Genomic DNA, 57,671 nt, shown 5'->3' with positions numbered 1-57,671 from the left:
TTTACGCCGCTACGCGCTAGATAATAGGCTGTGAAAACGCCCACTACGCCACCACCAATCACAACGACATCCGCCTCACTTGGCAAGGTTGGACTGGTTTCGATGTGTAAAAGCGGTGCAGACATGCGCAGGACTCCGATGTTTCGCATATCCTAGTGCTGTACGTTCCGCTTGATGCGTTGGAGTTTGTCTTTACACAGAATTTCGTATGGTTTGGCGTCGTTTTGACAGGCGATTATTGCGCCCAAACAGCGTGCAGTGCGTGGCTCTACTGAATATCAGAAACAGAGCATGGCGCGATTGCAGCTTCCGGGGAAAAAGATAATAATCTCAACCGAAAGTACCGAATAACTGGTTTTGCTATGAAGCTCGATAAAATCGACATCAAAATTCTATCCGAAATGCAGAAGAATGGGCGGATAACCAATGTCGAGCTTGCAGAACTCGTCAACCTTTCACCCAGTCCCTGCCTCATGCGGGTGAAAAAGCTGCAATCTGAAGGTTATATCACCGGCTATTCCGCGCAGATCAATGTTTCGAAGCTTGGACAGACATTGACGGTTTTCACTGAGATTACGCTCAAAAACCATCGTCAGATCGATTTTGCGCGATTTCTTGCCACCGTCGAGAAGATCGATTCCGTTATTGAGTGTCATCTGGTTTCCGGCGGCTACGATTATCTGATGAAGTTCGTCACCGCCGGAATTGTCGAGTATCAGACGATCATGGAACGCCTGATCGATATGGATATCGGCATAGATAAATATTTTAGCTTCGTTGTCCTCAAATCACCGATCGTCAAAGCGCATCTGCCGCTTGATGTGATGTTCACAGAGTAGCGGATCAGGCGGCCTCAGAACGCGGCGCCATTGCGCCTGTCATCAAGGCCACTGCATCCGACATCGAATATTCCTTCGGATCGACTACCGTCAGTCGCTTACCAAGACGATGAATATGGATGCGATCAGCCACTTCAAAAACATGCGGCATGTTGTGCGAGATCAGCACAATCGGCATTCCTCGTGCCTTCACATCCTGAATAAGCTCCAGAACGCGGCGGGATTCCTTTACGCCAAGTGCCGCCGTCGGCTCATCCATGATGACGACCTTTGAACCGAAGGCCGCAGCGCGTGCAACCGCGACACCTTGCCGTTGACCGCCGGAAAGGGTTTCCACCGCCTGACCAATGTTCTGGATGGTCATCAGGCCGAGTTCAGACAGCTTTTCCCGCGCGATCTTTTCCATCGCTCCACGATCAAGCATCCTGAGTAATGAACCAAGCGGTCCCTTGCGGCGGATTTCGCGTCCAAGAAACAAATTATCCGCAATGGAAAGCGCAGGAGAAAGAGCAAGATTCTGATAAACCGTCTCAATACCTGCATGGCGCGCTTCCATTGGCGAATGGAAACTGACTGGCTTGCCATCAAGCAATATCTCGCCTTCATCGGGACGGATGGCCCCTGACAGCGCTTTAATAAGCGAAGATTTGCCAGCGCCGTTGTCGCCAATGACAGCAAGGATTTCTCCCGGATAGAGGTCAAAGTCGGCATGATCGAGTGCAGTGACGCGCCCATAACGCTTGACGAGACCGCGTGCGGAAAGAACCGGTGTTGTAGAGGTTTTCATGCGGCAGCCTTTCTGATCCATTGGTCAATGGCAACGGCAGCAATAATAAGAACACCAATAAGGAGATAGGTCCATTGCGGATCTGTACCCCACAAGCGCAAGCCCAGCGAAAAAACACCAACAATCAGCGCGCCAAACATTGTGCCAAGGATGGACCCACGTCCGCCGAAGAGCGAAATCCCACCAATCACGACAGCCGTAATGGATTCAATGTTGGCAAACTGCCCAGCGGTTGGTGACACAGAACCCAGGCGCCCGATCATAGCCCAGCCAGCAAGTGCGCAAATAAGACCTGCCAGAACATAAACCGACATGAGTATCGGCTTAACCGAAACGCCTGATAGTTTTGCAGCCTCCGGATCATCGCCGATGGCATAGACATGGCGCCCCCAGGCCGTGTGATTTAGCACGAACCAGAGCAACAAAACCAAAAGTACCATCGCGATAACGCCATAGGTGAAGACCGCCCCACCTACGCGAATGCTTTCTCCAAAAAACTGCAGGATAGGCGCCTCTGCCGTAATCTCCTGTGCACGAATGGTTTCATTCGAGGAATAAAGAAAATTCGTCGCCAGGATCACCTGCCACATGCCAAGCGTGACAATAAATGGTGGCAACCGCACATAAGCGATCAAGAACCCGTTGATGAAGCCGCAAAGCGCACCGGTAGCAAAGCCGAACAGGATGGAAAGCTCTGCAGGCAAGCCATAGCGGAATGTGAACTGCCCCATGACCACGGAAGATAAGACCATGATTGCGCCAACCGAGAGATCGATGCCGGCGGTAAGGATCACCAAAGTCTGCGCCGCAGCCACGATGCCTGTAATCGCAACTTGCTGTAGAATAAGTGTCAACGCGAAAGCCGAGAAAAACTTTCCACCAAGTGTTATGCCGAAGACCAGCAACGACATAACCAGCACAATCAGCGGTACAGCCGCGGGATTGTGATGCAGAAAATGCCGGAGGCGATAGAGCAAAGACTGATCGCCCGCATCAAAAGATGCGACATCGCTTGCGCTTTGGGAGAGCGATTTTTCATATTCCTGCATTGATGCTTTTACAGGGGTAGTCGTCGCCTGCGGCTCACTCATGTCTATCTCCTGCTTTAGAGCGCATCCCGAAAAGTGTGAAACGGTTTTCGGATAAAGATGCGCGTTAAAACAAACTTTTAGAGCGCCGATCTGATCCAATCGGATCGAACCGCGCTCTAAGGCGCAAGAGCATCCGGCAAAAGCTGCCGGATGCGAGTTATCACTAGAGCGCATCTCGAAACGAGCGAAGCGGTTTTCGGAACAAGAAGCGCGTAAAAACAAATGGATAGAGCATTTCCAATGACTCAATCAAAACCGGAAATGCTCTAAGCTTTTAACCCCAGCACTTGCCGAGCGCAGTTTTGGTGTCGATTGATTCCACACCCTCGACTGGCTTGTCAGTGACCAGCGCCACGCCCGTATCGACGAAGGTCTTGCCTTCTGTCGGCTTTGGCTTTTCGCCGCTATCCGCGAATTTTTTGATAGCTTCGATGCCAAGCGCTGCCATCTGCAGCGGGTATTGCTGCGACGTTGCACCAATTACACCAGCTTCGACGTTTTTAACGCCTGGGCAACCGCCATCGATCGAAACGATAAGCACGTCTTTTTCACGGCCCACGGCCTTGAGTGCTTCATAAGCACCAGCTGCAGCAGGTTCGTTGATCGTATGAACGACATTGATGGTCGGATCTTTCTGGAGAAGGTTTTCCATCGCGCGACGGCCACCTTCTTCATTACCATCAGTCAAATCACGACCCACAATGCGTGGATCATCTTCATCACCAAGCTTGGTCTTGTCTTTCGGGTCGATGCCAAAGCCAACGGCAAAACCCTGATCGCGCAGAACGTCAACGCTTGGCTGCGACGCGGTGAGGTTAAGGAAAGCCACGCGTGCATCCTTGACCTTATCGCCAAGTGTTGCCGCGGCCCATTTGCCGACCAGTTCGCCCGCAAGGAAGTTGTCTGTCGCGAAAGTGGCATCTGCTGCATCCGCTGGTTCTAGCGGCGTATCAAGCGCAATGATCAACGCACCCGCGTCACGAGCTTTTTGCAGCGACGGTACGATGCCCTTTGTGTCAGAAGCGGTAATCAGAATGCCCTTGGCACCATCCGCAATACAGGTTTCGATTGCCGCTACCTGACTTTCGGAATCGCCGTCGATCTTGCCTGCATAAGTCTTGAGATTGACGCCTAGCTCCTTGGCTTTTGCAATCGCGCCTTCCTTCATCTTGACGAAGAAGGGATTGGTGTCGGTCTTGGTAATCAGGCAAGCACCAACATCCGCCGCATTGGCTGGGCCTGCAACCGAAGCGGCCACACCAAGCGTAAAGGCAGCAACCGCTGCCGAGAGAACTGTCTTCTTCATGAACTCCTCCCAGAGTGAAACCGGTTCCTCTTCCCCCGGCGTGATGAAAGCAAAACACGGCTTCGCAAGAGAGTCAATTAATAAATCCACTTGATTTATTAATTTGCTGTGCCACTCTCTGGCTGGGAGATTGAGGCTGGCTTGTTTGCTTAAAATACGATTCCGGCGCTTAAGTTGATGTTTTTATTTAACATGTTAGACAAAGAAGGGCTTTTTCTGCTTCATCGAGTGGAGTAGGCCAATCGACGATAAAGCGTGCTTGGATCTGATTGAACCAGATCGACGCGCTAAGCTTATGTTTATTCGCGCATCTTGTTCCGAAGATCGTTTCACACATTTCCGGGCGCGACTTCAACATGCGGGACCTTGGGAGAGGATATGGTCAGGCACACTTCAGAACGTGGTTCTGAGCAGCGCGGCGAACCCGCAGCAGCTGGATCCGCTTTGCCACAATTTGCCGAAACCGGGGCGAGTATTAATCGTGGGTCCAATCAGATTGGCGTTCGCGCCTATAATGAACGCCTTGTACTGGCGCTGGTGCGCCGACATGGTGCAATGGCGCGCGCTGATATTGCGAGGAAGACCGGGCTTTCCGCACAAACCATTTCTGTGATCATTCGCGAACTCGAAAAAGATGGCCTCATTACACAAGGCGAACGCGTGCGCGGGCGTGTGGGGCAACCATCCATGCCCATGCGGCTTGCTGCCGATGGTGTTTTTTCCTTTGGCCTCAAGATTGGACGGCGCAGTGCAGAGATCATCCTGATGGATTTTCTCGGTCACATTCGGCAGCGCCGCCACGTCACATATTCCTGGCCCGTTCCCGATAAAATTCGCCAATTTGCTTTCGACAGCATCAATGAGTTTACTGCGGCACTTGACGCAGATAAACGCACCCGTATTGCGGGCCTCGGTATTGCGCTTCCGTTCGAACTCTGGAACTGGGTCGAGGAAGTTGGTGCACCTGCCGCCGATATGAATGCTTGGCTTGATGCCGATCTGATCCATGATTTCGGGTCAGCTTTGCCATTTCCTGTTTTTCTGCAAAATGACGGAACTGCCGCCTGCGGCGCCGAGCTGACATTCGGGCGCGGGCCTGAATTTACCGATTTCGTCTATTTCTCAATCGGGTCATTTATCGGTGGTGGTGTGGTTCTAAACAACACACTCTATCCCGGTCGCACCGGCAACGCTGGAGCGCTTGGCTCCATGCCTATGCGTATGCGCGGAACAGACGATGCTCGCGAAACAATTCAGTTGATCGATACTGCCTCGCTTTTCGTACTTGAACGCATGTTGCGTGAGCACGGTATCTCGTCGGAAGAGCTGTGGCTTTCCCCGGAACGCTGGCCGGATTTCGGTCAATTACTAGACGAGTGGGTTGCATTGGCCGCCCGCGGCCTGGCCCATGCGGCAGTTGCAGCTGCATCTGTGATTGATTTCCCTGCAGCGATTATTGACGGCTGGTTGCCAGAAAATGTCCGCCATAGGATCGTCGAAGCAACGAAGCTTGAGTTAACGCGCATTGACCTGCAAGGTCTTTCGGCACCCGAAATCATTGAAGGGAAAGTCGGTGTTCATGGGAAAGCGATGGGCGCTGCAAGCCTGCCGCTCTCCCATCGCTATCTTTTCGACCAGAGCGTCCTCTTCAAAGACAGCGCCTGATGGTTAGCCGCTGGCGCTGCCTGCATACAGACAGCGCCAGTTCTCTTTGACCACTTAGAATGAACGCTGGAAGCGGACTTTCAAACCGAATGCGTCTTCACCATCAAGCGCAATACGCTTGTTATTCCACTGAACATAGGTGAGTTCCGGGGTGATGTTGAAGCCCGGCACCAGTGCATAGCTCACATTGCCGGTCGCCATCAGCGTTTCGCTGGCATCATAACCAACCTGCAGGTTGAGCTTTGCCTTTTCTGTTGCCTGATAGGCAAGACCGCCCCACAAAGCCCAATCGCCACCCCATGTACCGTAGAAGCTGTCCACCATACGATAGACTTCGCCATTGGCATTGGCTTTGTAATGGTCATCATTGGATTTATAGGCGAACTGCGACCAGACCGAGAACTTGTCGTTCAATTTGAGGTCGACCTTGACCTTACCTGCCCATTCTTCGTTGCGCGCGTCATAGGCCGCTACACCTGCAATGCTACCCCATGACTGTGCATATTTCAGACCACCCACCACATGCGGCATGTAATCATCGATGGTAACATCGACGTCCGCATCTGTGTTTCCACCCTGTTCAAGTGACAAGGTAGCCGAGAAGCCCTCCTTGTTTTTGTAGGTATAGCTGATGAGGTTCGTGCGATAACCACCGGCAAGAATGACGTCATCATTGAGCACATTGCCCAAATAGTCCGTGAATGTCACAAAGGCCGATTGATCGAGACCGACGCGCAAACCACCCAGCTCGATAAAGCCGAGACGCAGGGAGCCTGACGATGAAGAATCTGCACCATTGTACCACTGATAACGAACTTCAGTGACTGTCTTGAGTGTACCAAGTTCGGTTTCGGTTCCGGTAAATGAGCGGAAGGTGAAACGGGTCAGCTGCGCATAAGTATCCATATCCCGGGTGCTCGGTACGCGCGCATAAGCATTATCGCCACCACTGACATCATAACGCACATAACCAGCAAAACGCAGGCAGGTTTCGGTTCCGGGAATATAGAAATAGCCCTTGCCATAGGCATCGCAAACGCGAACATATTCAACAGCTTCAGGCTCGGGTGCAACAATGGTATCGGCAGCCATTGCAACTTGCGACATTGCCAGAACAGCGACCGATGCAGCTAGAATTTTCTTCATTTGAGTAGGTGTCCCCTTTGATTTTAGACAATAGGAGTTTTTCGGCGGAAAGAGACTTTCCGTCGTGCTGAGAACAGACTGCCGGAACTCGCTAAAACCGGCTGCCTGCTATGACTGTGAATGCTGGATTACGTGCCTGATATCGACAAAGCGCCCCGCCCCGTCATCAACTCAAATCCCCTATCTGGATTTTTATTGTAACTTCCTTAAACCCGGAACGGGTTAAGGTTAAATTATTCAGCATTTACAAAGTTTTATAGAGAGCTGCACACGCCAAAACAGGCACATGGTACTCTAAAGCTTGCAGTGACGCGCCATCATTTCGGCAACGTCTTCCCGCCCCTCTTCACGGAGTTTTTTGATCGCAGCACTCATATCTGCCGACCGTTCGTCCTGCCCGAGCTTGAACTTGATTTCCATCTTCTCAATCGGCATTTCGTAGCCGACGATATTAGGCAGACGCCGCTCCAGACCGCCGGGACCGAGTTCCTTCATCTGCCAGGGCTTGTCACGACCCTTTTCCATATGCTTGACGAGCTCGTGGAGATGTTTGGCAGTCGCTGCTTCCGACAGAATTTTGGGCGCGCCATGGATATGAGCAACCATAAAGCTCCAGGTTGGCGCGCTGTCCCTTTCCGGATAACCCGGATACCATGACGATGATACATAATGACCAGCATCCATCAGGATTGCGATTGATGGCAGACCGCGTTTCAAAAACTCAACATGATCGTTGGATGCAGCAACATGGGAGACCAGTGTGCCGCTTTCGCCGCGTGTTCGATCCATCATGAAGACAGGGTGCGATATAGCAACGCCTCCCTCATGGCTGGTGATCAAAGTACCAAGCACCGTTCTATCAACGAGATCGAAAACCTCGGTCGTATCGGACGGCTGGAAATAGGGCTTTGTATAGAGCATCGCTTGTCTCTTGATTTCAGGCGTGAATAGCGGGCAGTCGATCAGACCATGGGCACATGGCTTCCAACTGACCTGCAAGTTCGAATAGCAGATTTTCGGCCCCATAAGGAGCAATGAACTGGCTGCCGATTGGCAAACCATCAGACGTTTCGAGAAGTGGGACACTCATCGCAGGCAAGCCAGCAGCGTTGACCGGATGGGTGAAGGTTGTCAGTTCGAGAAACTGTCGGCCAAACCCCTTCCAGTCGGGTGAGCGCACGTCGAGCATCCCAAGCGGAAATGATCCAACCGGCATGACCGGGCTTAACACCACATCGCATTCTTCAAACAGACGACCAAAACTGCGCGCCGTACTGTTTGCGGTCAAACGCGCTTGAATAACCTCTGTCGCAGCCAAGCCATCGCCGTAAGCGGCCAATCCCAGATTTGAAGGCTCAAAATAGAGGTCATTGGCAGGCTTTGCCATTGTCGCGGCAACATCTGCCACTTCAATTGCGGTGTAAACGGCGATCAGTTTTTGTACGGCATCTGCAAGCTGAACGCCGTCAAAATCAGGCTTCACCCGAACAACGTTATGTCCGAGCCGTTCGCACAACGCAATCGTCGCCTCAAGTGCTGCGACTGTCTCCTCATCCAGATCATGACGCAGATCAGACTTCTGCCAGACGCCGATACGAAGTTTCCGCGGGGCCATTCTGACACTGTTGACGAACAGGTCCGTCTTGGCCGGGGCTGCGTAAAGCGAACCCGGTTCAAGCGCATCTGTCAGATCAAGCATCATTGCGGAATCGCGAACCGAGCGCGTCAGCACATGATGGCTGACCATTCCGCCCCAGTTTTCTGTCGAAACCGGACCGCATGGGACACGCCCACGCGACGGACGCAGCCCGAAAAGTCCGCCACAAGATGCGGGGATACGGATCGAGCCTGCTCCGTCATTGCCATAGGCCACAGGTACCATGCGTGCGGCAACTGCCGCTGCCGCACCGCCGGAAGAACCGCCAATGCTGCGGGTCACATCCCAGGGATTGAGTGCTGGACCATGAAGCGAGGATTCCGTTGCGATATTGCAGGAAAACTCCGGCAAATTGGTTTTACCCACCACAACCAGACCAGCGGACTTATAGCGTTTGACGAGTTCATGATCGCGCTGCGAGATATTTCCCTCTGCCGCACGACATCCAAAGGACATTGCTGCACCGGCATAGGAAGGGCAATCATCCTTCAACAGAACCGGAACACCGCTAAGCGGACCCTCTGGCAGCGATTTAAGCTGTTCTTCCGCCTGATCGCGCATCTCGTAGATCACAGCATTCAGCTTAGGATTGCACCGATCAATCGCTGCAAATGCCTCATGAACAGCCTCACGCGGCGACAGAATTTTTGCGCGAATGGCCTCTCCCAGACCGACAGCGTCGGTCCGGGTGTAGTCAAAGGATGTAGACGTCATGGGGTTATCCCAATGCTAAGCTCGTGAAGCGGAGCGTTTTACTGTGCCTTGCTGATCGTCCAGAAGCGAAGCGTATCACCAGCCCAGCCCTTGAAATCGTTCACTTTTGGACCGGCAGCTGTGATCGATGGCAAGTTTACCAGACCAAGGATCGGAACCTGCTCACCCATCAGCGTGTTGAGTTCGTTGAAGAGCTTCTTGCGTTCTTCGACGTCGCTTTTCGCAGAAACTTGGCTGAGAAGGTCTTCCGCCTTGGCATCGTCCCACTGGCGTGCGGCATCAGCCTTCTTGTCACCGATCATCGACTGGAAAGACAACAGCGGATCAAGGCGGGCTGAATAAGCGAAAACAGCAAGTTCATAGGCGCCACGACGATACTGATCGAGCTGGGTCGCCCAGTCGCGCACTTCGAGCTGCGCATTGATGCCGGAGGCTGCAAGGAATGCCTGAACAATCGTGGCAACCTGCACCCGGTTCTGGCGGTTGGCGACCAGAAGGCTGATCGGTTCGCCCTTATATCCTGCCTTGGTCAGCAGCTCCTGCGCTTTGGCAGGATCGTATGCAGGCCAGGCAGCCGCCTGATTATCCGAATAGATGGTGTTTGATGCAATGACCGACGGGTTTGGCGCATAAATGCCCTCACCGATCGCCGTTGCCAGCTGGTTGAGATCGATGGCGTGAGCAATTGCCTGACGCATCTGCGGATCTTTCAGCTTATCGGAAGTGGACTGAATTTGAAGCACCATCCAGGAAGGCGTCTGCTGCACATTGACCTTCATGCCCTTCGCTTCCAGATCCTTGACACCAGTTGGCTCCACTTCATCGATGAAGTCGATCTCACCGGAAAGCAGACCATTTGTGCGCGTGCTGGAATCCGGAACAGTCATGAACTGAATGGTCTTTACATGACCTTTCTTGTTCCCTCCCAGACCGTCGAGATCGCCGGACAGAGCCGAATAATCATCGAAACGGGTCAGGTCCAGATAACGGCCACGCTCCCATTTGGAAAAAGCATAGGGACCTGTACCAATCGGCTTTACAAACTTGCCATCTGCATCAACGGATTCCGGGCTCAATATCCAAGGCGTACACTGGATGGTAGCCATGGTGATGACAAAGTTTGGCGCAGGAGCTGCGAAGCTGAAGCGCACCGTGTTGTCATCAACAGCCTCGACCGTCTTCAACTCGGAATCGACCTTGCCATTATAGCGATTGACGCATTGAAACGCTGTATCCGGCTTGAGATAACGCTCGAAATTCCAGACGACATCCTTGGCAGTCAGGTCTTTGCCATTCTGGAACTTGACGCCTTTGCGCAATTTGAATTCATAGACCGTATGATCGGCATTCGAGGTCCAGCTCTCAGCCAGCATCGGCTTGATTGCGAGGTCGTCGCCATAAGCGACCAGACCTTCGGCAATATGGGCAACAACCATATCGGCATTGGCATCGCGATTGACGCCCGGATTGATGCTCGCAACATCAGAGTGAATGGCGACGCGCAAGGTCTCATCGTCAGCAGCATGTGCTTGGAAGGATGTGGCGCTGAGACCAAGAAGCGCAATGCTGAGTGCAGAGCGGATTGAAATTGGATTGAACATTTTGGTTTCCCCTTTTTGTTTTTGATTTAGCCGTATGGTCAGCTTTGTGACCTCAGCACGTCCGCGAAAAATGCTTCGACCGGCTCCAGCACTTTGAAAGGCTCATGAGCCACGCCCGGCACCCTGTCCCTGCGAACCGCGATTCCATGCGCTTCAAACGACTTGGCCAGTGCTTCAATGCGGTCGATCCGGCAATCGCCCTGAAGATCGGCGCCGTCCATCCAGAAGGCGCTGTCACGCGGGATGGCGATTTCCCAAGTCGCGGTATCTTCCTCACCGATCACAGTATGAACCGTAACAGCCTTCATCGCTTCAAGATCAATGCGGCAGCCAAAACGTGCTTCAACATCGCGAACGCCAACCCACCAGTCATAATCAGAATTGAGCAGAGTTACGACACCCGGCGCTCCGATAGAGACAGCCTTCAGCCTATGAGGATGCAGCATGAAAAAGCGCTGGCAGAACTGCCCGCCGCCCGAAAAGCCGTACATGATGGCGCGATTGCTTTTGAGGCGATATTTGGCGGCCACTTCGTCGATCATCGACAGCAGAATATGGTCAAAGCGAATGCCGTGAAACTCGATGCGCTTGTAGTTGGCAAGATCGCCCTGCACGACGATGCCCGCAGGAAACAGCGGCGCCAGAACAATGCAGCGGTTCTCTCGCGCAAAATTTGCAAAGTGATCGCGGTACTGTGCCGCCGTCCGCCCCGTCCCGTGAATGATGACGATCAGTTCGTGCGTCTCGGTGCCGTCTTCATCATAGTCCTCGGGGACATAAAGGCAGTAACTGAAACGCTGATCGAACTGACTTGCAAAAAACGTGGTCGCTCCGAAATCGTAGAAGCTGAGTTTTTTGCCATGGCCCTGCCGTTTAGTAACAGGCTTTTCCTCAGTGATGGACATGACCGCCCTCCTCTCCAGACTTCGTATTTGCACTATCGCCGCGCCATTTGAGTTTGACGCCGCCCTCACCCGTCAGTTCGAGCATCGGAATGGCTGACAAAAGACGTCGGGTATAGTCGTTTTGCGGCGCGTCAAAAATCTCGTCGCGCGTTCCCTGCTCTATAATGCGACCGTCATTCATCACGACCACACGATCGGCAATTTGTTCAACCACGCCCAGATCATGGGTAATGAACAGGCAACCGAAGCCATAGCTCTGCTGCAACTTGGCAAAGAGATCGAGAACCTGCGCACGCACCGTTACGTCAAGCGCCGAGACTGCTTCATCGGCAATGACAAAAGCGGGACGGCGAACGAGCGCACGCGCAATCGCCACACGCTGACGCTGACCGCCCGACATTTCATGCGCATAACGATTGGCATAATCTCCACCGAGGCCAACGTCCTCCAGTGTTTCGCGAACACGATCCACTTTCTGGCTTGACGAAAGCTCTTTCGAGAAGCGCAGCGCCTCACCGACCAACTCGCCCACTTTCATACGCGGATCGAGTGATGAATAAGGGTCCTGAAACACCATCTGCGTGTGATAACGATAATCCTGATAATGGGATGAACGCCTCTCGACAGGTTGTCCCTTGAACAGCAACTTCCCTTCGCTCGGCTTGATTAGTCCAGCCATCACGCGCGCGGCCGTGGTCTTGCCCGAACCCGAGCCGCCTACCACTGCAACAACCTCGTTGGGCAGAACATCAATCGTAACCCCATGCAGAGCTCGCTTGCCGCCAGCTTTCTTGAACCAGCCACCCCGGCCTTCAAAATCGACAACAAGATCGCGCACGCTGATCAGCGGATCAGCCTTTGGAACCACGCGTGCAGGCCCACGAACCGGTAATGTCGAAAGCAGTTTGCGGGTGTAATCATGCCGGGGCTTTGCGAGAACATCCGCGGTATCGCCCGTTTCAACCACTTCACCATGGCGCATCACAACCACACGTTTGGAATAGCGCGCAATCATTGGAAGATCGTGACTGATCAGCAAAACGGTCGTGCCACGTTCCCGTGTGAGATCGACCAGCAACTCCATAACCTCGCGCTGGATAACCGCATCAAGCGCAGTGGTCGGCTCGTCCGCGATCAGCAGATCAGGCTTCATGAGCATCGCGCAGGCGATCATGATGCGCTGGCGCATTCCGCCAGAGAACTCATGTGGGAACGCCTCAACTGCCCGATCAGGATCGGCAATACCAACACGCAACAACATGGCTCTGATCCAGTCGGCATGTTGTGCCTTCTCGGCTGGAAAGTGCAGTTCAAGCCCTTCTTCAAGCTGCCGCCCGATGGTCAGTGACGGGGTTAGCGAAGTCATCGGCTCCTGAAAGATCATGGCAATGCCATCGCCACGCAGCCCGCGCAAAGCGGTCGGCGACATCGTTGACACGTTCTGCCCCTTGAAGCGGATCGCACCATGACTTGTTTTAATGGACGCCGGAACCAGCCCCATGACCGCCCGCGCGAGCATGGTTTTGCCGGAGCCGGATTCACCAACGATGCCAAGAATTTCGCCAGCTTTTATGGAGAAGGAAGCGCGCTTGACGATCTCCAGCGCACTATCGCCAACACGCAGGCTGACATCGTCGATTTCAAGCAAGGGTGCGGAAGTCATGAGCGCTTCCTCATGCGTGGGTCGAGGCGGTCGCGCAACGCGTCACCAAGAAGATTAATACCAAGCAGCGACAGCGAAATTGCAAGGCCGGGGAAGATACCAAGCCAAACGGCCTGCTCAATGAAATTGCGGCTTCCCGCGAGCATATTGCCCCAAGTCGGCGCTGGCGGCGGCACACCCAGCCCCAGAAAGCTGAGCGAGCTTTCCGCGAGAATTGCCCAGCCGCACATGGACGTTGCCATGACCAGAACAGGTGCCAGACAGTTGGGCAGAATATGGCGCACCATCGTATAGATTTCCGAATTTCCCATGACGCGGGAAGCCTCAACGAACTCCCGTTCACGCAAGCTCAAAACCGTGCCACGGACCACGCGGATCACCGAAGACATATAGGCCAGAGCAAGTGCTAAGATGATGCCATTCTTGTTGGCACCAAAGACGGCCAGCAAACCAAGCGCCATCAATATGCCGGGGAATGCCAGCAAAGCATCATTGACCATCATCAACAGCCGGTCGAACCAGCCACGCAAGAAGCCGCTGATCGCCCCGATAAGCACTCCGCCGAGGGTGGCGAGAACGACTGTGAACACGCTGATTGAAACACTGGCCGATGCGCCTCTCATAAGACGGCTCAGCTGGTCGCGCCCAAATTCATCCGTACCCAGCCAATGCGCAGCACTTGGCGGCGCAAGGCGCGCGGCAAAGTCGAGGGCAAGCGGGTTGTAAGGCGTCCAGAAGGAACCTACCACCGCTATCGTGAGAAGCGTTGCGGTCAGGGTTCCGCCAATAATCGCGTTGAGAGATAGATTTTTCATTTCGCCGTCACCTTCGGGTCGAAGAACGGATAGAGAAGGTCCACGATCAGATTGACCAGCACATAAACACAGGCTGTGAACAGCAAGCAGCCCTGAATGACGGGATAATCGCGAGCAAAGATCGCATCAACCAGAAGCCTGCCAAGTCCGGGAATCGTGAAAACTGTTTCCACAACTGCAATACCGCCAAGCAGATTGCCAAGGATCAGCCCCAACAGTGTCCAGGTCGGGCCAAATGCATTACGGAAAGCATGACGCCACATCACGGTTGCTTCCGACAGTCCCTTGGCGCGGGCATGGGTGATGTAATCCAGATTCAGCACTTCAAGCGTCGAGGCGCGCGCCATCCGCAGAATGACGCCGATTTCATGCAGAAACAGTGTGGTGATCGGCAAAACCAGATAGAGAAACGCTTTCCATGGGTTCTCACCAAAGCTGACATAGCCGACAATCGGCAACCAGCCGAGCTTGAGGCCAAAGGCCAGCAACAGCAGCAAGCCCATCCAGAATGTCGGAACCGAAAGCAGCAAGGTGGCACAGGTCACAAGCGTCAGATCAGTCAGGCTGTTCTGCTTCCAGGCTGCGATCATTCCAAGCGGAACAGCGACGAGCGTAGAAAGCACCACCGCTGACAAGACGATACGCGCACTGACCGAAAAGCGCTCCAGAACCAGCGAAAGAACCGGCTGCTGGTTGGCAATGGAGACACCGAAATCACCATGCAGAACATTGCCTCCCCAGATCAGAAACTGGGTAAAGACGCTGTGATTGAGGCCCAGCTGCTCGCGCAGCGCGGCCAGCGTCGCAGCATCCGCAGAATCGCCCAGCATCAGGGCTGCAGGATCGCCCGGTATCAGCCGGACAATCACAAACACAGCCACTGCCACGATCAGCAATGTTGGAATGGCCATGCCTATTCTGGAAAGCGCAAAGCGCAGCATTTCTTTAGCCTTCGATAAAGAGGGATTTCGCGCGTGGCGCGGCATCAGACGGTAGCGGCGTATAATCCTGCAGACAGTAGGTCGCAAACTGGCGGTTCAAAGCAGGCAGCGGCGCGATTTCCATCATGCCAAGCGCTGCTTCCATCACCACCATCGCAACTGTGGCCGTGATATTGTCGTGATTGCCGGGACGTGGCGGGCGGCAGACTGCATAAGGTGTCAGGAAGTCGTCGAACAGTGCTTCCTTCAGCTCCTTGCGACCAATTTTTCCACCATGTGATTCAAGAGACTGGCGAACGCGCCAATCACGGTAGAAGCTTTCAGGTACGAACGGGATGCCGGTGTCGCGCAGCTTTGTCAGCGCAATTGGGCTGACCCAATGATTGGCATGAACGATCAGATCATTCTCAGGCAGGATCGGGAAGGACTCATCCGGCGCGCATTCAAAATCGATGCCGAAACCGGCGCTCGTCGCAATCATGATATTGTTTGAGCAGGATTTTGGTGTTGAAGCCACAGCCTTGATTGCTTTTGCAAAATGCTCCTGCTCAAGCACCTTGCGGCGCACGAGACCCAAAGGAACGCCCAGCTTCTTATAGTCGCGTTCGCATTCGAGATAATTGGCGGTGATCGAGATTCCCGCTTCATTGAAGCCGCTGCGCGCCAGCCCACCAGCCTCGACAAAGGTCACAAAATCGGGACCGTTATTGTTTCGAACACGCAGCACAATACCGGTTTCCACACATTCAGAACGCCAGTCCCAGTTCTGGCCATGAACCAGATTACCAGAAGCACTTTTCGCAGGCATGATGAGAGCACCGGTGCAGCCGTCATCCTGCTCTTCGGGATCAGGCGAACCCGTTTCCGCACGCGCCATCGCAACGACTTCCGTGCGTGCATTGATCATGACGATCTGCTCAAACGGCACATCCGCACCTTTGGCGATGCCGCGCATTTCCTCGACATAAGACGCGTCGAATTCCTCGATCCGACCGGCAAATTCTTCGATAAGACCTTGCCTGCGCTCAGGCGAAAGACCAAACGCGTCGAGCGTGCTGGAATAAAGACCAGCGCTGCGCCGGATGCGTTCCGCCGCCAGCACCCCATATTGGCGCCCGCGCTCTTCCGGTACGCCCGAAACTGTAATGAATGGAAATGGGGTAACTGACATACTCAATCCATATTTTGTATTTTGTATCTGCTTAATACAATTCACATTCAATCATTGCGGAGTCAACAGTTTTTTATTAGAATATGGAACAATTTGATTTATACCCTTCCTACAGAGAGTCAGCCTGTCATTCCAATGGGATAGGCTATACGAGAAAGAAATGGCCTATTGCGAAATATCCCGTATTCTTTGAGCATAGGTTCATGGGAGAACGCACATTCAGGGGGCGCTGCGCGTGAATATGGACGTTAAGAGATCAACGGAAGGCGAATCCGGCCTGAGCAGTCTTCAGGCGGAAGTCGCACATAAAATGGTCTCGCTCATATCCGCTGCACGCTGGAATATCGGCGACCGGCTGTCGGATGCTGCCATTGCAAAAGAGCTCCGTGTATCGCGGTCGCCCGTGCGTCAGGTGCTCAATCTTCTTGTGCAGCAGGGTATTGTCAGCCAGACACCCAATCGCGGATATCAGCTGCATCGCATTCCAGAACCGGACGAACTCAACGACAACCTGCTGCCGCCATCGGAGGCGGAAGAGCTCTACCGGCGTCTGATGAGTGCGCGCGCCTCTGGTGCTGTTGGTGACGAAGTGTCGGAAGCCGAACTTGCCGATCAGCTGGGTGCAACGCGCGGCGCGGTGCGCCGGGTTCTGATGCGTTTTGCCACCGAAGGTCTCGCAGAGCGTCTTCCGGGCCATGGCTGGCGCTTTGCCGAGTCGCTCGATAATGAGCGCGCGGTCAATGAAAGCTACGCCTTCCGCCTGGTGATCGAATGCGGTGCGCTTTCGCAACCCGACTACGCGCCTGATCTCAGCCAGCTCGCAGCTCTGCAACGCGAGCAGAATGAAATATCGGTCCTGCCGATCCAGAGCCTCACACGGGATCTCTGGTTCAACGCCAATGCCAACTTTCACGAGACTATTGTTTCGTGGGCGAATAATCGGTTTTTCACGCAATCAGTCCGGTGGCAGAACCATCTTCGCCGCATGACGGAATATTCCGACTTCGATCGTTTGGGCGAAGAGCGTATCCGCAAGGCTTGCAAAGATCACTTAGGTATTCTCGAAGCCATCGAGAACAGAGACTTTGAATTTGCTGCAGCCCTGCTCAAACGCCATATCAGCCGCTCGGGTGCTGAGGACGTATGACAGTTACGGCTAACGCACCGCACCTGCTCAAGCCTTTTCCAGAGCGATTGCAATCCCTTGCCCTACACCGATACACATTGTCGCCAGCGCATAACGACCGTCGTTCAAAGAAAGTTCGAGCGCTGCTGATCCTGTGATCCGTGCGCCCGACATGCCAAGCGGATGACCCAGCGCAATCGCACCGCCGTTCGGGTTAACCCGGTGATCGTCGTCAGCAATGCCAAGTTCGCGCAAGACAGCAAGCCCCTGAGAGGCGAAAGCCTCATTGAGTTCGATGACGTCCATTGCATCGATGGCAAGCCCGAGCCTTGCCAGAAGTTTCTGTGTTGCGGGCGCTGGGCCTATACCCATAATCCTCGGTGGCACACCGGCAGTGGCACCGCCCATTATTCTCGCCAGAGGTTTCAGGGCATATTTCTTGACTGCCTCTTCAGAAGCAATGATCAGGGCTGCAGCACCATCATTGACCCCAGAAGCGTTGCCCGCCGTAACCGTACCGCCAGCACGAAAAGGCGTACCCATTTTTGAAAGGGCGTCGATGGATGTTGCGCGCGGATGTTCGTCATGCTCGACCACCAGCGCAGCACTTTTGCGTTGCGGGATGGTGACGTTTACGATCTCCTTGACCAGCCTGCCGTTAGCCTGCGCGGCCGCAGCTTTTTCCTGACTGCGCATCGCAAAGGCGTCCTGATCCTCGCGCGAAATCTGGTAGTCTGCCGCAACGTTCTCGCCGGTTTCAGGCATCGACTCGACACCATATTGCTTCTTCATCAGCGGGTTTATGAAGCGCCAGCCAATTGTCGTATCGTATATTTCAGCCCGACGCGAAAAGGCGGCATCAGCCTTTGGCATAACGAAAGGAGCCCGGCTCATGCTTTCAACGCCACCCGCAACCATCAGATCAGCTTCACCGGCCTTAATCGCCCGCGCTGCACTGATAATGGCGTCCATGCCAGACCCGCATAACCGATTGATAGTCGTTCCCGTTATGCTGACTGGCAGTCCGGCGAGCAACAGCGACATACGTGCAACATTGCGATTGTCTTCGCCTGCCTGATTAGCAGAACCGAAAATAACATCGTCCACCGCTTCCCAATCAACAGCCCCATTACGCTCCATTAACGAGCGAAGCGGAATAGCCCCTAGATCATCCGTTCTCACAGATGAAAGGGAACCACCAAACCGACCGATCGGTGTACGAACATAATCACAGATAAAGGCTTCACTCATAATGAGGTCTCGTATTTCGGGAAATGATGATGGTTGCCGGTGCAGGGCCTATGCCTGCAAATGCGAAACGAATTTCGTATTCTGGTAGGCATCCAGCGCGTCGGCTCCGCCTTCGGTTCCGTAACCGGAATCGTTGATGCCACCGAAAGGTACTTCCGGCAGTGCCAACCCGTAGTGATTGATAGTGATCATTCCGCTGCGAACAGAAGAAGAGATTTTTGCAGCATTGGCCGATGATCCAGTAAAAGCATAAGCGGCAAGACCATAATTGAGCCTGTTGGCCTCTGCCAAAGCTTCGTCAAGTGACTGAAAGCTATTGAGAAGTGCCACCGGACCAAACGGCTCCTCGTTCATGATTGCCGCATCACGCGGCACATCTGCAAGAATCGTTGGCTCAAAGAAATTACCGCGATTGCCAATGCGTTCGCCGCCCGTAACCACTTTAGACTTGTGTTCCTTCGCATCACCAATCAAGCGCTCCATGGCGTTGACCCGGCGCGCATTGACCAGCGGTCCCATCGTCGTTTCAGCATCGAGCCCATCTCCGACTTTCAACGAACGGGCGTAAGTTGAAAGACCTTCGATCACCTGATCGTAGACTGGTTCTTCAATCAGAAACCGAGTGGGTGCGATGCAAATCTGGCCTGCATTTCTGAACTTGGCTGCAGCTGCCACCTTGATTGCCTGCTCCACATCGGCATCTGCCATGATGACAACCGGCGCATGTCCACCAAGCTCCATCGTGGCCCGCTTCATGTGCAAACCACTCAACGCCGCAAGCTGCTTTCCCACCTGCGTCGAACCCGTGAATGACACTTTCTTAATCACAGGATGAGGGATGAGGTAAGACGAAATCTCTGCCGGATCGCCATAAACGAGGTTGATAACACCATCAGGCAAACCAGCATCAGCAAAGGCGCGCACCAGTTCGGCTGGGGCTGCCGGCGTATCTTCAGCAGCTTTCAAAATGATGGAGCAGCCAGCAGCCAGAGCCGCAGATATTTTGCGAACCGACTGGTTGATTGGAAAGTTCCAAGGAGTAAACGCAGCCACCGGACCGACCGGCTCTTTGACTTCCGATTGCATCACATTTGCAAAGCGTGAGGGAACGATACGCCCATAGCTACGCCGGGCTTCTTCTGCAAACCAGTCGATCAGGTCACCGGCCGCAGCAGCCTCGGCACGCGCTTCCGACAGAGGCTTGCCCTGCTCAATCGTCAGCAAGCGCGCAACGCCCTCGCCGCGAGCCCGAAAAATGTCTGCAGCCTTGCGCAGCATCTTATAACGATCAAAGGCCGATACCTTGCGCCAAATCTCAAAGCCGCGTTCGGCTGCAGCCAAAGCGTCATCAAGATCGGCTGTCGTGGCTTTAGCAATATGTCCGATAACGTCGTTGGTCGCCGGGTTCAGGACGTCAACCGTTTCACCAGAACTGCCATCGCGCCATGTTCCATCAATGAACAGTTTGATATTGGAATATTCCACTTGAGTGTTCGTCATCACTCTCTCCTCAAACAGTTGCCTGATATTGATGGATGACACCGGCGTCGATCAGCTCTGCCAGTCTGGCTTTATCGAATTGAAGAACGTCCTCCAGAATGGAAGTACTATCTTCACCCAACATTGGCGGCGCCTTATAGGAAGCATGTTTCTGTGCCTCTAATCCTTGGGCTGGACGCACAAGAGAGACCGGCCCCAGATGTGGGCTTTCCAATGTTTGCACCACATTCCGTGCCACAACATTGGGACTTTCAAAAGCTTCTGGAACAGTTTTCACCTGCCCCGCAGGAACGCCCATCTTCAGACATTCAGCCATCCAATATTCGCGCGTTTGGGTGCGGAAACGCTCAGCCATCGGCGGTATCAGTTCAGAACGATTAAGCGCTCGCCCGCTCGCCGTTTTGAAACGATCGTCCGCGGCAAGTTCTGGCAGACCAATGATCTTTTCGCAGAGGATTGCAAACTGGCGGTCGTTACCGACAGCGAGGGCAAAGGCACCATCGGAACACTCGAAAATCTGATAGGGCACCACGGTCGGATGGGCATTACCAAAACGTTTGGGAATATGCCCGCCATTCAGATGGGCACTACCAATATTGATAAGCGTATTGAGCGCGCATTCAAAAAGAGAAATATCGACAAACTGTCCGAGACCCGTGGTCTTGCGCTGATAAAGCGCTGCCAGAATGGATTGCGTTCCAACCATACCCGCCACGATATCGGTCATAGCCACGCCGATACGCATCGGCTCGCCATCGGTTTGTCCGGTGATCGACATCAGGCCGCTTTCAGCCTGAACCACGAAGTCATAGCCGGGGCGACGAGCTTCCGGGCCGGTTTGGCCATAGCCGGATATCGAGCAATAGATGAGCCCGGGATTGAGCGCCTTCAAAGTCGCGTAATCAATTTTCAGGCGTTCGACAGTTCCGGCACGAAAGTTCTCGACCACAACATCCGCCTGCTTGGCCAGTTCATAAATTATATCGAGGCCTTCTGGCGACTTCAGATCGAGCGCCAGGCTTTTCTTGCCGCGGTTAGCACAGAGAAAATAGGTACTTGCTCCTTTATAATTGGGAACCGACCAAGCGCGCGTGTCATCACCGCCTTGAATATTCTCGATTTTCCAGACTTCGGCTCCAAGATCAGCAAGGCTCATCGTGGTCCAGGGACCGGCAAGAACGCGCGAAAGATCAAGAACCTTTATTCCAGCCAGCGGAAGGGCAGAGTTGTTATCGCCCATAACAGGAACCTCAAGTTCGTTCATTATTTTCAAGGTCACGTCCTTCTCAAACATCCGCGATAAGCGGCACCTGATAGTCAAAATTAGTCACGGGAATTACTGAGGTGATCGCCATTCCTGCGGGAAGTGACACGCGACCGCGTGTCCGCCTCCCTGAAGCTGCAATTCCGGCCTGACTTCCGCGCAGATCGCTTCCGCCCTGAAACAGCGGGTTCTGAACGGGCAACCGGATGGGGGATTGATCGGGCTCGGCACATCGCCCTTGAGCAGAATTTGCTGCCGCTTTCGCTCAATGACCGGATCGGCCAGCGGAACAGCTGACATCAAAGCCTGGGTGTAAGGGTGCAGCGGTCGGTTATAGAGTTCTCCAGCCGGAGCCTTCTCAACGATCCGCCCAAGATACATCACTGCAACCGTGTGCGAGATATGCCGCACGACTGACAGATCATGAGCAATGAAGATGTAGGACGTGCCGAACTCCGCCTGAATTTCCTGCAAGAGATTCAGTACCCCAGCCTGCACCGAAACGTCGAGCGCCGAGACAGGCTCATCGAGCACCATAACCTGCGGGTTAAGCGCCAAGGCGCGTGCGATCACGACACGTTGCCGCTGGCCGCCTGACAGCTCATGCGGATAACGCTTGCCATGCTCCGGGTTGAGACGGACCAGTCGCAGCATTTCCTGGACACGCTCTTTACGCTGCTGTTGTGAAAGATCACTGATACGAAGCGGCTCGGCGATGCTTTCTTCGATGCGCATACGCGGATGAAGTGAAGCAAATGGATCCTGAAACACGAATTGCAGATGCTTGCGTGCAGCGCGCATTTCTTTCGGCGAGAACTGCGCCACGTTCTGTCCCTGAAACAGAACCTCTCCGCTCGTTGGCTCGATCAGCCTGAGCAGGCAACGTCCGAGTGTGGATTTTCCGCAGCCGGATTCACCGACCAAACCAAGCGTCTCACCCTTGGCCAGATCAAACGAAATATCATCGACCGCCTTAACCTCAGCCACATCACGCTGAAAGATCGTGCCACCTTTGATCGGAAACGATTTGCGAAGATTGCGGACCGAAAGAGCGGCATCCGACACGGAGGATGGAGCTGTTTGCGATGAAAAACTCTGGTTCATAGCGCGGCCTCGTTACTGACCGGTATGTCGGCCTTTCGTTGATATGCAGGCAGACTGTCGGCAAAGTGGCACGCCGATATGTGGCGTCCGAATTGCTGATATGTGGGAGCCGTTGTCTTGCAGATTTCCTGAGCATGTGCGCATCGCGGATGAAACGCACATCCTTTGGGGAAAGCACCCAGAACAGGCGGCGCACCATCAATGGAATAGAGTTTGCCGCCGCTATCATTCAGTGTCGGGATCGAAGCGATCAGCCCGCGCGTATATGGATGACGTGGATTGTCGAAAAGTTCAAAGACATCCGCTTCCTCGACCACTTCACCAGCATAGACAACGGCAACACGGTCAGCATGGCCCGCAAGGACACCAAGATCATGCGTGATGAGGATAAGTCCCAGACCAAGTTTATTCTGCAAGTCCCGCAATACTGCCATGATCTGCGCCTGAACCGTGACATCAAGTGCCGTGGTAGGTTCGTCCGCAATCAATAGGTCCGGATCATTAGCGACAGCCATGGCGATCATCACACGTTGCCGCATCCCACCTGAAAACTCATGTGGGTATTGTTTCACCCGCTGATCAGGTTGCGGAATGGAGACTAGCTCCAGCAACTCAATCGCCCGCGCCATAGCGGCTTTCCGGTTGAGCTTTTTCTGATGAAGCTGCAAGGCTTCGATCAGCTGATCGCCGACCTTCATCACCGGATTGAGAGAAGACAACGGGTCCTGAAAGATCATCGCGATTTTCGAGCCGCGAAGGCTTCGCATTTCGCGCCGCGACTTGCCAACCAGTTCTTCGCCCTGAAACGTAACCGAGCCTGAAACCTTGGCATTGGGCGGCGTCAGGCCGATTGAGGCCAGCATCCCGATAGACTTGCCGGAGCCGGACTCGCCAACGATCCCCAAAACTTCGCGCCGCTTGAGTTCAAGATTGATGCCTCTGACCGCATCAAGCACCACACCATCGCGGCCAAAGCCGACACGCAGGTTTTCAATTCGAAAGAGACTGGTGTTCTCATTTGGATTTGTCATTTTGTTCTCCAATCACTTCGAACGCGGGTCGAAATAGTCGCGAAGACCATCGCCGATGAAATTGAAACCAAGAACGATGGTCAGGATAGCAAGGCCCGGCCCCATCGCGATCCACCAGTTGTAGAAATAGACAGCACCCTCGGCGATCATGGAGCCCCATTCCGGCGTGGGCGGCGTTGCGCCAAGACCGATAAAGCTGAGCGATGCCGCAAGCAGAATGACCTGCCCCAAATCCATCGTTGCGCTGATCAATATCGGGGTCCAGCAGAGCGGCAGAATATGCTTGAACAGAACACGGGAGCTGCTGGCGCCAGATGCTATCGCGGCCTCCACATGCTCACGCTCACGCACTTCCAGCACCTGCGCCCGCATGAGGCGCGCATAGACAGGCCACCAAACAATGACCATGGCAATCGCAGCGTTTTCAAGCCCGGGTCCGAGCGATGCGGCAACCGCCATTGCGAGAAGCATCGGAGGAAATGACAGTGTGATATCGACGAGCCGCATAATGGCTGAGCCGATCAATCCACCTTTATAGCCTGAGATAGCACCAGCCAAAGCACCAATAATAACCGCACTTACCACCACCAAGAGGGCAATTGGCAGCGAATGCTTGGCTCCGTAGAGCGTGCGCGTCAACACATCGCGTCCCAGAGCATCGGTTCCAAGCCAGTGCGACCAGCTTGGTGCCTGCAGGCGGCGTCCAACCATGTCGAGCGGGTCGTAGGGCGTCATATATGGCGCAAAGAATGTCGCAATGATCCAGAAGGCTACGACAATAATTCCGATTGCCACCGGCAGGGTAAACCAGCGCGGTATTCTGAATTTAAGCTGACGTGATGAGGTGTTTGCTGCTGCAACCATTTGCTTTCCCCTTAGCCCAGACGCACGCGCGGATTTGCGAGAACATAGGCAACATCGGTGAGCAGGTTCGTAATCAGGAACATCACGCCACCGACGATGGTAACACCAATGATTGCTGGGAAATCCAGTGATCGCGCGGCCTCAACCGCATAAGATCCCATGCCAGGCCAGGCGAAAATTGTTTCGGTCAGCACGGCACCCGTGATGAGATAAGCAAACGAATAGCTGATCACTGTCAGAACCGGCACGAGAATGTTGCGCAGGGCATGGCGGAACACCACACGGAGTTCACCAGCACCTTTGGCGCGTGCCGTGAGGATGAATTCACGCCCGATCACATCAAGCATATTGGCGCGAACGAGACGCGAAATCGTACCCGCCACGGTCCAGCCAAGCACTGTCGCAGGGAGAATCAGATGTGCGAGGGCATTTTTGAAAGCCGCGAAATTTCCTGCGAGCAGACTGTCGATTGTCATGAGGCCTGTGATGGCAGCAGGCGGCGCCATGCGTGGATCAAGTCGGCCGGGTCCGGGCAGCAACTCAAACTGCACTGAAAAGATGAAGAGAACGGCAAGCCCCAGCCAAAAGACGGGCAAAGATGATCCCAGCAGCGCAAAAAGGCGCGCCACATGATCAATGGCGCTGTCGCGATAATAAGCCGCCAGAATACCAAGCAGGATACCGACAATAGACCCCAGAACCATGGCCGATAAAACCAGCTCCATCGTAGCTGGCAAACGGGCCATCAAGTCTGTGCTGACAGGACGCTTCGTGACGAACGAGGTCCCCATGTCGCCAGACAGAAGGTTTTTGAGATAGATGACATAGCGCTCTGGCAGACTGCGATCGAGCCCCCACTTTGCTTTTGCAGCAGCCACAACTTCCGGGTTGTTCATCTGCTGCTCGGCCACAATGGATGTAAGCGGATCACCCTTGGTGATCGTCGTGAGCGCAAAGGCCATCGTCACGATGCCAAGAATTAGAAATGGCATCGCAATTAGGCGCTTAAAGAGATAATTTGACATGCACGGTTCCCATTTTGGAAATCTGGCGCAGTTTTTGTGCGTCCTTGCACATAGTATTGACAAGCAAATTTGACGCCGTCAATATAAATGAAATTAAATTTCATTTTCTGGAACGGCATTCCTTTAAACTGAAAACGACACACGCCCAGGAGACAACGTGAAGAAGAGAACGAAGCCCAGCTCATTGGACCTCGATAAAGACAGCGCTCAGGTTTCCAGCGCCCTCGTAAGGGGTCTGGAAATTTTGCGAAGCTTCACCCCAAATGATATTTCTCTTGGAAATCAGGATCTTATTGATCGGACAGGCTTGCCGAAAGCCACCGTTTCACGCCTGACACTAACCCTGGTCAATCTGGGATATCTTAATTACGATGAAAATCTCGGGCGCTATAGCATTGGCCCCGCGACAATTTCGCTGGGCTACTCAGGCCTCAGTGCAAATGCTGTTGTTTATATGGCGATGCCGCTCATGCGGAAACTTGCGGAAAAAACCGGTGTCGCCGTTGCCATGGGACTGCGTGAGCAACGCGAAATGGTCTATGTCGCCAATGCGCGCTCTGAAAACCCTGTTTCCCTACGCCTCAATGTCGGCTCAAGGTTGCCAATCTGGCGCACTGCAATGGGGCTTTCCTATTATGCGGGCATGGAAGAAACGCAGCGTGAGTCTCTGCTTGAGCAAATGCTTGCGGCCGAGCCGGAACAGGCCGAGAAAATTCGTCGCCTGACAAGCAATGCACTCGAAGATTTTGAGAGAGATGGCTTCGTTGCATCATGCGGCGACTGGTACAGCTATATAAATGCGGTAGGCGTTCCATTCCGCCCGACTGATGGCACGCAGCTTGTGGCAATTACCTGTGGCGGCATTACCGACATTGCGCCACGCGATGTCTGTTATGGCGAAATTGGCCCGGCACTCAAACAGTTGACCATCGAGCTGCAGGAGCGGCTTGTCGGCAAGCTGGAAGCACCTTCACACACCTTACCCTAATCATCGCCAACGCGACGTAGCAGATTGTTGCAGGAAATCTCATGGCCACCGATATTCTATATCCAAAAGTCAGTCTGGAAACCAATTCCGGCACAATCTCTCGTTGGCACGCGAAAGACGGTGATACAGTCAGCCAAGGACAGCTCCTTTTTGAAATAGACAACGATAAAACCGTTGTTGAGGTGGACGCGCCTCACAGTGGAATACTTAAAATTCTAAAGCCTTCGACATCAGATGAAATCGACGTCGGCCAGAGTGTGGCAAGCCTTTTTCTTGAAGGCGAAGCTATTTCCTCGGCCACTTCAAAACCCGCATCGGAACCCGCTGCCGTTTCGTCACCTGAAGCCACAAAGTCTTCGGAAACTCCGGCGTTGGATATCCGTTCACACACCACACAAGCCGGCAGGACTGTAGCAACACCACTTGCAAAACGTCTGGCCGGAAACGCTGGAATTGATCTTTCGCAGATCAACGGTAGCGGGCCGAGCGGGCGCATACAGAAGAAAGATGTTGTTGCTGCCATCGAAACGCAGCAGCCCGCGGCAAGCATCTCGTCCCAACCTATCAACGGTACTGAGCTGAACACGGTATGGCTGCGCAAGGGAGAAGGAACACCGATTGTCCTTCTGCATGGCTTTGCCTCGGATCATAATAACTGGCGTGGCTTGTTTGCCGGCACCCAATGGCAGCAACCCTTGCTGGCGATTGATCTGCCATCGCATGGTGCCTCACCGCTTGACGTTGTTGACGACCTCGACGCAATTGCAGAACGCGTAGAAACGACAATCCAACGGCTCAACCTCTCGCAAACGATTGTTGTGGGCCATTCCTTTGGCGCTGCAGTGAGCGCCCGACTGGCAGTCCGAGGGAATATGGATATCCGTGCGCTCGGATTGTTTTCACCAGCGGGTCTGGGGCCGGAAATCAATACTGGCTTTGTCGAGAACTTCGTTAAAGCCAAATCCAAAGAAAGCGTCATACCTTGGCTGCATGAACTTGTTCATGCAAAGGACGCAATTTCAGACGCCTTCATTTCAGCCGTGGTGCAGCAGCGACAGAACCAGCCGCTGAGTGACGCGATGAGCGCTTTTGCAAAACAGTTCTTTGCGGATGGAACACAAACCATATCAATCACGAACGACCTTGCATCGCTCGAAATACCGGTTCGTGTTGTCTTTGGAAAACAGGATCGCATCCTGCCTTTCAAACATAGTCGCAACCTACCAGACAATGTAGCGCTCCACGCTTTTGACGCCTGTGGACACATGCCTCATTTGGAAAAACGCGGCCTGTCGCTCCGTATCCTGCAGGAGCTTGCAAACTCTGTTCGTAACTAAAACATCATGGCAATAAAAAAGGCCGGAGATTTCTCTCCGGCCTTATTTGTTTCATCTGCGATAGCTTATTTGGCGACTGAAATCTCAGCCAATGGCAGGTTGCAGCAAGCCGAATAGCGCACGCCATTCACCTTGCTATTATATGCCAGAATGACGTCTGGGCTCAGCATCGGAATGATGACATTGGCAGCGGCCATTTTCTCACCAGCCTGGAACCAGACTTTATCAGCCTGATCGGCAGGCGCTTTAAGAGCATCGGCCATAACCTGCTGAATATCGCCGATCACGAATGACGGGTCACGCGCTTCACCGGCGCGCTTGGCCCAGAGGCTACCCTTTGCCAGACCGAATGCATCGACATATTGCGATGTGCCATAGAAGTCAGGTGCATAATAGACGACAGTCAGCGGCGTGCCGTCACCATTCACCTTCTCACGCCATGTTGCAAAAGAAACAGGCTGCAGCTCAACCTTGATATTCACCTTGGACAGATCCTGCTGGATCTTCTGCATCATCTGCGTGAAATCAACACCGTAGACGTTGAGGTTTGGATAGGTTGCCTCAAGCTTGAAACCATCCGGGTGCCCTGCCTTTGCAAGCAGTTCCTTTGCCTTGTCGGGGTTGTATTCAGGTATCTTGTAATCAGAGCCACCCGGGAAGCCGATTGGAATAGCGGCACCAATCAATTGGCCTTTGTCACCCAACATGAAATCGAGCAGTGTTTCACGATCAATTGCCGTGGAAATGGCTTCACGAACTTCAGGTGTCAGGGGCACTTCATTCGATTTGGCACCCGGTGAGAGCGCGATATAAATGAAGTTATAGGAATGAATGGAGTCAATCTTCACGTCGGGATTGCGGATGGTCTTGGCAGTTTCCGGATCGATCTGCATGGCAATATCTGCAGAGCCATTTTCAAGCATTTGCGCCTGAGCAACGGCATCCTTAACCTGACGGATAACGACTTCCCCTACTTTCGCAGCCTCGCCCCAGTATTTTTCATTACGCTTCAGGCGAAGTTCGGAATTGGGTTCGTAAGCGGCCAGAACAAACGGGCCACTACCTGCCGAATTGGCGAGAAACCAGGCTTCAGCATTGTCCTTTTCTGCAGCATCTTCACCATTGACGGCCTTGGCTTCAGACGTAGCAACTTCACTATTGACGATGCCGAAATATGGCGAAGCCACAACATTGAAGAACTCCGAATTGGGCGCCTTGGTCTTTACGACCACGGTTGCCTCATCAGGCGTATCGATGGAAGCAATCGTATCTGCCAGAAATGAAGGGCTTGCCTTCACATTCTTGAGGCGCTCCCAGGACCACTTAACGTCCTTGGCTTCAACCTTTGAGCCATCCGAGAACACAGCTTTCGGATTTATCTTGAAGGTAAATTCGGTCTGATCGCCATTTGCGGTATAGCTCTCGGCGAGCACCGGCACGACCTTGTTATCTTTGTCGAGCGACAAAAGACCTTCATAAACTGCCGAGTCATAAATCTGGCAGGTGTCGCAGAAGGTGCGATGCGGATCGAGCGAGTTGATGTCCATGTTGCGCGCGATCACAAGAGAATCTGCATTTTGCGCATAGGCTGCGGGAACCGCAGTCAGCAACGTCGCAGCCATCATCAGGCTTTTGAAATTCGTCATCAAAAGGCGGTTCAGCCCTGTTTTCCCATTTTTCATTTCGTTCCTCGTTTTTCTCTTCTTATGTTCAAACTCATCAGGCATTGCGCGTGATTTTTTCCAGCGCCGCCCGAACCTTTTCCGACGACCCTAGAGCCGCCTTATTCAAGACCAGTGAAACCACAGGCGACGACAAACTGCCGGTCACATGGAGAATTTCATGGTCAAGATCGTTGAAGAAACGCCGCTGAATTTCAGCAGCCCAATGGCGTCCGAGCGAAAGCCCGCTCGCGACCTGCTCGGCAATCACCACACGATTGGTCTTGGCTATAGACTGGCCGATAAGCTCCCAATCAATGCCCGTCATATCGAGGCTGCGCATGTCGAGAATCTCAGCATCTATGCCGGATTCTTCCGCGGCTTTAACCGAGGCCTGTACCATCACAGATGTTGCAAGCACCGTACATGCCGAGCCTGATCTCACGATGCGGGCCTTCCCGAGAGGAATACAATAATCACGGTCTTCCTTGGGCACGAGGCTTTCACGCTGATAAAACTCAACATGCTCGATAATGGCCACAGGATCATTTGACTTGAGCGCGCTGTTCATCAACCCGACATAGTCAAAGGCATTGGTAGGAGATACGACACGCCATCCCGGAAACATGGCAAACAATGCCGATGGATCACCCGAATGCTGAGAGCCGTAGCCAGTGTGCGGTGACACGCGAACGCGCATCACGATCGGCACGGGAAAACCATCACCGAACATATGACGGACTTTGGAAATACCATTGGCGATCTGATCAGCCGCAACAAAGCAGAAGTCACCGAACATGATTTCCACAACCGGGCGCAGACCCCGCAAGGCCGCTCCCAGTGCGACACCCGTAAAACCATTTTCCGCAATCGGCATGGCGAGCACTCTTCCCGGGAACAGCTCAAGTGCGTTCTTGGTGAACCCGCTGACGCCACCGGCAAAACGGTGAACATCCTCACCCATGACGATGATTGTCGGGTCCTTCTCCATTGCCCGACCAAGAACATCGGATGCAGCTGCTGCAAAACGTACCTTCACAAGCTCGTCAGCGGAATAGTCCTCAATCTCGCTAAAGCGAGCATCAGAGAACTCCTGCCCGTCGCCAAGTATGCCTTCATCGACGCTTTCTGCTGAAGGCCATAGAGCATCAGGTATTCGCAGCACATTGCTACCGGGTGCTGTTTCAGTCAGGCGAGATCCCGCAGCCTGCACTGCAGCGCTGACTTTCACGTCGATCTCGGCAAGTTCTGCGTCGCTGACAATGCCAAGTTCCTTCAAACGCCGCTCTGCCTGCGCGATTGGATCACGGCGCTTCCACTCTTCCTCTTCTTCGCCTCTACGATATCCGAAATCGCTCCCGGCCTTGCTCCCGCTTTGATGAAGGTAGCGATAGCATTGCGCTTCAATAACGACCGGGCCGCCTTCTTCTTCAATGATCTGACAGGCATCACGCATTGCCTGATGAACAGCGACAACATCCATTCCGTCGCACTCAATGCCAGGGAAGCCCAGCATTGGGCCGCGCGACGCAATGCGTGTTTCGCGCGTGGCATCCTGAATGTGTGTCGATACCGCGTAGAGATTGTTTTCGACGTAGAAAATCACCGGCAAACGATAGAGTGCAGCGATGTTCATCGCTTCATAGGTCGCTCCCTGTAAGGAAGCTCCATCGCCAAAGAATGCGACCGATATGCCTTTTCTGCCAAGCAGTTTATCGGCGAGCGCATAACCGGCGGCATGAGGAATATTGCCACCAACGATAGCACTTGTGCCCGCAATGCCGGATGCGGCATCGCGCATATGCATCGAGCCGCCACGACCACCGCAATAGCCGGGGTTAAGCCCCATAATCTCTGCCATCAAACGATAGACGGCATCATTCATATCGTCGGTAAAATCGGATTGAAGAATATCGAAATCCGATGGCGTCTGTGCATTGATCAGCTTCGTCAACACCTGGTGATGCGCACGATGTGTACCATTGATCTGGTCATTAGAACCGAGCATCGACATGGCGCCCACTGCCGCAGCTTCCTGCCCGATACTGGCATGAGCCGGACCATGAACCAGCCCCGCTTTCTCAAAGTCGAGTATTTTTTCCTCAAAGCGCCGGATGAGCTTCATCTGGCTATACCACTTTAACAGATCACCGGCATTTGCAGCGCGCCAGTCATCTTCCGTCACATTGAGCCGATACCAGGGCGCAGAAGGTTTCAGTTCAATTTTCTCAGCCATGATAAAGGTTCCCTAATTGCATTCTGCCAATGGCAGTTTCAGTTCTGCCCTGCGGCGCAGCCACAGGCTGGCGCGATATCGCGGATCGCCAGTTCTCCCAAACATGCGATCCAGAATATGGACGACGATATCGGCTCCGATCCGGTCGCCCCATTCAAGCGGGCCATATGGATAGCCGAGTCCCAAACGCACGGCAGCATCGAGGTCATCGACTGATGCTATGTTTTGATGAACGATATCGGCCGCGATATTCACAATCATTGCCAAAACACGCTGGCAAACAGTTCCGCATGTATCTTCAACCAGCGATGCTTTGACTCCATCGGACTGCGCCAAAGCGAGAGCCTCTTGCCGCGTAAGCTCAGTTGCTCCCGGTGAAGCGACCAGCGTTCGGTGTCTGTGGATCCCAAATAGCGGATCAAAGCCAATGGTGTTGGCAGAGTTCAGACCTTCCCGCACAATTGCCGAGGTTAGATCATCACCGATCAAGCCGATCAGAACCAGCGCGCTCGCGCTTACATCATTGATGACTGGAACGCCTGCCTGCTTCGCGATCTTATGCAGCGCCTTGTCAGGTGTATCGCCGATAATCGTTACCGATTTGGGCAGGTTCCGCGCGCCATCGCTTGCTACAGCTGTGGTGGCATCGTCTGAATAATCATAAAAGCCGCGGCCGCTTTTGCGTCCAAGCAGACCTGCATCAAGGCGCTGCCGTGTGATAACCGATGGACGATAACGGGGTTCGTGATAATACTGCCCGTAGATCGCTTCCATGACGGGATGCGACACATCAAGTCCCGTCAGATCAAGAAGCTCGAAAGGCCCCATGCGGAACCCGGCAGCATCCCGCAAAATTGCATCAATCGTAGTGAAATCAGCGATATTTTCCCGGATCATCGCAAGCGCTTCCGTGCCATAAGCACGACCAGCGTGGTTGACGATAAAACCCGGTGTATCGGAAGCCATCACGGGTCGATGACCAACCCGTACTGCAAGCTCCTTCAGAACATCAATAACCCTGGCATCCGTCAGCGCAGCTTTGATTACTTCCACAACGCGCATTAGCGGAACGGGATTGAAAAAGTGAAACCCGGCTATGCGCTGCGGATTTTGAGCTTTACCGGCAATTGCAGTTACCGACAGAGACGATGTGTTCGTTGCGATGATCGCTTCAGGCGGAAGACATTTTTCAAGCGCAGCAATCAGCTCTCGCTTCACGCCAATGTCTTCAACAACAGCTTCTATGACAAGATTGGCCTCAGCCAAATCGCCAAGAGCATCAACAGGTGTGATCCGATCAAGAACACCTGCAGCCGTATCCGAGTCCAGTTTCCCGCGCGAAACCCGGCTATCCAGACGCTTTGCAAGCTCCTGTTTCGAAGCCTCGGCTTTTCCGGGAAATTGGTCGAACATATGAACAGTCAGGCCAGCCGCAGCCATCGTTTCGGCTATGCCGATCCCCATAATCCCGGCACCAACGATACCCACTCTATTTATAAGACGATATTGCTCCGACATCGCAGCCATACTAGCGCCCCTTGAACTGAGGCTTGCGTTTGGACAGGAAGGCGTCAATGCCTTCCCGCTTATCTTCCGTGTCGAAGAGAAGCTGGAATGCTTTACGCTCCAATCTCAGAGCCGTTTCAAGAGGTGCATCTTCGCCGTGAGTGACAGCCTCTTTGATTTGTTCCGCTGCAAGCGGTGGCATCAGGGCAATTTTTCCAGCAAGCTTTAGCGCTTCTTCCAACGCCTGCCCTTCGTCCGTCAATCGGCTGACGAGACCGTATCTTTCCGCATCCACCGCCGAGAGCATTTCTCCCGTCAGAGCAAGCAGCATGGTCTTATATTTGCCTATCGCGCGTAAAAGCCGTTGCGTACCTCCTGCGCCAGGCATCAATCCGAGCTTGATTTCCGGCTGACCGAAATTTGCTGTTTTTGATGCAACGATAATATCGGCGTGCATTGCAAGCTCACAACCACCGCCCAACGCATAGCCTTCCACGGCAGCGATCACAGGCTTGGGGCAACGAGCGAGGCTCTCCCAGTAACGATGAAGCCGCTGGGCGAGAATTTCTCCCGCGCCAGTCTGTGCAAACACTTTAACATCTGAACCAGCGGCGAAATTTCCACCTTTGCCCGCAATGACGATAACCCGCGTTTCCGCATCACTCGCAAGCCGATCAACTGCTTCTGACAGTTTCTGGCGGATATCCATATTCAATGCATTGAGTGCTTCTGGACGATTGATTTCCAGTAAGGCCACACCTGCCGCCGGACGGCTTTCGATCACCACATCGGTAAGCTCGGTCATCCTCTCCCCAACTTCCCCTGAACCCATTCCAATCATAGCAAAACCACAAATGGAATTTAATTTCATTTTATATTGTCTCGAACTTTAATCTATGAAACATTCCCTTAGCAATAGGATATTTCTGCAAAACGCGACGTGTTTCATCTTTGTTGAAATCACCCGCGAAGGGGCACTTCATGATCCGCGACCCGGAGACCTTTCAATCACTGTTAGATACGATCAGACGCTTTGTCAGAGAGCGGTTGATGCCCGTCGAAAGACAGGTGGAAGAAACAAACAGCATCCCCACCGATGTCATAGACGACATGCGTGCAATGGGCCTGTTCGGCCTCTCAATTCCTGAACAATATGATGGACTTGGGCTGACAATGGAGGAAGAAGTCCTCGTCGGTTTTGAGCTTGGCTACACCTCTCCGGCATTTCGTTCTGTCATCGGCACAAACAACGGTATCGGGTCGCAGGGGATTATCGCTGACGGCACCGACACCCAGAAAACCTATTGGTTGCCGAGGCTTGCCAGTGGAGAAATCATTGGCTCATTCGCCCTGACAGAACCCGATGTGGGGTCCGATGCAGGTGCGGTCAAAACCACGGCTGTAAAAGACGGCGATGCTTACGTTCTTAATGGCGTAAAGCGCTTCATAACCAATGCGCCAATTGCTGGCGTATTCACGCTCATGGCACGAACAGGCGAAGCCGGACCTTCCGGCGTCACAGCATTTCTGGTTGACCGCAATTCACCCGGCCTCACCGTTGGTAAGGCGGACCATAAGATGGGACAACGCGGCACGCAGACCTGTGATGTCTATCTGGAGAATGTTCGTGTCCCTGCGGAAAACATCATTGGTGGTGTGGAAGGCCGTGGCTTCAAGACAGCAATGAAAATTCTCAACCGTGGTCGGCTGCATATATCCTCCGTCTGCACAGGCATGGCAGAGCGATTGATTGATGAAGCCGTCGGCTTTGCCAAAACCCGTGTTCAATTCGGCAAGCCCATTGCAGAACACCAGATGATACAGGCAATGCTGGCGGATATGAGCACCGAAGCCTATGCCGCACGATGCATGGTGCTCGATTCAGCGCGTGCTTTCGATGATGGGGACCCCGCAATTATTCGCAAGGCGGCAAGCTGCAAACTCTATTGTTCTGAAATGGTGGGACGCGTCGCCGATCACGCCGTGCAGATTCATGGTGGCTCCGGCTATATGCAGGACTATGCTGTCGAGCATTTCTATCGCGATGTGCGCCTGTTCCGTCTTTATGAAGGCACGTCTCAAATTCAGCGGATCATCATCGCACGCGAAATGACGAGGGCTTAACCCATGGAAGTTACCGGCAAGAGCAAAATCCTTTTCGTTCTGGCACATCCAATCGGTCATGTGCGGGCAAGCCACGTCTTCAATACCCACTTCAACAAGACAGGGAAGAACGCAGCGGCAGTTCCCTTGCACGTTCATCCTGATGATCTTGCGCAAGTCACGCAATCCATTCGCAAAATTGGCAATGTAAGCGGCTTTGGTGTGACTATCCCACACAAGATCGCAATCATTCCGCTTCTCGATGCTGTGACAGATGCAGCGCAAGAAATGGGTGCCGTCAACTTCGTGCGCCGGGAGGAAAGTGGTCGCCTTGTTGGTGACAATTTGGATGGCCCCGGCTTTATCGAAGGATTGCGCAGCAATGGTATAGAACCTAAAGGCATGTCTGTTTTGATGCTGGGAGCGGGCGGTGCCGGGCGTGCTGTGGGCTTTGGGCTGGCAAAAGCGGGCGCGCGTTCCTTGTGGATCGCCAATCGCGATACTGCAAAAGCTGCAGCGCTCGCCACGGATATACAATCTGCTTATAAAGACTGCTCCCTCCAAAGTGGACCCGATCACGGCAACCACTTCGACCTCATCGTCAATACGACATCGCTTGGCATGGCCGAGCAAGACGAGCTTCCGCTGGATCTGACAGGGATTTCCTCCGACACCATAATATCCGACATCATCGTCAATCCACCGATGACGCGCTGGCTGGAATTGGCCCAAGCCAAAGGATGCAGGATCATCAATGGTGTCCCGATGCTTGATTCACAGATGGTTCTGGCATGCAAACATATGGGCATTTGAGTCGTGATGATGAATTGATATATTCGACCGCTCGACAAGGATGCGTCCGGCAATTGGAGCCTATTGATGAATTTTGTAAATGAACCGGACAACAGCTTGACTGAAGCTGACGACGCTATCGCTGAAGAAGCTCAGACTGAATCTGGCGAGGTGTTGTCCAACACCGTTTACAATACGCTCAAATCGCAGCTGATGCAGGCACAGCTCCTTCCGCTTCAGCGGCTCAAGGTCCGCGATCTTGCGCGCTCGTTAGGAACATCTGAGACCCCAGTCCGCGAAGCTCTGATCCAGCTTTCGCGCGAAGGTGCCATCGAGATCAAGCCGCGCTATTACATCCGCGTGCGCAAGCTTTCAGCCGATGAATACGAAGAAATTCGTGCGATGCGTCTGGAACTTGAACCCATGGCAGCGGAACGCGCATTACCGCATATCACTGAAGAAGACATTCTTCAGCTTGAAGATCTGCATAATCGGCTGGTTGCTGCAGAAAAAAGCGGCGACTGGCCGGAAGCATTGCAGACCAACTTTGATTTCCATTTTATCATCTATCGTCGTTCAGGCATGAAACATCTGATTGATGTGCTTGAAGCGCTCTGGATGCGTATCGGGCCGATCCTTTCGGAACTTTATCCCAACGCAATGCCAACCTATGCTGGCCCTCACCAGCACGAACAGGTTCTGGCTGCCTTGCGTGATAGGGACTCCTATGCTCTGCGCATGGCTATTCGCATGGACCTGATCGAAGGTGGAGCGGCTCTCGTCAGGCATCTGAAATCGTCAGCCTATACAGATTGATCCAAACAAAAAGGCCGACACCACGAGGGCGTCGGCCTGAGATTCTTTTGCGACCATTGCTTATTCAGCAAGCCAGTTCTGCCAGCGTTCACGCAGCATGTTGCGGTTCTCGCCGATCCATTTGAAATCCGGGACAAGCAGCAGCTTGTAATTATCCGGCGACGTTGCGTAGTTCTTCTGCTCAGCTTCAGGCAGCAAAGCCACGCCTTCTTTTGAATGGGTCGCGTAGTTTGCTGTCTTGATGAAGGCCGGATGGCCTTCTGCATGACCATAGAAGTAATTGATAAACTTCAGGGCGCCTTCCGGATTAGGGGCATCTTTCAGGATAGCGAAATAGCCTGTGTCCATCACGGCATCATTCCAGCTTACATTGAATGGCGCACCATCATTCATAGCGCTCAATGCTCTGCCGGAATAGGACATCGTCATGGCGACTTCCTGGTCGCGCATGATCTGTGCCACCTGATTGCCCGTCTTCCACCACACGCTGATATGCGGCTTGATCTCGTCGAGCTTTTTATAGGCCCGGTCCAGATCCATCGGGAAGATCTTGTCGCGCGGCACGCCATCAGCGATCAGTGCGATAGCCGGCAACCACCAGTCACGATCACCCGTATCCGGCAATCCACGCGGGCCGGGAAATGTGTTCACGTCCCAGAAATCAGCCCAGGTCTGAGGCACCTTGTCCTTGTAAACGGATGTGTCATAGGCGAGCAGCATACCGCCCGTCGTTCTTGCAACACCATTTTCCTTGCAGGAGCCTTCGACGCCTTTCGCTTCGACATTCGGTAGTTTCGAGCAATCAATCGTCAAAAGAAGATCGGCTTTATCGACCAGATCGGGACCCGTTGCCGTAACAATATCAAACTCAAATTTGTTGGCGCGCTTCATGGCTTCGACACGCGCCCATTGATCCGGCACCTCAATATCAAACGGCACGACATCCGTGCCGCTTTCTTCCTTGAAAGGCCCGTAGAACTCTTTCTCAAGCGTCTGGCGCATCTGCCCGCCAGTCGTCGCATAAACAACGCTGTCAGCTTTGGCCACTATCAATCCGGCTGCAAGCAGCAACCCGGCGCACATCAGTAATCTGGTAGTTTTCTTGAACATGTTTCCCTCACTTCTATGGTTTTCTTATTCTTCAGACACAGCCTGCTGTGAACGCGTAGCAAGCGCGCGCAGCCCTGCGGCCCCCACCAGAACAATGATGGAAAGCAGCGTGAGCATCACGGCAATCGCTGGGATAATCGGTGTCAGATTCTGCTCGATATCATCGAACATCATACGCGGCAGGGTCTTGTCGCGCACACCTGCGAGAAAGAACGAAATTACCGGTTCATCAAACGATATGACGAAGGCAAACAACGCGCCCGATAAGACATTCGGCCCTATCAGCGGCAAGGTCACGGCGCGAAAAGCCAAAAAGCGATTGGCCCCACAACACATTGCCGCATCTTCCAAAGCGGGATCGACCTGCGAGAGCGCCGCTACGATCGTAAACACGCTGAACGGCAATGCTATAATTGTGTGCGCAAAAACGTAACCGGCCGTTGTCTCTGTCAGTCCGACACTTTGAAACATCAGATAGAGCGCAATCGCCAGCGCGATATGCGGCACAACGATGGGACCAATGAGCAAGGTCTGGAAAATGGTCGCGAGCGCACCCTTGCCGCGAACTATCGCATAGCTTGCACATAACCCAATAATTGCACTCGAAATCGCCGTGAAAAATGCAATCTTCGCGCTGAATGCCGTTGCACTCATCCATTGTGCAGACTGAAAGAAGGCACCAAACCACTGCCACGTAAACCCGCGTGGCGGAAACGTGATGTAATCCGTCTCACTAAACGCCATTGGCAGAATGATAAGGATCGGCACAACGAGAAAACACAGCACCAGATAGACATAGGCATTGAGGAGCAAATTGCGGCTGTTCATGCATTGCCTCCCATCATCCGGTTGAACTTGAACACACGACCGAAGACCAGCGAAACAGCCATCACCAGAAGTGTAAGAATACCCACCAGTGCTGCTGCGAATGGCCAATCCAGTGTTTCACGCAGCTGCTGGGAAATCAGCGTCGCAATCATCATTTCTTTCGGCGAACCAAGCAGCGAAGGCGTGATGAAATAACCAAGTGCGGTGAGAAAGGTTAGGATCATCCCGCCCATAACTCCCGGCAGGGTGAGCGGAAAAATGACCTCGAAAAAGGTTCGTATTGGGCCGGCTCCAAGGATGGCAGCAGCTCTCGCATAATCCCGCGGCACGTTGCGAATAGCGCCATAGATCGGCAGAACCACAAACGGCAGGAGAACATGCGTCATAGCAATGAGAACTGCGGTTTGGGTATAAAGCAGCTTCAGCGGCTGATCTATGAGGCCAAGTTGAAGCAAACCTTGATTGACCAACCCATTACGCTGCAAAAGCACTGCCCAGGCAGCGGTTCGCACCAGCACAGACGACCAGAACGGCAACAGAATGCAGGCGGTTATGAAGATCAGTTTTGGTCCGCTCGAATGCGCCATCAGCCATGCGATGGGGTAGGCCATCAGCAGCGCGATCACGCTGACCAGCGCGGCAATCAAAACAGTGCGTCCCAGCACATTGAGATAAACCGGATTTGAGAAAACCCGCTGATAATTGTCCAACGAGACCGATGGCTCTGTCACGGACAAAGCGAGCAGACTGACCAACGGATAGATAAAGAACAGCAATAGCAGCGAGAAGAATGGTAAAAGCAGAAGAAGCATTCCGCCTTTCGATAGCTTGCGCCCGTCTGGCTCAAAGAACATTTTCAACATCGGCTCAGCTCGCACGGGAATAGACGAGACTTGCTTCGGGAGCAAAGCCCAATCGCAGTTTTTGACCTGCGCCAATGTCAGGAACCGCTGCACTCGCCAGTCTTGCGCGCAGTTCTGTTCCGTCGGCCATTGCCCCTAGAATAGCAGTGTCCGGACCGGCATAGATCACATCACGAACGGTGATTTCCAATCCCTGCTCCGCAGGAATTAAGCGTTCCGGACGAACTGCCATCAACGCATTGCCGGATTTTGCTCCCATGACATTTTCAGAGGGTATCGAAACAACGGTGCCGTCAGCGGCTTGCGCCTTGGTCCCATCCCATACGATCGGGATGAGGTTCATTTCACCGATGAAGCTTGCGGAAAACAGGTTGGCGGGGCGGTTGTAGAGTTCGCGCGCGCTGGCGACTTGCTGAATATGTCCGCCTTGCAGGATCGCAACGCGATCCGCCATTGTCAGCGCTTCACCCTGATCATGGGTGACGAATACGATGGTCATGCCCAATTCGGAATGAAGGCGTTTGATCTCGATCTGCATTTCTTCACGCAGATTCTTGTCCAGCGCCGATAAGGGCTCATCCATCAAAAGAACGCGCGGCGAATAGACAATAGCGCGAGCCAGCGCAACACGCTGCTGCTGCCCTCCCGACAATTGCTTCGGACTGCGATTGGCGAAATCGGCAAGTCGCACGCGAGCAAGTGCCTCGCGGGCAATACGGTGCCGTTCTTCTTTTGGCACACCCCTTGTTTTAAGTGGGAAAGCCACATTATCGAGCACCGTCATATTGGGAAACAGCGTGTAGTGCTGAAACACCATGCCGATATTGCGTTTATGCGGCGGTACGCGGGTGTAATCGTTGCTGCCAAACAGAATACGTCCTTTGTCGGGACGCTCGAAACCGGCCAGCATCATCAGGATAGTTGATTTGCCGGAACCCGAAGGCCCCAACAGGGCAAGGAATTCACCCGGCGCGATCTCCATGTCGAGACCGTCTACCGCTGTGAAGCTCCCATAATTTTTAGTCACTCCCTGAATGCTAATACCCAGCCCGGAATCGGGCGTGCTCTTCTGGCTAGCCATGCTTTCCCCTGATCTTTTTGTTGTTGGCAGAGCTTAACCCGCATTTCGCGTCCATGTCTATAATGATATATCAAATTTATTGATCAAAATGGCTGAGCACTATCTTCAACGCTGTTTTGCCTGATGTTTTTGCCAGATAACGCGGTAAAATGCCTAAATTCTCATACAGAAACCGATGGAATGCCTCGCAGCGGGAATATTTATCTCAATTTTTGGAATCTCTCTTGACATATCATCGCGACAAGGATCATTTTTGATATATCATAATTTGAGGTGATGAACGTAAAAGCGTCATCAAATGGGAGACTACCAATGCCTGCGCATTCCACTTCAGCCCAAACCCTGAGCGAACACAATCCAGACGCAGAGCTTCGTGCACGCGCCGAACGCGTGATCCCGAACGGCATGTGGGGCCATCAGCGCGCAGCGTCGCTTCCAGAGGGATATCCGCAGTATTTTGCTTCGGGCGAAGGCGCTCATGTTACGGATGTAAACGGCAACAGCTATATTGATTTCATGTGTGCTTGGGGACCGATCATTCTGGGCCACCGTCATGAACTCGTGGATGCTGCAGCACTCAGCCAGATAAAGGCAGGCGATTGCCTCAACGGTCCAACAGCGCACGCTGTTGAACTTGCAGAGCTGCTGGTTGAAACGGTACCCCATGCCGACTGGGCATTGCTGCAGAAGAACGGCACCGACGCCACGACCAGCTGCGTAACAATCGCACGCGGCGCAACCAAACGCCGCAAGGTTCTGGTCGCTAAGGGTGCCTATCACGGTGCTGTGCCATGGTGTACGCCATCACTGGTCGGCGTAACGGCCGAAGATCGTGCTCACCTCGTCCACTATGTTTACAACGATGTTGAAAGCCTCACTGCCGCCGCAAAACAAGCCGGTGACGATCTGGCTGCAATCATTGTCTCCGCCTTCAAGCACGATCTTGCCATCCCGCAGGAACTTCCCACCACAGAATTCGCCAAAACGGCACGCGCCCTTTGCGATGCGGCGGGTGCGGCGCTCATTCTTGATGACGTGCGTGGCGGCTTCCGCATTGATCTGGGTGGAAGCTGGCGCGGAACCGGCGTTGAGCCGGACCTTGCTGCTTATTCCAAGGCAATCGCCAATGGTTATTCGCTTGCAGCAGTCACCGGAACCAACCGTTTCCGTGAATCTGCAGGACAAGCTTACATGACTGGTTCGTTTTGGTATGCCGGTGCATCCATGGCAGCAGCGGTTGCCACCATCAAGGAACTGAAGCGTATTGATGCTCCTGCACGCATGAAACATGCGGGCGAACGCCTGCGCACCGGCCTTGATGCTCAGGCACGCGCACATGGTTTTGAGCTGCTGCAAACCGGACCTGCCGCAATGCCGCTGGTGCAATTTGTCGGCGATACGGATGCACAGCTTGGCGCACGTTTCTGTCGCGAAGCGCTGAACCGCGGCGTTTACCTGCACCACAAGCACAACATGTTTATCTCCTGCGCACACACGGATGCGGTGATCGACGACGCTCTTTCCCGGACGGAAGACGCTTTCAAGGCAATCTCCACCCGGTAAGGAAAAAGCGTGAGCGAACAGCCGGGCGACGAAAGGGACAACCTTTCAGACATTGTGTACCAGCAGCTCAAATCAGGGCTGCTGCGGGCACAGTTCAAACCGCATCAGCGGTTCAAAGTTCGTCAACTGGCTCAGGATCTGGGCACATCGGAGACACCTGTTCGCGAAGCGCTCATGCAGTTGTCACGCGAAGGTGCGATTGAAATCAAACCGCGCTTTTACATTCGCGTACGGCGTTTAACGCTGGCTGAGTACAAGGAAATCCGCGCGATGAGGCTCGTTCTGGAGCCTCTCGCAGCGGAACATGCGCTGACAAACATATCCGATGAAACCATCACCAGACTGGAAACCATTCATCAGCATCTGACCGAAGCGGAACGCACGGAAGATTGGCGCGCGGCCCTGCAGATAAATTCGGATTTCCATTTCGCGCTCTACAAACAAAGCCGGATGGCACATCTGATAGACGTGCTTGAAAGTCTCTGGATCAGGGTTGGTCCGCTCGTTTCGGAGCTCTATCCAACGGCAAAACCGAGTTATCCCGGACGCCACCAGCACGAGAACATTTTAACGGCGCTCAGCAACCGCGACAGCTATGCGTTACGCCTCGCCGTCCAACTCGACCTCATAGAAGGAGGCGCTGCCCTTCTGAAGCGCCTTCAGCAATACGAACAAGACAATCCCGGCGATGCCGATCGTTCAGCATTGAACAGCAATCAGAATTTTTGATTCAAGGAGGAAGCTCACAATGTCCCGCGACAAGTTCAATTTTCCCGAAATGGGGCCACATGCGATCAAGCCATGGGCGGTTCGCAAAGGCTTTGCGGACGAGCACTTTCTTTCAGACTATCGCTATCAGTTTCCGCGTGAAGACCCTGCTCTGCCCGAAGTTTTCGTCTACACCGAGAAGATGTCTTACGACCCCGGTGAAACGGTCGAGTTTCATGGCTCCACCACAGCCAAAACATGGTCGATCCAGATATATCGCGACGGCCACGAACCTCAGATGATGGACGAGGCTTTCGACCTTCCCGGCAGCTTCACCAAAACATCAGAAACAGCCTATATGGATGGCTGCGACTGGCCAGTTCTTTATAGCTGGAAAATTCCCGACAATGCGCGCTCGGGCTTCTATCGCGTTGTCTCGACATGTATGCGCCCCGATGGCGAGCGCTTCGTTCAACATCATTTCGTTGTGGTCCGCCCGACGAAGAAGACCCGTTCGGGCCGTATTCTCCTCATGTTCGCAACTGGCACCTGGACTGCCTATAATGATTGGGGCGGTGCGAACCACTATTTTGGAACATGGGGTCCAAATAAGAACGAAGGTTCGCCGATCTTGAGCCTGCGCCGCCCATGGTCGAAAGGCATGATCTGGTTGCCGCAGGGAGCTGCGCGCGTTTGTAATCCGGTCTGGCAGGACATGGGGGATGCGACCCGATACCCATCCAAGGAATGGGGCTATACGATGGGGTTCTCGCAATATTATTCGTCTGCCGGCTATGCTCAATACGAACGTTATTTCGTAACCTGGGCCGAGGCAGCAGGCTATCAGATCGACTATATAACCCAGACTGATCTCCACTATAATCCCGGCATTCTCGACGATTACAATTGTCTGGTCACCGTTGGCCATGATGAATATTGGTCATGGGACATGCGCAAAACCGTCGAGGATTTCGTCGCTCGCGGCGGGCATCTCGCGCGCTTTGGCGGCAACTTCCTCTGGCAGATCCGTCTTGAGAATGATGGCCAGACACAGGTTTGCTGGAAAACCAAAGCGCCTACACAAGACCCCATCATGCAAACCGATCAGAAACACCTATGCACGGCGAACTGGGCAAGTGGCGCGGTTAACTGGCCGGGGGCTTCGACTGTCGGTGTTAACGGTGAAAACGGAATGTATGGCAGCTGGGGCGGTTTCTCTCCCCGTGGCTCTCGCGGGCTCACCGTCTACCAACCAGAGCATTGGATCTTCGAAGGCACGCATCTGCGCTATGCGGATATCTTTGGCCACGAAGCCCAGATCTTCGGTTATGAGGTCGACGGGCTCAACTATTCATTCAAGAACGGCTTCCCCTATGCCGTTGAAGAGCACGGCGTACCGACCGAAAAGATCGAAATTCTCGCCATGACGCCAGCATCGATCTACGAATATGAACTCGACGGTCAGGGACATCGTTACTATGTTCGCGATAGCGATCTGCAGGGCATCTGCGAAATGGCGCCTGATGGCTATGAAGCGGCGCGCAAGCGCCTGGCACATGGTGCGGGTATGCTCGTCTCCATGAAGCAAGGTGACGGTGAAGTGATAACCGCCGGGCTTTGTGAATGGGTAATGGGCCTCAAGCGCAACTGCGCCTATACCACCACCATTACCCGCAATGTGCTGGACCGGTTTCAGGAAACGGGACCTTCCCGCGCCTGATCCATAATGCAAATCAGGCCCGAATTTTCATTCGGGCCTGTTCCTATCGGCGATCAGCGCGGCATCGGTTGGCTGCCGTAATATCCATAACGCGCGCGAACTTCATCTAGCTCAGTCTCACTCAAAAGAACCGGTTCGCCAATCTGACAAGCCAATATGTACTGACGTGCCAGCGTTTCAAGTTTCTCTGCCAGCAATGTTGCGTGGGCCATATCCCGGCCCCACACCACCATTCCATGGCTTGCCATCAGACAGGCGCGATGGTTGCCCATAGCGCGCACGATTTCATAGGCCAAAGCATCAGAACCAAATACGCGGTAATCAGCACAGGGAACTTCGTTCCCGCCAAATGAAGCAATCATATAATGGAAAGCGGGCAATGGCTTACGCAGACACGACAATGCAACACAGCTATCCGCATGCGAATGGATGACCGCGCCTGCTTCGGGATGATTGCGCATGATTTCTGTGTGGATGCGCCATTCGCTGGAAGGCACCTTGCCCGCAAGATGCTCGCCTTCCACAGAAACGAGACTCATGTCTTCAGGCTTCATAAGCGATGTGGCGCCAGTCGGCGTAACCCAGATATGTTCGCCTTCCCGAATACTGATATTACCGCTGCTGCCGTGATTGAAGCCCTTCTGTTCCATGTGACGCATCGCATCCACGATGGCTCGACGTGCTGTAAGGCTCTGATCATAATCGGTTGGCATCGTCTGTTCCCCGTTGTTGGCAGCCAAGAGTTTGTGATGATGCCTAACTTCATAATCCCCGCAATTGACGCGGTCCATCAAAATGATACTTAATTGGAATTAAATTTCATTATCTATGACGCGCAATTACGCATGGCATGATACGAGGATAAAAATGGGGAATAACGGCACTCTTGGGATCATCGCCGACGATATGACAGGCGCGTTGATGGTCGCTGCTTATTATGAAACAGCAGGCATTAGAACCGCTGTCGTGACAGATATCGAAGCTATCCGCGAATGTGCAGGCGAAGCTGTCGTCATATGGGCCGGCAGAACGCGTCTTGCTGAGCCGGACGAAGCAAAACGACAGATCACACGCGCAGCTGATGCATTTGATGCAATCGGTTGCGATCAGGTCATTTACAAAGTCTGTGCCAGTTTCGATTCAACCGAACAGGGCAATGTTGGGCCTGCTGCCGATCTGTTGCGCGCACGCTATAACCCCAGCAGTCTTCTATTCTGCCCCGGCTTTCCCAAGTTCAACGCCACGGTTCATCAAGGCTATCTCTTCTATCGAAGCCGCCTCATCTCTGAATCCGTCAAGCGCTATGACCCCGCCACTCCTATGAGCGATCCCGACATGGTGCGTTTCATCGGAAAACAGACGAACGAGCCGATCGGGCTTTTGCCCCACTCCGTACTGCTTAAAGGCAAAGACGCAGCGCAAGCACATCTTGATGAACTCGCAAATGCAGGCAAATGCTATTGCGTTGTCGATGCGAGCGATGACGGTGACGTCAGGATAGCCGCCGAACTGGCACGGGCACAGCCAACAATGGTCAGCTCCGACGCTGTTCTCATTCAGCTTGGAATTGATCGCTTTGCGCCCAAGCCAGCCATCACCGTTGCGCCACCGTTACCAAGCCACGGCACTGCCGCGGTTCTGGTGGGAACAGTTGGTCCCATTGCGGATGGACAGATTGCGGTATTTGCCGAACAGCACCCGGTTTTGACTCTGGACCTTACCAAAGATGGCGATATCGACGCCATGGTGTCAAAAGCAATGGAATGGGCAAAAGATCATCACGGCAAACAGCCTTACCTCATTTCAACGGCGGTCAGTGATACTCGTGTCAAAGAAATCCAGACAGAGCTGGGCGTTCGCGGCGCAAGCGAAAAGGGTGAAAAGCTTATATCTGAGCTTGCTGCAGCAATTTTCGAACTCGGCGTCGACAAGCTTATCGTGGTTGGTGGTGAAACATCAGGTGGTGTCATCAAGCGCCTTGGTTTGCAGCGACTACGCGCCCTCCCTGATAACGGGATTGGAACCGGTTTCTGTCGAAGCGAGGGCAATGACCAGATCATTTTCTTCTTCAAATCCGGCAAAACAGGAACAGAGACGGTCTTTCTCGATTCCCTGGCCGCGATGTGATGCGAAGGTCTTGTAAGTGGTGAACGTAATTACCAATTAAGGAACACTTCCCGTCAAGACGCTTCCTGCCGCACTAATCAATGCGGTGTTTGAGGCTGTCCGGGGTAAAAAAGGGCGCTCCCCGTCACGGGTTGAGCGCCCTTTTATTTATCGGCCTAAGCCTTCGGATCAATCACCAGCTTATCTTGAGGCCGCCAGAGGCTTTGCCTGCAACATTCGTGGAACCGCCAAATTCGACAGCACCCCGAGCATAGAGGCTCACATTTTCCGAAACGCGCGCAACGACACCAACACCAACATCATAGGCTGTACCGCTCATGTCGTTACCGATGCTGGCTCCCGACGCGACGAGCCCGTTTTTGCCCTTGAACTCACGCTTGACGTTTGCGTCGGCATAAGTCGTGACAGACTTTACGAACTTTTTCTTTTGGGGTGCGTCCGGCAAAACTGCCGGAACCTTCTTAGTCACCGAGCCTTTTCTGCCCTTTATCGCGCTTGACGCAGGCTGGGATACCTCTTCTTCGTCACCGAAATAGATGGTCTTTTCCAGACGCACTCCAACACGACCAATAAGAGATTCAGCCGACTGGTCGTAAACATGAATGCCGTAAGTATCTGTAAAGCTATCTGCTTTGATTTTCGAATAGATCAACTGAGCTTGAGGTTGCAGTACGACATTGTTGCCCAGATCAAAACCATAACCGGCTTCAATGGATGCCGTCGTTGCACGTCCCTTGTAGCTATTCTGAAGCGCAAACCCGGAAACCGATTTTGCACTGACACCAAAGTCTATCCAGTCATGTTTGATAACGGCATCAACATAAACACCCGTGCCAGGCTTATAGTCGCTTGGAGCGACCTGCTGCCAGGTTACATAACCACCGAGGCCCTTGGACGAAATCGATCCGTCTGCTGTGCGGCCACGCACGTCAAAGCTCGAATTTGCATATTCGCCGAAAATGCCAACCGTGAGCTTGTCACCGGCAATAAACACATCGCCCTTCGAATAATCGACACCAATCTGAGCACCGGCGGTCGTCATGTCAAAGCCATGACCGTTATAGCCCGTGATGCTTTTCGGTGAATAAGATCCTGTCTTGCCGATGCCGCGCATCCAGACATTATAGCCGTCTCGCAGATCTTCGGCCCGCAGTTCACCAAGACGTTCGTGAAATGTATCAAGCGTTGTCAAAACATGGTTCTGGGCTGCAGCAAGAGCAATGTTATATCCCGGAACGATATCGACAACGTGTCCGGTACCCGGGCCGGGATTGACGGGAGGCTCAACCGGGCAATCGACATCCGGAGTGCAGACTGGCGGCTCGATAACATCCTTGCCATCGGTCTGCAGATACCAGTTCTGTCCATCGGCCTTGCGAAGCTGATAATCATAGATGCCGACGATTGCCGCCGAACCGAGTTTGAACTCGGCATCGCTTTGACCACCAACTTCAACAATCTGGATACCGTCCGTTGCACCGGTTCCCGTGAAGGCTCCAATGCCGCCATTGTTGCGGACATTGACCACACCAAGACCTGTTGTGTCGCCCGTCACAACAATCTTGTCAGTTTCGCTTGCAGCTCCACCTTCGTTGAGCTTGGTATTCAGCACGAACGATCCGTTGTTCATCGCAAGACTACCAACTGTGAGCGCCTTATATGGAGTGGCTGAATCAAATTCGATTGTGCCGTCATTGGTAAGAGCACCGACATCTGAAGAACCGGTCATCAGCCAATATGAAGTGCTATCAACTGCAACGCTCGTCACGCCTTTGCCGGCACCAGTCCAGATGCTGCTGTTGGATAAACTAGCATCGATAACCGTATCAGTGGATTCAACAACCATATCGCCAGAAAGCACAACATTGCCATCTGCCGCCAACATGGTGGTTGAGCCAGCCGCCGCCTGTAGCAAAGTGCCATTGCCACCGATAACCTGCGTTCCGCTCTTGAAATCGAAGCCGACACTTCCGCCGGACGTTTTTAAGGCCGGGCCATTTGCTGTCGCAATCAGAGAACCGTCTACAACGGCCATGCTATCACTCGCCAAAACGATACCCGCGCCGTTTACACCCGAAACACGCGCGATCGTGTTTGAAACTTGAACTGTGCTGCCATTCTGGGCAACCAGACCATGTGCGCCAATGCCCTCCGTTTGGACCGAGCTGTTCGCCACGGTGACTGCACCACCGCCACTCGCAAATGCACCATGTGCGCCTGCTCCAGTCGTGGTGACGCGTGAACCCTTGGCGCTGACAGTTGAACCAGCTCCAAATGCATGGAGGCCGCGCGCATCCGCGCCTTCCGTGCGCAACTCAACATTCGTCAGATCAACCAGTCCCCCACGCACGGCATAGGCTGCAGATCCATTAAGATCGTCGCCTTTCGTTGTTACGCTGCCACCATTCATGGTGAGAATTCCGCCGATATCACCTGCAACGACACCGCGACTATTTGCGGTGGTAATCACAACATTGGTCAGATTTGCTGTTCCACTATTATAAGCGACTGCGCCACCCGCATTGACGCCGGATGTGGTGATGCTGCCACCACTCATCTCGAGATGAGAGCCGGTATCCGTAACATTGAAGCCTGCACCACGTTCTCCGGAAGTCACAATATTCGTGTTGTTCAGTTTGGCAGTGCCGCCATTGGCTACAATCACTCCCACTGCCCAGGAATTACCTGTGCCATTGCCTTCAGTGATAATGGTTGCACCATCCAGATTGACAACACTGCCAGCAGAGGACCGCACACCCGCAGCACCGTCGCCCGTCGTGCGAATGATCGTGGCTTCGCCCGTTCGCAAGTCTCGACCGATATTGATCTCGCCACCGTTTGCAGCATTGATACCATCTGCACGAAAGCCCCCGGTCGAATAGCTGCCGCCATAGATGTTGCCTTGAGCCTTATCCCCATCTGCGGATAGCCCATAGGCCCAATCGCCCGCTGTTGTTACACCCACATTGGTGGCGTTGACTGTGCCACCGGAATAAATATCAATGCCATGCGACCCATCACCAGTCGTTGTGACTTCGGTATCAATCAAATTTGCAAAAGCATTCTCGTTACTTGCAATCACGCCCATCGAATTGTCGCGACTGGTTGAAACCGAGCTTTTTGTGAGGGTGAGGATGGCGCCCTGAGACGCAACTACCCCGTGTGACCTATCACCACTCGTTGAAACGACCACTCCATCTGCGTTCAGAATAGCTCCGGCATTGCTTACCAATATTCCGTTTGACGTGTCACCAAGTGTTGTAACCGTTCCGCCATTCATGGTCACGGTTGATGAGGCTTCCGCACTCACTCCAACGGAAGCGGTACCCTCAGTAACAATGCTGACATTGGTGAGATCGGCCTTCCCTTCCTGGACATAGACACCCTGTGCATAATCACCCTTGGTATGAACGGAAGTATCAACCGCCGTTACAGATGAATCCCGAAGTGCTGCAACAATGCCTGCTGCATAGTTGCCGGCGGTAGCGATAGAAGAGCCTGCCTGCAGGTTTATCACACCACCGAAATACGTCTGCGCGCCCACTGCTGCCTCACCGCCCGTTACGACAGTAACCGGACCATGCGTTTTGATTTCGCCATTCCAGATGGCGTATAAACCAATCCCCGCATCCCCATTGATCAGGCCGGTATCGATGGTTGTATCGCTTGGAACGTCAACCACAGTTCCATTCGCGATTACCTGCTGCGCGAAACTCGGCGAACTAAGCAGTGATAAGACCGCTGTCGATAGCCAAAGTCGTTTTATCGAGCTGCGAACGGTATTGCGCTGAGCGAGGCCATTATTGGCGGACATGATCCTGTTCCTTTCGAAGGGGCGTCTCTTCGGGTAAGTTTGGCGCGCACTTCTCCATCCCAAGCCGTCGGGTCGATGCGCTGAACTCTGCTGCTTTGAAACTTCGAACTGGAAGAACCGAGAACCGGCGGGTATTCGGTCCTTCCAGTCGCTATCCGTCACCTTGCGCGCGACGGAAGCTTTGAATTCCTTAGCCTTGAATTCGCCGGTCACAGCGTAAATGGCTGCGAAAAGCATAAACTTCACGTCGAGATGATTTCAGAATGAAAGGGAACAGGGCGAAACCCGCAAAAGGATCGCTTATCTAATTGATAATAAAAACATTTTTTTGATTCAAAATGGAAAGGAAAGCCGCTTTGCTATGGCTATGGCTATGGCTTTCCCTGCATCTGCTGATCAAGCGCACAGAGATAGGATGTCATCAGTTCTATCGAATGATCGGAAAGCGCTACAAACTGGCGCCGTCCATCATCAGGATCGAGCCAGCGTCGAACCAGGCCAACACTCTCCATTTCGTCTAACCGCCGCGACGCGGTCGCAGCCGAAACGCCTGACACGATGTAGAGAGAGGAGACAGAAACCTGCTTGTCTTGAAGATGGTTTTCCATCAGATCGAGAAGCATGTGCCAGGCGGGATCAACAAACAACTTGTCAGAAAAATAGCGCGTCTTGATATCGCGTATGCGCAGAAGCTCAAGCATCCGTTCTTTAGATGGGGCGTTGGCAAGAGCGTTCGGCTCATCATTATGAGATAAACCTTGAGCACTTTGCCGCTCCGAGCCGCTTGATGTCATTGGCTGCAATGTTTCCAGCATCGCGCCCAGTTGCTGCGCCTCCTGCATCAAACGGGAGAGCCGTTCATGGCCTTGAGACCATTGCGCCGCTTTCGCGCGCAGCTCATAGGCTTTGGTCGCTGCCTTTGCGACGGATTCCAGAAACGGCACTCGACGAACCGGCTTGTGAAGAAAATCCACTGCGTTCAGTCGTAGCGCCTCAACAGAGTTATCCAGCGTCGCATGGCCGGTTACAAAAATAACCTGCAACCAGTTTCGATCCGTGTATCGTTCGCGGATTGCCCTGAGCAGCTCGATACCATCCATCCCCGGCATCCGAATATCACTGACCACCACATCTATCTCTGGTGTTCTGTCGAGCAATTTCAACGCTGCCATAGCGGCAGAGGCACGCAGGCAATTATAGCCCGCGTCGGTGAGCGCCGTTCCCAGAACATCGAGCAATGCCTCTTCATCGTCGATCAGAAGGACCGTTGTATTGGCTGGCGAATTATCCATTTTCTGCCCCCTCCTTTTCGTCTTTTGCCGCACGCAGGATCAGTCGAAACTCTGCGCCCTTTGTACCGTTTTTGACTTCCAGCCGACCGCCCATATCGCGGGCCATACCATAGCTTAGCGATAATCCCAGCCCCGTGCCTTTACCGACGGACTTGGTCGTGAAAAACGGCTCGAACACGCGATCAAGATTAGCTAGCGGTATGCCCGGGCCGGAATCCTCGACAACGACGGCAATCATGTCATCGTCCGTTTGTTCAAAGCGGATTGCGATAAACTCGTCCTCGCCCCGCACCTCACGCCCATCGTCCTGTGGTCGGCTTTCCACGATAGCATCTCGCGCATTCAGCAACAGGTTAAGAACAATCTGCTCAATCAGCACAAGATCCGCAGTCATTTTGTAATCACCTATGCGGTACTCTTTGCGGATTGAAATGCCCTGATTTTCAATCTGTGTTCCAGCAATGGCAAGCACGCCTTCTACCGCTTCTGCCGGATCAACCGGGCGCAATGAGCCATCGCTGCGATGGCCGTAAATGCGCATATGCCGGACGATATTGGCAGCGCGATCAATCTGCCGACTGGCAAGATCGAGGCCATCGACAATCATCGCCTGATCGAGATTGCCACCAGAAACCCGCGCATGAAGATTGTCGACTGCCATCGCAAGCGTTGCGAGCGGCTGGTTGATCTCATGCGCGATCCCGGTTGCAACCTCTCCCAGAGTCACAAGCTTGCCTGCCTGATAGATTGACAGCTCCGCCTCGCGTCGCTCAGTAATATCGAGACCGACGGCCACCAGGTTCTTTATCTCACCGTCATTGGTTTTGATGGGCGAGACAGACCAGGAAAGCGCACGTTTTCGCCCGTCTGCCAAAGTGATATTGTTCACGGCTTGCCATGGGAGATTATCGACAACCGCTGAAAGCTGTTCGCCGAGTGGCCCGGCAATAGCACCAACCTCCGATTTCAGGGTTTCCATCTCGGGAAACAACTCGTGCATGGCCTGATTAGCAACAATCAAGCGCCCCTCAGCATCCGTTACGGCCATCAAAACACCGCCCGTATTGACGATTGTTTCGAGGAACTCTTTTTCGCGTCGTTGGTTTGCAGCCTCAATCATGACATGCACGAGCGAACTTCTATTTTGCATATATTTGCCGAGGATCACGCCAAGAACGCCAAGTGCTGCAAACAAAGCCAAAAGTGCGGCGACAATCAACGAGGATGCGGTCAGCCAAGCCTTATAGATCGGTTGCGTTGGCAATCCCACATAGGCAACGAGAGGCGCAGCGGACGAACGATAATAGGCAAAAATCCGCTCCGTCCCTGTTTTGACGGACGGGTTAATTCTGATGCCTTTACCAGCAGCCAATTGCTCTGGAATGTAAGCTGAAACATTCTGTCCGACGACAGCGGGTGAGCTCGAAGCACGGATGGTGCCATCCGTTCCCATCAATCCGAAAACCATGCCTGGCTGTTCGTCGAGCTGACTGTAAAAGCCATTGAGATAGGCCTCATCAACAACAATCAGGACATAGCCATCGAAGTTGCCATTGCCGTCACTGATGCGACGCGCATAGCTCATAGCCCATCCGCTAAAGTCGCCCGGCACACTCAGTTCAGATTTATAGGGCTTGCTGATGTAGAAATCAGCGGCATCCGGTCGGCTCAAGGCCTTGAAATCAACGGCATGGCTCAAATCGCGCCCGACCGGATAATCATCCATGCCGCTGGCATAGACTTTGCCGGTTCTGTCTATAATGGCAATTCCCATGGCAGCAGGCTCTGCGGCTGCGCGGCGACGCATGACTTCCGACAGAAGACCTTCATAGACAATTCGGTCAGCACGATCTTCCATCACTGCTCGGCTTAGCGCATCGAGCTTTGTGAAAACCTGCGTCGTATATTCCGCAAGCGCCTGGGCTAGAGACATGACTTGCTGGCCCGCACTATCTACACGGTTTGTATAGTCGCGGTAGATGATCGTCGTTGCGCCAAGTGATGCGATCAGGATGACAAAGGCCGCAGCAAACCAATAGGCTCGCATGGTCCGGCGGTCGATTTTAGTCAGACGTTCCATCTGTCTCCCAAAGTATGGCATCTCAGACTAAGCAATAAATAGCAGAATTACTAACAAACAGACCGCAATTGCTTTAACGCGCTATCTTACATTGCCGGGCAACCCATGCTGCCATCGCAACTGCAGGCGGATATCAGTTGCACGTTGATGAAGCATCGAATGTTTGCATTCTTCTATTGATGTCCATATCGGGAAATTGACCTGTCTGAATCCACATTCCGCATCCCGATATTTTCGCCATGCGGTTCTCGCTTCAATAAATTGTCTTTGACGCGAGGCAGGCAGACCAAACAGCAGCATCTCTTCCAGCTTCTGCAGATCGGGCGACACGGCCGCCACATTCAACGGCTCGACAGGACTTGCCCAGAGCAGCGATGACAAGAGGTACAGTGAAACAATATTGATCATCTGGCTTGCTCCCCACCCAACTCCCCCAACTCCCTTTGAGCGCAACGCATTGAATCAAAAAGGCAGCGCTCTTCGCGCTGCCTTTACTTTGTGACTTATTACTTCAGCTTGTCTTTGAACAAATCCAGCGCTTCAACCGCGCAAGCTTCGTCAAGATTACCGCCTGGTGCACCACCGATGCCGATTGCGCCGATGGTGTCATCACCAATCTTGATCGGAACGCCACCAGCCAGCACGAGGAAGCCCGGGATAGATACGAGCTGTGCTGCACCAGGATTTTTCTGCACATTCTCAGCCATCATGCTGGTTGGGGTGCGGGCGGATGCGGATGTGAACGCCTTTGCCTGCGCAGCATCAATCGTGTGCGGGCCAGCTTTGTCTGCACGCATCAGGGAACGGAGCAAACCGGCACGGTCAACAACAGCGACCGATACATTGTAGCCCTTGGCCGTGCAGATCTTCACGGCTTCGCTGGCAATTTCATTGGCAGTTGCCAGCGAAATGTTTTTCTCTTCAAGTTCGGCAGCCGAGACAGTGGCAGTACCAAGAACCAGAGCTGCGATTGCAGATACGATCAAGTTTTTCATTTTGACTTCCATCCGTTTGAGTTGTCATCACGAGAGTAGGGTCGAACAAATCGACGGTTTAACTGTCTCCCGACCGACGGCTGTTGCGGGGGCGTTGCCAATGCCGATCGGGAGCGCCTGACCTCAACCATACGAGGGTATCCGAGGCCTTGCCTGCTTCGCTACCAGGGTAGCGTTTTAAACTGTTCAACTTTCAGAGCAGTCAACAGCGTATTCCTTTAAACGCCGGAAATCATGAAGCTTAACGCTGCGATCCAGAATGTCAGGCATCCAGTGACCATGGTCAGCCATATCGGTACCAGAATGCGTTGGGGCAGCTTTTCCTCATACTCGAATGCCAATTCCGTTATGTCTGCAAACTCATTGCGCGAGGAATTTTTGAATTCAACTACAGACATTGGCTTCACCTTTCCGTGCTCTCAGCCTGCATCATTGCTGCGGGCTACGAAGCTAAAATGGAGCCATTGCCAATAAATTTCATCCCAGAGTGAATTCAGGATGAAAGCATTCAGCCTTAAACAGCCGCATGCACCAGTATCTAATTGAAATATTTTCATAATTTCAGGTTCAGATTGAACCTTCTTAGCTCGAAAAGCGTTCGATCCTTATCGAGCGGCTCAATTTTCGCCACTCGATTTCACTGTTATCGAAGCTGGATAGCGGGATTGCTGACTACTGCTGAGCAAGCTGCTGCTTCAACATATCGGCGACAACCTTATCAAAAGAAACGTCACCCTTTTTCGCGTTCTTCTGCATTTCACTTTCAACATACTCATCCCGCTTCTGGACAAGATCCGTCATCTGGCGCTCAAGCTCCGTTCTCACATTCAGGGTTTCATCGATAATCTTCTTCTGCTCCGCATGGGATTTGTCCTTCAACGAGGCTGGCAGCTCGCTTTCTTTGACTTCGTCCCATTTCAGGTTGTTGTTGCGGATATCGTCAAGAAGATCGCCGCCACCCGTAACAACCTCCTTCATCGATGATCGCTTGGAATAGAACTTGGAGTTCTCGACCTGCGCCTCCATCGGTGCTGCGGCTTTCGCGGCTAGTTTGCTGTTGAGCTCTTGCCTGATCGCGGCATTACCGTATGGCATGATTGTGTTATCGATGTTCTGCTGAACCGTAATGATCTCCTGATCATAGGGTGTTTTGACTTCATCAATACGTCCACCATCCTGCGCAATCTGGATATAGCGACCTGAACCACGCTCCGCGATATCCTTCCAGAAGTTGCGGGTTTCTTCAGAGTTACCCGCTTGGACGGCATTCACGCGAATATTTCGGCTTTTTGCTTCGGCCAAAATCTCAGGATATTTGCGCTCACCCTTATAATCCATGTGAGGTGGGGCATCGCCGACCAGGAACACAATTCTCTGGGTTGCGGAGCCTTCGCTCCATGTCAGTCGCCCAATCGCATTATCAAGCGCTTCATTGACGGATTCGGGATCATCACCGCCCCCATCAGCCTCAAAGCGCCTCAGATTTGCGTAAAGTGACTGCAAATCTTTGCTCATGTCGAAGGATTTGACCACATAATCGTCACCACGATCACGATATCCGATCAGTGCCATTCTTATATCTGCATCAGGCTGCACATCGACGATTGTATTCGCAATCGACCAGATTTTGCGCTTCGCTCCCTCAAGCAAATCTACCATTGACCCTGTGGTATCGAGTACGAAGGCCACTTCAATGCGTTTGGGTTGGGTTGATACCTGCTGGGGGGCTGGCTCGGCAAAGGATGCCGTGGCAAACAGGAGCGATGCAAATGCCGCTAATGCCGATGCTGTAGAAGCGCTTTTCATGAGTTCTCCGCCAATCGTTAGGGAGAATATAATGAGCCGCGACATTATGTCTTAAGTAAGCCTGCGAAGCCGCAATTAATAGGCAGACTTCAAGTGATGAGTGGTCGAGACCAAGCGAAGTAATATTACTCGATAGCATCCACGTTGCAGGTCAGCGTTGCACCCTGAGATGTAACAAATATTTTTTCCATAGTGGTGAACGATATCTCGTACCCCTCACCTACGAAAGTCTTCTGAGGAGCATCCGTTGTTTTCTCAAGCGAACGTTCACGTCCAAAAGCATTTAGAATGATCTGTTCGGGCTTGTCTTGCGAAGTGATAATCTCAATCGCATTTTCATGATCACATATATACGAGATATGATCCTGATCGGCTTCAGCCAAAGCAATACTCGGCGACAATGCAAGGGCAGCGATCAGGCAGAAGCGCATTCGAAACACACCTTCAATAATGATATAAGCCCATTCATAATCGAAAATTCGAAACTGCCAAAGAGAAGATTGAGCGGTTCTGAACAAGAATAACCATATGCACTGCGCGCTTCACTGGCAGTAGTGATGTCAACGGACCTGTTACGAGCTTACTAGTTGGCTTAGTATAGGGTTTCAAAGCCACTTTTTCAAAAGCGCCGCGTTGTGTCTTTAGGACCGTTGGATTTGCATTGTTCTGTGAGGCTAGCCGGCGGCCCAGTTTGTAAGCAGCATGGCTTATGTCGGCCTGCCCTTAGCCTTCTTCATCATCTATCAGAAACGGCAAAAGCCCGGGCTGCTTATGCACCG

49 protein-coding genes (1 of these 49 running past the window's edge) are annotated in these 57,671 nt (G+C 53.2%); 12 read left to right on the top strand and 37 right to left on the bottom strand.

Annotation, left to right across the window (positions count from 1 at the left end):
- Positions 1-125: the 5' end (the start) of an FAD-binding oxidoreductase gene (locus RT142_RS19895; protein ID WP_313030970.1), read on the bottom strand. It extends 1,201 nt beyond the left edge of the window; only the first 125 of its 1,326 coding nucleotides appear in the window; its start codon is at positions 123-125; its stop codon lies off the left edge, out of view.
- 237 nt (positions 126-362) lie between these two features.
- Here RT142_RS19895 and RT142_RS19890 point away from each other — a divergent pair, with 237 nt between their 5' ends.
- Positions 363-839, top strand: coding sequence for an Lrp/AsnC family transcriptional regulator (locus RT142_RS19890; protein WP_007878283.1), 477 nt, complete (start codon positions 363-365; stop codon positions 837-839).
- Between the two features lie 4 nt (positions 840-843).
- On the opposite strand, the gene RT142_RS19885 is transcribed toward RT142_RS19890, so the two are convergent.
- The 3 genes from RT142_RS19885 to RT142_RS19875 form a co-directional block, all read right to left on the bottom strand.
- The gene (locus RT142_RS19885; RefSeq protein ID WP_007878281.1) at positions 844-1,626 is read right to left on the bottom strand and encodes an ATP-binding cassette domain-containing protein; all 783 of its coding nucleotides are present in this window, start codon (positions 1,624-1,626) and stop codon (positions 844-846) included.
- A complete protein-coding gene (locus tag RT142_RS19880) occupies positions 1,623-2,717 on the bottom strand; it encodes an ABC transporter permease (RefSeq protein WP_007878280.1) in 1,095 nt (364 codons plus the stop codon). The genes RT142_RS19885 and RT142_RS19880 overlap by 4 nt, the downstream gene beginning before the upstream one ends.
- Before the next feature lie 274 nt (positions 2,718-2,991).
- On the bottom strand, positions 2,992-4,023 hold the full coding sequence (locus RT142_RS19875; RefSeq protein ID WP_064321480.1) for a sugar ABC transporter substrate-binding protein: 1,032 nt from the start codon (positions 4,021-4,023) through the stop codon (positions 2,992-2,994).
- Between the two features lie 378 nt (positions 4,024-4,401).
- Between RT142_RS19875 and RT142_RS19870 the strand changes: the two genes are divergently transcribed.
- Positions 4,402-5,688, top strand: coding sequence for an ROK family transcriptional regulator (locus RT142_RS19870; RefSeq protein ID WP_313030964.1), 1,287 nt, complete (start codon positions 4,402-4,404; stop codon positions 5,686-5,688).
- Positions 5,689-5,742: 54 nt separating this feature from the next.
- Here the strand turns inward: RT142_RS19870 and RT142_RS19865 are convergent, their stop codons facing one another.
- The 9 genes from RT142_RS19865 to RT142_RS19825 form a co-directional block, all read right to left on the bottom strand.
- Positions 5,743-6,834 (bottom strand): porin, encoded by a 1,092-nt coding sequence (locus RT142_RS19865; RefSeq protein WP_313030960.1) that lies wholly within the window; start codon positions 6,832-6,834, stop codon positions 5,743-5,745.
- A 294-nt stretch (positions 6,835-7,128) separates the two neighbouring features.
- Positions 7,129-7,755, bottom strand: coding sequence for an FMN-binding negative transcriptional regulator (locus RT142_RS19860; protein WP_113158449.1), 627 nt, complete (start codon positions 7,753-7,755; stop codon positions 7,129-7,131).
- Positions 7,756-7,771: 16 nt separating this feature from the next.
- Positions 7,772-9,205, bottom strand: coding sequence for an amidase (locus RT142_RS19855; RefSeq protein WP_313030953.1), 1,434 nt, complete (start codon positions 9,203-9,205; stop codon positions 7,772-7,774).
- Between the two features lie 38 nt (positions 9,206-9,243).
- Positions 9,244-10,806 (bottom strand): ABC transporter substrate-binding protein, encoded by a 1,563-nt coding sequence (locus tag RT142_RS19850; protein WP_313030949.1) that lies wholly within the window; start codon positions 10,804-10,806, stop codon positions 9,244-9,246.
- Positions 10,807-10,844: 38 nt separating this feature from the next.
- The gene (locus tag RT142_RS19845; protein WP_007878273.1) at positions 10,845-11,711 is read right to left on the bottom strand and encodes a hypothetical protein; all 867 of its coding nucleotides are present in this window, start codon (positions 11,709-11,711) and stop codon (positions 10,845-10,847) included.
- Positions 11,698-13,374, bottom strand: a complete 1,677-nt coding sequence (locus tag RT142_RS19840) for an ABC transporter ATP-binding protein (RefSeq protein ID WP_064321475.1) — start codon at positions 13,372-13,374, stop codon at positions 11,698-11,700. The genes RT142_RS19845 and RT142_RS19840 overlap by 14 nt, the downstream gene beginning before the upstream one ends.
- Positions 13,371-14,189: an ABC transporter permease gene (locus tag RT142_RS19835; protein ID WP_313030944.1), complete on the bottom strand. Its 819-nt coding sequence runs from the start codon at positions 14,187-14,189 to the stop codon at positions 13,371-13,373. The genes RT142_RS19840 and RT142_RS19835 overlap by 4 nt, the downstream gene beginning before the upstream one ends.
- Entirely contained in the window at positions 14,186-15,130 is a 945-nt protein-coding gene (locus RT142_RS19830; RefSeq protein WP_313030940.1) for an ABC transporter permease, read from the bottom strand. The genes RT142_RS19835 and RT142_RS19830 overlap by 4 nt, the downstream gene beginning before the upstream one ends.
- Before the next feature lie 4 nt (positions 15,131-15,134).
- Positions 15,135-16,301: a C45 family autoproteolytic acyltransferase/hydolase gene (locus tag RT142_RS19825; protein ID WP_171379632.1), complete on the bottom strand. Its 1,167-nt coding sequence runs from the start codon at positions 16,299-16,301 to the stop codon at positions 15,135-15,137.
- 241 nt (positions 16,302-16,542) lie between these two features.
- On the opposite strand from RT142_RS19825, the gene RT142_RS19820 reads away from it, so the two are divergent.
- The gene (locus RT142_RS19820) at positions 16,543-17,448 is read left to right on the top strand and encodes a GntR family transcriptional regulator (RefSeq protein ID WP_007878258.1); all 906 of its coding nucleotides are present in this window, start codon (positions 16,543-16,545) and stop codon (positions 17,446-17,448) included.
- 27 nt (positions 17,449-17,475) lie between these two features.
- Here RT142_RS19820 and pcaF read toward each other — a convergent pair whose 3' ends face one another.
- The 7 genes from pcaF to RT142_RS19785 form a co-directional block, all read right to left on the bottom strand.
- Complete coding sequence (pcaF, locus tag RT142_RS19815) at positions 17,476-18,678, bottom strand: 3-oxoadipyl-CoA thiolase (RefSeq protein ID WP_194779444.1); 1,203 nt, start codon at positions 18,676-18,678, stop codon at positions 17,476-17,478.
- Positions 18,679-18,726: 48 nt separating this feature from the next.
- Complete coding sequence (locus RT142_RS19810; protein WP_313030933.1) at positions 18,727-20,178, bottom strand: NAD-dependent succinate-semialdehyde dehydrogenase; 1,452 nt, start codon at positions 20,176-20,178, stop codon at positions 18,727-18,729.
- A 10-nt stretch (positions 20,179-20,188) separates the two neighbouring features.
- A complete protein-coding gene (locus RT142_RS19805; protein WP_064321470.1) occupies positions 20,189-21,442 on the bottom strand; it encodes a CaiB/BaiF CoA transferase family protein in 1,254 nt (417 codons plus the stop codon).
- Between the two features lie 72 nt (positions 21,443-21,514).
- Positions 21,515-22,546 (bottom strand): ABC transporter ATP-binding protein, encoded by a 1,032-nt coding sequence (locus RT142_RS19800; RefSeq protein ID WP_007878250.1) that lies wholly within the window; start codon positions 22,544-22,546, stop codon positions 21,515-21,517.
- A complete protein-coding gene (locus RT142_RS19795; RefSeq protein ID WP_007878248.1) occupies positions 22,543-23,577 on the bottom strand; it encodes an ABC transporter ATP-binding protein in 1,035 nt (344 codons plus the stop codon). The genes RT142_RS19800 and RT142_RS19795 overlap by 4 nt, the downstream gene beginning before the upstream one ends.
- A 12-nt stretch (positions 23,578-23,589) precedes the next feature.
- Positions 23,590-24,441, bottom strand: coding sequence for an ABC transporter permease (locus RT142_RS19790; RefSeq protein ID WP_064321469.1), 852 nt, complete (start codon positions 24,439-24,441; stop codon positions 23,590-23,592).
- 11 nt (positions 24,442-24,452) lie between these two features.
- Complete coding sequence (locus RT142_RS19785) at positions 24,453-25,466, bottom strand: ABC transporter permease (protein ID WP_007878243.1); 1,014 nt, start codon at positions 25,464-25,466, stop codon at positions 24,453-24,455.
- 157 nt (positions 25,467-25,623) lie between these two features.
- On the opposite strand from RT142_RS19785, the gene RT142_RS19780 reads away from it, so the two are divergent.
- Both RT142_RS19780 and RT142_RS19775 read left to right on the top strand, forming a co-directional pair.
- On the top strand, positions 25,624-26,454 hold the full coding sequence (locus RT142_RS19780; RefSeq protein WP_079213135.1) for an IclR family transcriptional regulator: 831 nt from the start codon (positions 25,624-25,626) through the stop codon (positions 26,452-26,454).
- A gap of 41 nt (positions 26,455-26,495) precedes the next feature.
- A complete protein-coding gene (locus tag RT142_RS19775) occupies positions 26,496-27,791 on the top strand; it encodes an acetoin dehydrogenase dihydrolipoyllysine-residue acetyltransferase subunit (protein ID WP_313030927.1) in 1,296 nt (431 codons plus the stop codon).
- Positions 27,792-27,856: 65 nt separating this feature from the next.
- On the opposite strand, the gene RT142_RS19770 is transcribed toward RT142_RS19775, so the two are convergent.
- The 4 genes from RT142_RS19770 to RT142_RS19755 all read right to left on the bottom strand — a co-directional run bounded on the left by RT142_RS19770 (position 27,857) and on the right by RT142_RS19755 (position 34,065).
- Positions 27,857-29,416 (bottom strand): ABC transporter substrate-binding protein, encoded by a 1,560-nt coding sequence (locus tag RT142_RS19770; protein WP_313031003.1) that lies wholly within the window; start codon positions 29,414-29,416, stop codon positions 27,857-27,859.
- A gap of 94 nt (positions 29,417-29,510) precedes the next feature.
- On the bottom strand, positions 29,511-31,688 hold the full coding sequence (locus RT142_RS19765) for a dehydrogenase E1 component subunit alpha/beta (protein ID WP_313030925.1): 2,178 nt from the start codon (positions 31,686-31,688) through the stop codon (positions 29,511-29,513).
- 12 nt (positions 31,689-31,700) lie between these two features.
- Entirely contained in the window at positions 31,701-33,215 is a 1,515-nt protein-coding gene (locus tag RT142_RS19760) for a 3-hydroxyacyl-CoA dehydrogenase (protein WP_064321464.1), read from the bottom strand.
- A 1-nt stretch (position 33,216) separates the two neighbouring features.
- Entirely contained in the window at positions 33,217-34,065 is an 849-nt protein-coding gene (locus RT142_RS19755) for an enoyl-CoA hydratase (protein WP_064321463.1), read from the bottom strand.
- Between the two features lie 110 nt (positions 34,066-34,175).
- Between RT142_RS19755 and RT142_RS19750 the strand changes: the two genes are divergently transcribed.
- The 3 genes from RT142_RS19750 to RT142_RS19740 all read left to right on the top strand — a co-directional run bounded on the left by RT142_RS19750 (position 34,176) and on the right by RT142_RS19740 (position 36,905).
- A complete protein-coding gene (locus tag RT142_RS19750) occupies positions 34,176-35,318 on the top strand; it encodes an acyl-CoA dehydrogenase family protein (protein ID WP_313030920.1) in 1,143 nt (380 codons plus the stop codon).
- 3 nt (positions 35,319-35,321) lie between these two features.
- On the top strand, positions 35,322-36,110 hold the full coding sequence (locus RT142_RS19745; protein ID WP_313030917.1) for a shikimate dehydrogenase: 789 nt from the start codon (positions 35,322-35,324) through the stop codon (positions 36,108-36,110).
- Positions 36,111-36,176: 66 nt separating this feature from the next.
- Positions 36,177-36,905, top strand: a complete 729-nt coding sequence (locus tag RT142_RS19740) for a GntR family transcriptional regulator (protein WP_194779451.1) — start codon at positions 36,177-36,179, stop codon at positions 36,903-36,905.
- A gap of 60 nt (positions 36,906-36,965) precedes the next feature.
- Here RT142_RS19740 and RT142_RS19735 read toward each other — a convergent pair whose 3' ends face one another.
- From RT142_RS19735 to RT142_RS19720, 4 genes are read right to left on the bottom strand one after another with little or no spacing between them, the layout of a single operon-like run.
- Complete coding sequence (locus RT142_RS19735; protein WP_312470859.1) at positions 36,966-38,015, bottom strand: extracellular solute-binding protein; 1,050 nt, start codon at positions 38,013-38,015, stop codon at positions 36,966-36,968.
- A 24-nt stretch (positions 38,016-38,039) separates the two neighbouring features.
- Entirely contained in the window at positions 38,040-38,843 is an 804-nt protein-coding gene (locus tag RT142_RS19730) for an ABC transporter permease (protein ID WP_313030914.1), read from the bottom strand.
- Positions 38,840-39,706 carry an ABC transporter permease gene (locus RT142_RS19725; protein WP_007878228.1) on the bottom strand — a complete coding sequence of 289 codons (867 nt, stop codon included), beginning with the start codon at positions 39,704-39,706 and terminating at the stop codon, positions 38,840-38,842. The genes RT142_RS19730 and RT142_RS19725 overlap by 4 nt, the downstream gene beginning before the upstream one ends.
- 4 nt (positions 39,707-39,710) lie before the next feature.
- Complete coding sequence (locus RT142_RS19720) at positions 39,711-40,787, bottom strand: ABC transporter ATP-binding protein (protein WP_064321461.1); 1,077 nt, start codon at positions 40,785-40,787, stop codon at positions 39,711-39,713.
- Positions 40,788-41,099: 312 nt separating this feature from the next.
- Here RT142_RS19720 and RT142_RS19715 point away from each other — a divergent pair, with 312 nt between their 5' ends.
- The 3 genes from RT142_RS19715 to RT142_RS19705 are packed head-to-tail and all read left to right on the top strand — an operon-like array spanning position 41,100 to position 44,778.
- On the top strand, positions 41,100-42,350 hold the full coding sequence (locus RT142_RS19715) for an aspartate aminotransferase family protein (protein WP_313030910.1): 1,251 nt from the start codon (positions 41,100-41,102) through the stop codon (positions 42,348-42,350).
- Between the two features lie 9 nt (positions 42,351-42,359).
- Positions 42,360-43,079: a GntR family transcriptional regulator gene (locus RT142_RS19710; protein ID WP_007878224.1), complete on the top strand. Its 720-nt coding sequence runs from the start codon at positions 42,360-42,362 to the stop codon at positions 43,077-43,079.
- Positions 43,080-43,098: 19 nt separating this feature from the next.
- Positions 43,099-44,778, top strand: a complete 1,680-nt coding sequence (locus RT142_RS19705; RefSeq protein ID WP_313030907.1) for a N,N-dimethylformamidase beta subunit family domain-containing protein — start codon at positions 43,099-43,101, stop codon at positions 44,776-44,778.
- Between the two features lie 53 nt (positions 44,779-44,831).
- On the opposite strand, the gene RT142_RS19700 is transcribed toward RT142_RS19705, so the two are convergent.
- A complete protein-coding gene (locus tag RT142_RS19700) occupies positions 44,832-45,491 on the bottom strand; it encodes a class II aldolase/adducin family protein (protein ID WP_313030905.1) in 660 nt (219 codons plus the stop codon).
- Positions 45,492-45,684: 193 nt separating this feature from the next.
- Between RT142_RS19700 and RT142_RS19695 the strand changes: the two genes are divergently transcribed.
- Positions 45,685-46,905, top strand: coding sequence for a four-carbon acid sugar kinase family protein (locus tag RT142_RS19695; protein WP_409558594.1), 1,221 nt, complete (start codon positions 45,685-45,687; stop codon positions 46,903-46,905).
- A 172-nt stretch (positions 46,906-47,077) separates the two neighbouring features.
- Here the strand turns inward: RT142_RS19695 and RT142_RS19690 are convergent, their stop codons facing one another.
- From RT142_RS19690 to RT142_RS19655, 8 genes are all read right to left on the bottom strand, one after another.
- Entirely contained in the window at positions 47,078-50,719 is a 3,642-nt protein-coding gene (locus tag RT142_RS19690) for an autotransporter outer membrane beta-barrel domain-containing protein (protein ID WP_313030901.1), read from the bottom strand.
- Between the two features lie 371 nt (positions 50,720-51,090).
- The gene (locus tag RT142_RS19685) at positions 51,091-52,011 is read right to left on the bottom strand and encodes a response regulator (RefSeq protein WP_313030899.1); all 921 of its coding nucleotides are present in this window, start codon (positions 52,009-52,011) and stop codon (positions 51,091-51,093) included.
- Positions 52,004-54,091 carry an ATP-binding protein gene (locus RT142_RS19680; RefSeq protein WP_313030897.1) on the bottom strand — a complete coding sequence of 696 codons (2,088 nt, stop codon included), beginning with the start codon at positions 54,089-54,091 and terminating at the stop codon, positions 52,004-52,006. Before RT142_RS19680 ends, RT142_RS19685 begins: the two co-directional genes overlap by 8 nt.
- An 81-nt stretch (positions 54,092-54,172) precedes the next feature.
- Positions 54,173-54,499, bottom strand: coding sequence for a lysozyme inhibitor LprI family protein (locus tag RT142_RS19675; protein WP_313030895.1), 327 nt, complete (start codon positions 54,497-54,499; stop codon positions 54,173-54,175).
- Positions 54,500-54,597: 98 nt separating this feature from the next.
- A complete protein-coding gene (locus RT142_RS19670; RefSeq protein ID WP_079213150.1) occupies positions 54,598-55,086 on the bottom strand; it encodes a GlcG/HbpS family heme-binding protein in 489 nt (162 codons plus the stop codon).
- Positions 55,087-55,304: 218 nt separating this feature from the next.
- A complete protein-coding gene (locus RT142_RS19665) occupies positions 55,305-55,484 on the bottom strand; it encodes a hypothetical protein (protein WP_039860536.1) in 180 nt (59 codons plus the stop codon).
- A gap of 274 nt (positions 55,485-55,758) precedes the next feature.
- Complete coding sequence (locus RT142_RS19660; RefSeq protein WP_313030892.1) at positions 55,759-56,892, bottom strand: vWA domain-containing protein; 1,134 nt, start codon at positions 56,890-56,892, stop codon at positions 55,759-55,761.
- Between the two features lie 125 nt (positions 56,893-57,017).
- On the bottom strand, positions 57,018-57,410 hold the full coding sequence (locus tag RT142_RS19655; RefSeq protein WP_313030889.1) for a hypothetical protein: 393 nt from the start codon (positions 57,408-57,410) through the stop codon (positions 57,018-57,020).
- Between the last annotated feature and the right edge of the window lie 261 nt (positions 57,411-57,671).

The sequence above is a fragment of the Brucella sp. genome, assembly GCF_032066345.1.
In the GTDB taxonomy this organism is placed as follows: Bacteria; Pseudomonadota; Alphaproteobacteria; order Rhizobiales; family Rhizobiaceae; genus Brucella; species Brucella pseudogrignonensis.
The sequence above is the reverse complement of the archived record's forward strand: the minus strand, read 5'-3'. Positions and strand labels throughout refer to the sequence as shown.

What these genes read in the sequence shown, in the direction of transcription:
- RT142_RS19865 (WP_313030960.1), bottom strand. Translation starts at nt 6,834, where the DNA reads ATGAAGAAAATTCTAGCTGCATCGGTCGCTGTTCTGGCAATGTCGCAA.
- RT142_RS19870 (WP_313030964.1), top strand. Translation starts at nt 4,402, where the DNA reads ATGGTCAGGCACACTTCAGAACGTGGTTCTGAGCAGCGCGGCGAACCC.
- RT142_RS19775 (WP_313030927.1), top strand. Translation starts at nt 26,496, where the DNA reads ATGGCCACCGATATTCTATATCCAAAAGTCAGTCTGGAAACCAATTCC.
- RT142_RS19820 (WP_007878258.1), top strand. Translation starts at nt 16,543, where the DNA reads ATGGACGTTAAGAGATCAACGGAAGGCGAATCCGGCCTGAGCAGTCTT.
- RT142_RS19660 (WP_313030892.1), bottom strand. Translation starts at nt 56,892, where the DNA reads ATGAAAAGCGCTTCTACAGCATCGGCATTAGCGGCATTTGCATCGCTC.
- RT142_RS19795 (WP_007878248.1), bottom strand. Translation starts at nt 23,577, where the DNA reads ATGACAAATCCAAATGAGAACACCAGTCTCTTTCGAATTGAAAACCTG.
- RT142_RS19675 (WP_313030895.1), bottom strand. Translation starts at nt 54,499, where the DNA reads ATGATCAATATTGTTTCACTGTACCTCTTGTCATCGCTGCTCTGGGCA.
- RT142_RS19700 (WP_313030905.1), bottom strand. Translation starts at nt 45,491, where the DNA reads ATGCCAACCGATTATGATCAGAGCCTTACAGCACGTCGAGCCATCGTG.
- RT142_RS19735 (WP_312470859.1), bottom strand. Translation starts at nt 38,015, where the DNA reads ATGTTCAAGAAAACTACCAGATTACTGATGTGCGCCGGGTTGCTGCTT.
- RT142_RS19720 (WP_064321461.1), bottom strand. Translation starts at nt 40,787, where the DNA reads ATGGCTAGCCAGAAGAGCACGCCCGATTCCGGGCTGGGTATTAGCATT.
- RT142_RS19875 (WP_064321480.1), bottom strand. Translation starts at nt 4,023, where the DNA reads ATGAAGAAGACAGTTCTCTCGGCAGCGGTTGCTGCCTTTACGCTTGGT.
- RT142_RS19725 (WP_007878228.1), bottom strand. Translation starts at nt 39,706, where the DNA reads ATGTTGAAAATGTTCTTTGAGCCAGACGGGCGCAAGCTATCGAAAGGC.
- RT142_RS19695 (WP_409558594.1), top strand. Translation starts at nt 45,685, where the DNA reads ATGACAGGCGCGTTGATGGTCGCTGCTTATTATGAAACAGCAGGCATT.
- RT142_RS19705 (WP_313030907.1), top strand. Translation starts at nt 43,099, where the DNA reads ATGTCCCGCGACAAGTTCAATTTTCCCGAAATGGGGCCACATGCGATC.
- RT142_RS19665 (WP_039860536.1), bottom strand. Translation starts at nt 55,484, where the DNA reads ATGTCTGTAGTTGAATTCAAAAATTCCTCGCGCAATGAGTTTGCAGAC.
- RT142_RS19750 (WP_313030920.1), top strand. Translation starts at nt 34,176, where the DNA reads ATGATCCGCGACCCGGAGACCTTTCAATCACTGTTAGATACGATCAGA.
- RT142_RS19740 (WP_194779451.1), top strand. Translation starts at nt 36,177, where the DNA reads ATGAATTTTGTAAATGAACCGGACAACAGCTTGACTGAAGCTGACGAC.
- pcaF (WP_194779444.1), bottom strand. Translation starts at nt 18,678, where the DNA reads ATGAGTGAAGCCTTTATCTGTGATTATGTTCGTACACCGATCGGTCGG.
- RT142_RS19765 (WP_313030925.1), bottom strand. Translation starts at nt 31,688, where the DNA reads ATGGCTGAGAAAATTGAACTGAAACCTTCTGCGCCCTGGTATCGGCTC.
- RT142_RS19805 (WP_064321470.1), bottom strand. Translation starts at nt 21,442, where the DNA reads ATGAACGAACTTGAGGTTCCTGTTATGGGCGATAACAACTCTGCCCTT.
- RT142_RS19810 (WP_313030933.1), bottom strand. Translation starts at nt 20,178, where the DNA reads ATGACGAACACTCAAGTGGAATATTCCAATATCAAACTGTTCATTGAT.
- RT142_RS19760 (WP_064321464.1), bottom strand. Translation starts at nt 33,215, where the DNA reads ATGGCTGCGATGTCGGAGCAATATCGTCTTATAAATAGAGTGGGTATC.
- RT142_RS19830 (WP_313030940.1), bottom strand. Translation starts at nt 15,130, where the DNA reads ATGCTGCGCTTTGCGCTTTCCAGAATAGGCATGGCCATTCCAACATTG.
- RT142_RS19770 (WP_313031003.1), bottom strand. Translation starts at nt 29,416, where the DNA reads ATGATGGCTGCGACGTTGCTGACTGCGGTTCCCGCAGCCTATGCGCAA.
- RT142_RS19890 (WP_007878283.1), top strand. Translation starts at nt 363, where the DNA reads ATGAAGCTCGATAAAATCGACATCAAAATTCTATCCGAAATGCAGAAG.
- RT142_RS19860 (WP_113158449.1), bottom strand. Translation starts at nt 7,755, where the DNA reads ATGCTCTATACAAAGCCCTATTTCCAGCCGTCCGATACGACCGAGGTT.
- RT142_RS19730 (WP_313030914.1), bottom strand. Translation starts at nt 38,843, where the DNA reads ATGAACAGCCGCAATTTGCTCCTCAATGCCTATGTCTATCTGGTGCTG.
- RT142_RS19755 (WP_064321463.1), bottom strand. Translation starts at nt 34,065, where the DNA reads ATGAAATTAAATTCCATTTGTGGTTTTGCTATGATTGGAATGGGTTCA.
- RT142_RS19850 (WP_313030949.1), bottom strand. Translation starts at nt 10,806, where the DNA reads ATGTTCAATCCAATTTCAATCCGCTCTGCACTCAGCATTGCGCTTCTT.
- RT142_RS19880 (WP_007878280.1), bottom strand. Translation starts at nt 2,717, where the DNA reads ATGAGTGAGCCGCAGGCGACGACTACCCCTGTAAAAGCATCAATGCAG.
- RT142_RS19785 (WP_007878243.1), bottom strand. Translation starts at nt 25,466, where the DNA reads ATGTCAAATTATCTCTTTAAGCGCCTAATTGCGATGCCATTTCTAATT.
- RT142_RS19715 (WP_313030910.1), top strand. Translation starts at nt 41,100, where the DNA reads ATGCCTGCGCATTCCACTTCAGCCCAAACCCTGAGCGAACACAATCCA.
- RT142_RS19855 (WP_313030953.1), bottom strand. Translation starts at nt 9,205, where the DNA reads ATGACGTCTACATCCTTTGACTACACCCGGACCGACGCTGTCGGTCTG.
- RT142_RS19745 (WP_313030917.1), top strand. Translation starts at nt 35,322, where the DNA reads ATGGAAGTTACCGGCAAGAGCAAAATCCTTTTCGTTCTGGCACATCCA.
- RT142_RS19690 (WP_313030901.1), bottom strand. Translation starts at nt 50,719, where the DNA reads ATGTCCGCCAATAATGGCCTCGCTCAGCGCAATACCGTTCGCAGCTCG.
- RT142_RS19670 (WP_079213150.1), bottom strand. Translation starts at nt 55,086, where the DNA reads ATGAAAAACTTGATCGTATCTGCAATCGCAGCTCTGGTTCTTGGTACT.
- RT142_RS19685 (WP_313030899.1), bottom strand. Translation starts at nt 52,011, where the DNA reads ATGGATAATTCGCCAGCCAATACAACGGTCCTTCTGATCGACGATGAA.
- RT142_RS19800 (WP_007878250.1), bottom strand. Translation starts at nt 22,546, where the DNA reads ATGAACCAGAGTTTTTCATCGCAAACAGCTCCATCCTCCGTGTCGGAT.
- RT142_RS19680 (WP_313030897.1), bottom strand. Translation starts at nt 54,091, where the DNA reads ATGGAACGTCTGACTAAAATCGACCGCCGGACCATGCGAGCCTATTGG.
- RT142_RS19835 (WP_313030944.1), bottom strand. Translation starts at nt 14,189, where the DNA reads ATGAAAAATCTATCTCTCAACGCGATTATTGGCGGAACCCTGACCGCA.
- RT142_RS19840 (WP_064321475.1), bottom strand. Translation starts at nt 13,374, where the DNA reads ATGACTTCCGCACCCTTGCTTGAAATCGACGATGTCAGCCTGCGTGTT.
- RT142_RS19825 (WP_171379632.1), bottom strand. Translation starts at nt 16,301, where the DNA reads ATGTCAGTTACCCCATTTCCATTCATTACAGTTTCGGGCGTACCGGAA.
- RT142_RS19885 (WP_007878281.1), bottom strand. Translation starts at nt 1,626, where the DNA reads ATGAAAACCTCTACAACACCGGTTCTTTCCGCACGCGGTCTCGTCAAG.
- RT142_RS19845 (WP_007878273.1), bottom strand. Translation starts at nt 11,711, where the DNA reads ATGTCCATCACTGAGGAAAAGCCTGTTACTAAACGGCAGGGCCATGGC.
- RT142_RS19790 (WP_064321469.1), bottom strand. Translation starts at nt 24,441, where the DNA reads ATGGTTGCAGCAGCAAACACCTCATCACGTCAGCTTAAATTCAGAATA.